General features: G+C 47.7%; 45 protein-coding genes, 1 tRNA gene and 1 pseudogene (2 of these 47 cut by a window edge). 26 read left to right on the plus strand and 21 right to left on the minus strand.

Going from position 1 to position 57,671, the window contains the following annotated elements; genetic code table 11:
• Window positions 1-365: the 3' portion of a cytochrome c oxidase subunit 3 gene (locus ACYVF1_RS21570; RefSeq protein ID WP_461082734.1), read on the plus strand. The gene continues 244 nt to the left of window position 1, outside the view; the window shows 365 of its 609 coding nt (coding positions 245-609); the start codon falls outside the window, past its left edge; the stop codon is at window positions 363-365.
• Between the two features lie 116 nt (window positions 366-481).
• Entirely contained in the window at window positions 482-2,449 is a 1,968-nt protein-coding gene (locus tag ACYVF1_RS21575; protein WP_461082736.1) for a M1 family metallopeptidase, read from the plus strand.
• Between the two features lie 111 nt (window positions 2,450-2,560).
• On the opposite strand, the gene ACYVF1_RS21580 is transcribed toward ACYVF1_RS21575, so the two are convergent.
• The 4 genes from ACYVF1_RS21580 to secA all read right to left on the minus strand — a co-directional run bounded on the left by ACYVF1_RS21580 (window position 2,561) and on the right by secA (window position 9,360).
• On the minus strand, window positions 2,561-3,499 hold the full coding sequence (locus ACYVF1_RS21580) for a 3-oxoacyl-ACP synthase III family protein (RefSeq protein ID WP_461082738.1): 939 nt from the start codon (window positions 3,497-3,499) through the stop codon (window positions 2,561-2,563).
• A 136-nt stretch (window positions 3,500-3,635) separates the two neighbouring features.
• The gene (locus ACYVF1_RS21585; protein WP_461082740.1) at window positions 3,636-4,760 is read right to left on the minus strand and encodes a glycosyltransferase; all 1,125 of its coding nucleotides are present in this window, start codon (window positions 4,758-4,760) and stop codon (window positions 3,636-3,638) included.
• Window positions 4,757-5,839 carry a hypothetical protein gene (locus ACYVF1_RS21590; RefSeq protein WP_461082742.1) on the minus strand — a complete coding sequence of 361 codons (1,083 nt, stop codon included), beginning with the start codon at window positions 5,837-5,839 and terminating at the stop codon, window positions 4,757-4,759. Before ACYVF1_RS21590 ends, ACYVF1_RS21585 begins: the two co-directional genes overlap by 4 nt.
• Before the next feature lie 125 nt (window positions 5,840-5,964).
• Window positions 5,965-9,360 carry a preprotein translocase subunit SecA gene (secA, locus tag ACYVF1_RS21595; protein ID WP_461082744.1) on the minus strand — a complete coding sequence of 1,132 codons (3,396 nt, stop codon included), beginning with the start codon at window positions 9,358-9,360 and terminating at the stop codon, window positions 5,965-5,967.
• Between the two features lie 240 nt (window positions 9,361-9,600).
• Here secA and ACYVF1_RS21600 point away from each other — a divergent pair, with 240 nt between their 5' ends.
• From ACYVF1_RS21600 to ACYVF1_RS21635, 8 genes and pseudogenes are all read left to right on the plus strand, one after another.
• Window positions 9,601-12,009 carry an SLBB domain-containing protein gene (locus ACYVF1_RS21600; RefSeq protein ID WP_461082746.1) on the plus strand — a complete coding sequence of 803 codons (2,409 nt, stop codon included), beginning with the start codon at window positions 9,601-9,603 and terminating at the stop codon, window positions 12,007-12,009.
• A gap of 21 nt (window positions 12,010-12,030) precedes the next feature.
• Window positions 12,031-12,258 (plus strand): annotated as a pseudogene (locus tag ACYVF1_RS21605) (Wzz/FepE/Etk N-terminal domain-containing protein); the annotation flags it as partial.
• Window positions 12,259-12,276: 18 nt separating this feature from the next.
• Window positions 12,277-13,113, plus strand: a complete 837-nt coding sequence (locus tag ACYVF1_RS21610; RefSeq protein ID WP_461083582.1) for a lipopolysaccharide biosynthesis protein — start codon at window positions 12,277-12,279, stop codon at window positions 13,111-13,113.
• 4 nt (window positions 13,114-13,117) lie between these two features.
• Complete coding sequence (locus ACYVF1_RS21615; protein ID WP_461082748.1) at window positions 13,118-14,092, plus strand: GDP-mannose 4,6-dehydratase; 975 nt, start codon at window positions 13,118-13,120, stop codon at window positions 14,090-14,092.
• A gap of 4 nt (window positions 14,093-14,096) precedes the next feature.
• Entirely contained in the window at window positions 14,097-15,461 is a 1,365-nt protein-coding gene (locus ACYVF1_RS21620; RefSeq protein WP_461082750.1) for an oligosaccharide flippase family protein, read from the plus strand.
• Between the two features lie 11 nt (window positions 15,462-15,472).
• Complete coding sequence (locus ACYVF1_RS21625; protein WP_461082752.1) at window positions 15,473-16,366, plus strand: hypothetical protein; 894 nt, start codon at window positions 15,473-15,475, stop codon at window positions 16,364-16,366.
• A 5-nt stretch (window positions 16,367-16,371) separates the two neighbouring features.
• Window positions 16,372-17,478 (plus strand): glycosyltransferase family 4 protein, encoded by a 1,107-nt coding sequence (locus ACYVF1_RS21630; RefSeq protein WP_461082754.1) that lies wholly within the window; start codon window positions 16,372-16,374, stop codon window positions 17,476-17,478.
• Between the two features lie 246 nt (window positions 17,479-17,724).
• A complete protein-coding gene (locus ACYVF1_RS21635; RefSeq protein WP_461082756.1) occupies window positions 17,725-18,465 on the plus strand; it encodes a glycosyltransferase family 2 protein in 741 nt (246 codons plus the stop codon).
• A gap of 33 nt (window positions 18,466-18,498) precedes the next feature.
• On the opposite strand, the gene ACYVF1_RS21640 is transcribed toward ACYVF1_RS21635, so the two are convergent.
• The 4 genes from ACYVF1_RS21640 to rpmG form a co-directional block, all read right to left on the minus strand.
• A complete protein-coding gene (locus ACYVF1_RS21640; RefSeq protein ID WP_461082758.1) occupies window positions 18,499-18,879 on the minus strand; it encodes a hypothetical protein in 381 nt (126 codons plus the stop codon).
• A 102-nt stretch (window positions 18,880-18,981) separates the two neighbouring features.
• A complete protein-coding gene (gene ftsY / locus ACYVF1_RS21645) occupies window positions 18,982-19,947 on the minus strand; it encodes a signal recognition particle-docking protein FtsY (RefSeq protein ID WP_461082760.1) in 966 nt (321 codons plus the stop codon).
• Between the two features lie 182 nt (window positions 19,948-20,129).
• A complete protein-coding gene (locus ACYVF1_RS21650; protein ID WP_461082762.1) occupies window positions 20,130-20,285 on the minus strand; it encodes a DUF4295 domain-containing protein in 156 nt (51 codons plus the stop codon).
• 83 nt (window positions 20,286-20,368) lie between these two features.
• Complete coding sequence (gene rpmG / locus ACYVF1_RS21655) at window positions 20,369-20,554, minus strand: 50S ribosomal protein L33 (protein ID WP_111346404.1); 186 nt, start codon at window positions 20,552-20,554, stop codon at window positions 20,369-20,371.
• A 194-nt stretch (window positions 20,555-20,748) separates the two neighbouring features.
• Here rpmG and ACYVF1_RS21660 point away from each other — a divergent pair, with 194 nt between their 5' ends.
• Window positions 20,749-21,969 (plus strand): NADH-quinone oxidoreductase subunit D, encoded by a 1,221-nt coding sequence (locus tag ACYVF1_RS21660; protein WP_461082764.1) that lies wholly within the window; start codon window positions 20,749-20,751, stop codon window positions 21,967-21,969.
• A gap of 94 nt (window positions 21,970-22,063) precedes the next feature.
• Here the strand turns inward: ACYVF1_RS21660 and hpt are convergent, their stop codons facing one another.
• Complete coding sequence (gene hpt, locus ACYVF1_RS21665; RefSeq protein ID WP_461082766.1) at window positions 22,064-22,594, minus strand: hypoxanthine phosphoribosyltransferase; 531 nt, start codon at window positions 22,592-22,594, stop codon at window positions 22,064-22,066.
• Window positions 22,595-22,725: 131 nt separating this feature from the next.
• Between hpt and ACYVF1_RS21670 the strand changes: the two genes are divergently transcribed.
• The gene (locus ACYVF1_RS21670) at window positions 22,726-23,940 is read left to right on the plus strand and encodes a tetratricopeptide repeat protein (RefSeq protein ID WP_461082768.1); all 1,215 of its coding nucleotides are present in this window, start codon (window positions 22,726-22,728) and stop codon (window positions 23,938-23,940) included.
• Window positions 23,941-24,020: 80 nt separating this feature from the next.
• On the opposite strand, the gene ACYVF1_RS21675 is transcribed toward ACYVF1_RS21670, so the two are convergent.
• Window positions 24,021-24,491, minus strand: a complete 471-nt coding sequence (locus ACYVF1_RS21675) for an Lrp/AsnC family transcriptional regulator (RefSeq protein ID WP_190885498.1) — start codon at window positions 24,489-24,491, stop codon at window positions 24,021-24,023.
• 349 nt (window positions 24,492-24,840) lie between these two features.
• On the opposite strand from ACYVF1_RS21675, the gene ACYVF1_RS21680 reads away from it, so the two are divergent.
• Complete coding sequence (locus ACYVF1_RS21680; RefSeq protein WP_461082770.1) at window positions 24,841-26,532, plus strand: glycoside hydrolase family 10 protein; 1,692 nt, start codon at window positions 24,841-24,843, stop codon at window positions 26,530-26,532.
• A 44-nt stretch (window positions 26,533-26,576) separates the two neighbouring features.
• Here the strand turns inward: ACYVF1_RS21680 and ACYVF1_RS21685 are convergent, their stop codons facing one another.
• From ACYVF1_RS21685 to ACYVF1_RS21695, 3 genes are all read right to left on the minus strand, one after another.
• Window positions 26,577-27,809: a 4-hydroxy-3-methylbut-2-enyl diphosphate reductase gene (locus ACYVF1_RS21685; RefSeq protein ID WP_461082772.1), complete on the minus strand. Its 1,233-nt coding sequence runs from the start codon at window positions 27,807-27,809 to the stop codon at window positions 26,577-26,579.
• Window positions 27,810-27,917: 108 nt separating this feature from the next.
• Entirely contained in the window at window positions 27,918-29,441 is a 1,524-nt protein-coding gene (locus ACYVF1_RS21690) for a GH3 auxin-responsive promoter family protein (protein ID WP_461082774.1), read from the minus strand.
• Between the two features lie 221 nt (window positions 29,442-29,662).
• A complete protein-coding gene (locus ACYVF1_RS21695; protein WP_461082776.1) occupies window positions 29,663-31,408 on the minus strand; it encodes a beta strand repeat-containing protein in 1,746 nt (581 codons plus the stop codon).
• 465 nt (window positions 31,409-31,873) lie between these two features.
• Between ACYVF1_RS21695 and ACYVF1_RS21700 the strand changes: the two genes are divergently transcribed.
• Window positions 31,874-34,006, plus strand: coding sequence for a 3-hydroxyacyl-CoA dehydrogenase NAD-binding domain-containing protein (locus tag ACYVF1_RS21700; protein WP_461082778.1), 2,133 nt, complete (start codon window positions 31,874-31,876; stop codon window positions 34,004-34,006).
• Between the two features lie 60 nt (window positions 34,007-34,066).
• On the opposite strand, the gene ACYVF1_RS21705 is transcribed toward ACYVF1_RS21700, so the two are convergent.
• The 4 genes from ACYVF1_RS21705 to ACYVF1_RS21720 are packed head-to-tail and all read right to left on the minus strand — an operon-like array spanning window position 34,067 to window position 37,692.
• A complete protein-coding gene (locus ACYVF1_RS21705; protein ID WP_461082780.1) occupies window positions 34,067-34,675 on the minus strand; it encodes a ribonuclease HII in 609 nt (202 codons plus the stop codon).
• A gap of 32 nt (window positions 34,676-34,707) precedes the next feature.
• Window positions 34,708-35,784 carry a VWA domain-containing protein gene (locus ACYVF1_RS21710; RefSeq protein ID WP_461082782.1) on the minus strand — a complete coding sequence of 359 codons (1,077 nt, stop codon included), beginning with the start codon at window positions 35,782-35,784 and terminating at the stop codon, window positions 34,708-34,710.
• 4 nt (window positions 35,785-35,788) lie between these two features.
• Entirely contained in the window at window positions 35,789-36,829 is a 1,041-nt protein-coding gene (locus ACYVF1_RS21715; RefSeq protein WP_461082784.1) for a hypothetical protein, read from the minus strand.
• Window positions 36,826-37,692 (minus strand): DUF58 domain-containing protein, encoded by an 867-nt coding sequence (locus tag ACYVF1_RS21720; protein ID WP_461082786.1) that lies wholly within the window; start codon window positions 37,690-37,692, stop codon window positions 36,826-36,828. Before ACYVF1_RS21720 ends, ACYVF1_RS21715 begins: the two co-directional genes overlap by 4 nt.
• An 83-nt stretch (window positions 37,693-37,775) precedes the next feature.
• Here ACYVF1_RS21720 and ACYVF1_RS21725 point away from each other — a divergent pair, with 83 nt between their 5' ends.
• The 3 genes from ACYVF1_RS21725 to ACYVF1_RS21735 all read left to right on the plus strand — a co-directional run bounded on the left by ACYVF1_RS21725 (window position 37,776) and on the right by ACYVF1_RS21735 (window position 40,381).
• Window positions 37,776-38,168 carry a DUF4296 domain-containing protein gene (locus tag ACYVF1_RS21725; RefSeq protein ID WP_461082788.1) on the plus strand — a complete coding sequence of 131 codons (393 nt, stop codon included), beginning with the start codon at window positions 37,776-37,778 and terminating at the stop codon, window positions 38,166-38,168.
• Complete coding sequence (gene hemG / locus ACYVF1_RS21730; RefSeq protein WP_461082789.1) at window positions 38,165-39,490, plus strand: protoporphyrinogen oxidase; 1,326 nt, start codon at window positions 38,165-38,167, stop codon at window positions 39,488-39,490. The genes ACYVF1_RS21725 and hemG overlap by 4 nt, the downstream gene beginning before the upstream one ends.
• A gap of 93 nt (window positions 39,491-39,583) precedes the next feature.
• Window positions 39,584-40,381 (plus strand): polyprenol monophosphomannose synthase, encoded by a 798-nt coding sequence (locus tag ACYVF1_RS21735; protein ID WP_461082791.1) that lies wholly within the window; start codon window positions 39,584-39,586, stop codon window positions 40,379-40,381.
• A 30-nt stretch (window positions 40,382-40,411) separates the two neighbouring features.
• Here ACYVF1_RS21735 and ACYVF1_RS21740 read toward each other — a convergent pair whose 3' ends face one another.
• Both ACYVF1_RS21740 and ACYVF1_RS21745 read right to left on the minus strand, forming a co-directional pair.
• Entirely contained in the window at window positions 40,412-41,758 is a 1,347-nt protein-coding gene (locus ACYVF1_RS21740; RefSeq protein ID WP_461082793.1) for a DUF4249 domain-containing protein, read from the minus strand.
• A 243-nt stretch (window positions 41,759-42,001) separates the two neighbouring features.
• Window positions 42,002-42,538, minus strand: a complete 537-nt coding sequence (locus ACYVF1_RS21745; RefSeq protein WP_461082795.1) for a pyridoxamine 5'-phosphate oxidase family protein — start codon at window positions 42,536-42,538, stop codon at window positions 42,002-42,004.
• A gap of 221 nt (window positions 42,539-42,759) precedes the next feature.
• Here ACYVF1_RS21745 and ACYVF1_RS21750 point away from each other — a divergent pair, with 221 nt between their 5' ends.
• The 7 genes from ACYVF1_RS21750 to ACYVF1_RS21780 all read left to right on the plus strand — a co-directional run bounded on the left by ACYVF1_RS21750 (window position 42,760) and on the right by ACYVF1_RS21780 (window position 50,151).
• Window positions 42,760-45,207 carry a penicillin acylase family protein gene (locus ACYVF1_RS21750; protein ID WP_461082797.1) on the plus strand — a complete coding sequence of 816 codons (2,448 nt, stop codon included), beginning with the start codon at window positions 42,760-42,762 and terminating at the stop codon, window positions 45,205-45,207.
• A gap of 62 nt (window positions 45,208-45,269) precedes the next feature.
• Complete coding sequence (locus ACYVF1_RS21755; RefSeq protein ID WP_461082799.1) at window positions 45,270-45,620, plus strand: hypothetical protein; 351 nt, start codon at window positions 45,270-45,272, stop codon at window positions 45,618-45,620.
• 78 nt (window positions 45,621-45,698) lie between these two features.
• The gene (locus ACYVF1_RS21760; RefSeq protein WP_461082801.1) at window positions 45,699-46,289 is read left to right on the plus strand and encodes an OmpH/Skp family outer membrane protein; all 591 of its coding nucleotides are present in this window, start codon (window positions 45,699-45,701) and stop codon (window positions 46,287-46,289) included.
• A 460-nt stretch (window positions 46,290-46,749) separates the two neighbouring features.
• Window positions 46,750-47,211: an SsrA-binding protein SmpB gene (gene smpB / locus ACYVF1_RS21765; RefSeq protein WP_461082803.1), complete on the plus strand. Its 462-nt coding sequence runs from the start codon at window positions 46,750-46,752 to the stop codon at window positions 47,209-47,211.
• A gap of 171 nt (window positions 47,212-47,382) precedes the next feature.
• Window positions 47,383-47,898, plus strand: a complete 516-nt coding sequence (locus tag ACYVF1_RS21770; RefSeq protein ID WP_461082805.1) for an HNH endonuclease — start codon at window positions 47,383-47,385, stop codon at window positions 47,896-47,898.
• A 256-nt stretch (window positions 47,899-48,154) separates the two neighbouring features.
• A complete protein-coding gene (gene rpsA, locus ACYVF1_RS21775; RefSeq protein WP_461082807.1) occupies window positions 48,155-49,936 on the plus strand; it encodes a 30S ribosomal protein S1 in 1,782 nt (593 codons plus the stop codon).
• Between the two features lie 144 nt (window positions 49,937-50,080).
• Window positions 50,081-50,151, plus strand: a tRNA-Cys gene (locus ACYVF1_RS21780).
• 1,182 nt (window positions 50,152-51,333) lie between these two features.
• On the opposite strand, the gene ACYVF1_RS21785 is transcribed toward ACYVF1_RS21780, so the two are convergent.
• Entirely contained in the window at window positions 51,334-51,900 is a 567-nt protein-coding gene (locus tag ACYVF1_RS21785) for a dihydrofolate reductase family protein (RefSeq protein ID WP_461082809.1), read from the minus strand.
• Between the two features lie 542 nt (window positions 51,901-52,442).
• On the minus strand, window positions 52,443-52,607 hold the full coding sequence (locus ACYVF1_RS21790; RefSeq protein WP_461082811.1) for a CAP domain-containing protein: 165 nt from the start codon (window positions 52,605-52,607) through the stop codon (window positions 52,443-52,445).
• 106 nt (window positions 52,608-52,713) lie between these two features.
• Here ACYVF1_RS21790 and ACYVF1_RS21795 point away from each other — a divergent pair, with 106 nt between their 5' ends.
• Window positions 52,714-52,920 (plus strand): hypothetical protein, encoded by a 207-nt coding sequence (locus ACYVF1_RS21795; protein ID WP_461082813.1) that lies wholly within the window; start codon window positions 52,714-52,716, stop codon window positions 52,918-52,920.
• 733 nt (window positions 52,921-53,653) lie between these two features.
• A protein-coding gene (locus ACYVF1_RS21800; RefSeq protein WP_461082815.1) for a hybrid sensor histidine kinase/response regulator crosses the window boundary here: on the plus strand, window positions 53,654-57,671 show its 5' portion. It continues 116 nt past the right edge of the window; only the first 4,018 of its 4,134 coding nucleotides appear in the window; the start codon lies at window positions 53,654-53,656; its stop codon lies beyond the right edge, outside the window.

Genomic DNA, 57,671 nt, shown 5'->3' on the forward strand with positions numbered 1-57,671 from the left:
GAACCAACATAGCCACTACGTTGGTGCTTGGTATGCTGTTTATCCTGCTGCAGGGATGGGGTTGGTATCAGATGATTCAGGCGGGGATAGGGCTGGAAGCTAATCCGGCGGGTGGATTTGTTTATATTATTTCTGGAATCCATCTGTTACACATCCTGATTGGACTGATTTTTCTGGCGATTGTTTTAGCCGAGGCACTACGTCGCCGGCCTTATATCGATTCGTTTGTATACAGCGTAAATCCGCCGAATCGCTTGAAAATAAAGATGATTGTGCTCTATTGGCACTTTGTCGATGTGCTCTGGATTGGCTTATTTGCCTTTTTGCTCGTTCATCACGGCATCGACTGGCAATTGCGTTTATAAGCGTTATCCATTTTCGCTCCTTTCTAGCGTTATTTGTAGTAGTTTAATTAGCCACTACTATCCTGTCAGTTACGGAGAAATAGCTCCGTCGTAACGTATCACTTGGTTTATTTTTCATGAAAAGATTCATCCTCTGGCCGGGCTTATTTTTGCTTTGTTTCACGGCCTTTGCTCAAACTACGTCAACTCCTTCTACTGCTAAATACGATCCGCTAGCGCTGTTTCACCCGCTGTTTAATATGCAGCCGGGCAACGATTATCGGACAGGAAGCGGAGCGCCGGGACCTCGCTACTGGCAAAACCGGTCCGATTACCAAATCGCTGTTACGTTAGATGAACAACAAAAAACAGTTGCTGGTGAGGTAACCATTACCTACAAAAACAACTCGCCCGAAACGTTGGCGTACCTGTGGCTTCAGCTCGATCAGAACGCGTTCAGCGATACGTCCCGTGCTGCTAAAACAACACCAGTATCGGGTGGACGTTTTGGTAATCAGGGCTTTGCGGGCGGCCTCACTATTTCAAACGTTCAGGTTGATCAGGGCAAAGGTGGCTTTGTGAAAGCTAATTACGAAATCACCGACACCCGGATGCAGGTGCGTCTGAGCGCCCCCGTGAAGGCGAGTGGCGACGTAGTGAAAGTGAAAATTGCTTATTCCTTCAAAATACCAGAATACGGTTCCGACCGGATGGGTCAGCTACGTCGCAAAGATGGTATTATTTACGAAATCGCTCAGTGGTATCCGCGCATGTGCGTTTATGACGACATCGAAGGCTGGAACGTACTGCCGTATCTGGGCGCCGGCGAGTTTTACCTGGATTATGGTGACTATGAATATAGCATCACTGCGCCCTGGGATCACATTGTGGTTGGCTCCGGCGAGCTGCTGAATCCAAACGACGTACTGACTTCTGACCAGGTAAAACGGCTGGCACAGGCCCGCCAGAGCGATCAAACCGTTATTATTCGCGGAAAAGATGAAGTGACGAATCCTGATTCGCGCCCGAAAAAATCCGGTACGTTGACCTGGAAATTTCGTTGCCAGAACAGCCGCGACGTAGCCTGGGCATCATCGCGCAGTTTTGTTTGGGATGCGGCCAAAATTAATTTGCCAAGCGGTCAAACGTCGCTTGCTCAATCGGTTTACCCGGTAGAAAGCGCTACTGCTGATTCATGGAACCGTTCGACGGAGTACGTGAAAGGTTGCATCGAATTTTATTCGAAATATCTATATGAATACAGCTACCCGGTTGCCACGAACGTAGCGGGAATCGTGGGTGGTATGGAATATCCGGGTATTATCTTCTGCGATCACCGCGATAAAAAAGATGCGCTTTGGGGCGTGACAGACCACGAATTTGGACACAACTGGTTCCCAATGATCGTGGGCAATAACGAGCGGAAATTCCCCTGGATGGACGAAGGTTTCAATACGTTCATCAACGGCTTATCGACGGTGAATTTTAACAAAGGCGAGTATAATCGGGAGAGAGGCACCATGCACGATTTGGCACCAGCTCTGTTTTCGCCAGTTGAGCCCATCATGACCATTCCTGATGTGCAGCAAGCGCGTGTACTGGGCATTCTGGCTTATTTTAAGCCCGGTATTGGTCTGAAACTGCTACGTGACGTAGTGCTCGGCCCTGATCGTTTTGACTTTGCGTTCAGGAATTATGTACAGCGCTGGGCCTTCAAACATCCAACTCCCTACGATTTTTTCCGCAGCATGGAAGACGGCGCTGGTGAAGATTTAGGCTGGTTCTGGCGCGGCTATTTCTACGAAACCTGGAAACTGGATCAGGGCGTACAGGGCGTGAAGTACGTCGATGGTTCACCCGCGAGCGGGTCACTGATTTCTATTGATAATCTGGAGAAAATGGCGATGCCCGTCACAATTGAAGTTACGGAATCGAATGGTAAAAAAGGACGTATCAATCTGCCGATTGAAGTGTGGCAGCGCGGTGGTAATTGGACTTTCAAATACAACTCTACGTCGTCTTTGAAGTCAGTAGTCGTTGATCCTGATCAAAAACTACCAGACATTAATCCTAAAAACAACACCTGGCGTGGGGATGCGCAATAGGATAAGTAATAAGGTTATAAGGTTATAAAGTTATAGGGTTGTAAAGTTGGCTGGCGCATGAATTGCTTTCGCGCCAGCCAACTTTACAACCCTATAACTTTATAACCCTTTTTAAACCTCCACCAGCATCGCTCCGTACGAGTACCCGCCACCGAATACGGTGATAACGATACGTTGGCCTTTTTGGAACGTATCCCACTGTTCGGAGAGAGCAATAGCGCAGCCGGCGCAGCCCGTGTTACCGTATCGCTGAATGTTGGAAATCAGCTTTTCTTCAGGCAGGCCGAGCGTATTCATTACGTTGCGTGAGATACGTAAATTGGCCTGGTGCGGTAAAATGTAATCTACATCGGCCAGTGTTAATCCACAACGTTCCAGAGCCTGCAAACTAGCCTTGGGCATGTACTGGCAGGCATTAATGAACACATCGCGTCCGTGCGGCATTGTCACGCCACCGTCGGCGGGTTTCATCATGACTCCTGTCGTTGCTTTAGGCGTATGAGCTGCTCCCCCCGTCAATAAAGTCTTTATTTCAAAATCAGCGTCGCTCTGGCGTTCTTTGGTGATGAGCAGCGCAGCCGCGCCATCGCCCCACAAGTGCCCTGACACGGTGTCCTGTTCGTTATAATATAGCGTATTATGTTCAGCCACAATGACCAGCGCCCGGCTGGCTTTATTGAGGGCGAAATATCCTTCTACCAACTCAATCGCATTGAGTAGCGAAGAACAAGCCGTCGAAACTGAAATGACCGGTATATCAGGAATGCCGAGGTAATGTTGTGCTTCGTGAGCCAGAGAAACAATGGTGTCGTAGGGAGTATACGTAGCACCAACAATGAGATCAATCGTTGATAAGTCGACTTTTTCCTGAAGCTTTCGAACAACTTCAAGCGTCATTGTATTTGTATTCTCGCCGGGAGCGGCTTTTCGTCGCTCCACAATGCCCGTACGCTCCACAATCCAGTCACTAGAAAGCCCGTTGAGCTGGGTAAAATGTTCGTTGCCAACTATCTGTTCGGGCAAATAATGGCTTACCGCGTGTATATACATCAGACCAAATAAATGGGAACCAACACGAGTATAACCCGTAATCAGTGCCTAAAGTTAAATCCTTCCGGGAAAACGTAGTATTAAACATTAGAACAATACCATAATGTGTTGGATAAGTCTTGTTTATTACGTTATTCTATTCTCGGTAGAGTATTTGTTTATAAAAAAGAATCAGTTTTTCCGCTTCAGTACGCCAATTGTAATGCTCTTCTACAGCTTGCCGACCGCGTTCGCCCATGTTTTTAGCTTCTTCAGGATGCTCAATCAGATACGTAAGCGCATCGGCCAATTGCTGCGGTTCGTAGGGTGATATACAGAAACCACAGCGATGCCGTTCCACTACGTCCTGGTAAAGCGGAAAATTGGACGTAACGACGGGCAATCCTAACGCCATGTATTCAAAAAGTTTGGTTGGGTAGGATTCGGGATAGTCGCCAACGGGTTTAAGGAGTGCCAGACCCGCCGTGGCTCCGGCCGACTTGGGGAAAGCCTGTCGTTGGTCGGTATACCCATAAAAATGAATCGAATCGCGCACAGTAGCGTAATCGGAAATAACTTCCAGAAGTTCGGACGCAAAGATACGTTGCCCAAACAAATCAACCGCTACGTTCGGATAACTGACTTTCACGCGCGCCAGCCCTTTAATTAACGTATCAATTGCCCGTTCAAAACTAAGCCAGCCAATATAGAAGAACGAAGGGTGATTTCGGCGCGGAGTATACGGCTGACGAAACGGTTCCAGAAAGGACAAAAGCGGGAAATTGTAAATCACTACGTGCGGTTTCGCTAATTGCGCATATGTAGTGAGGTAGCCGTGTTCAGTGAAAATAAGGTAGAAATGCCGCCGGGCCAGATGGTCGAACCACAGAAAAGCTTTTTGAAGAAAACGGCTTTTATTGACCGTTTTCAAGTGCATTTTCTTGTGTAGATTTTCCTGCACTTCATAAACGATCTGAGCGCCCAGAAGCCTGAAGACATACGCAAAAGGGACAAACTCCGGTACGTATATATGGACTAGCTTTGGACGTAGCAGCAGACAACGTAGCAAAATGAGCGGGCAAGTGATCAGAATGCGCCAGATGACGCGTTGGTAGTACGGAAGACGAATAAATCGAATGTTTGGCGCTACAGATGAGTCGGCATTTGGGATGGCGCAAAAAACCTCGTACTCATCGGCAAGCGTCTGACACTGCTTAAAAACGATACGTGGATCCTGCGGCTGGTGAGCCGTACTGATATGCAGAACGCGGATTTTTTTCATTTGATCACGCCAAAACTACGTAGCTCGGCGTCAATTTTCTGATTCCAGCGTTCCTGCGCTGCCTGATTCAGGCTGTGATTCGTTTCATCATCATACTGCGTCTGCATCCGATTTAACTCGCGATACGACTCAATGAACTGATACTGAGCGATGCTGTTATAATCTTCCAGTGTCAGACTGTCGGGATTAAGCTTCTTTTTGAAGCGCTCCAAAATAATTTTGGTGATGTCGAAATGGCGCTGCTCGTGGTTGAGAGCATAAGCATTTTTTGCATCGGCCCGACCCCACGACGAGTTTTTGAGCATATATGCTTTCGCATTCAGGTTCAAAATAATAACGCCATTCTTAACCACGCTTTTGCCTTCATATGAAAAACTGGTAAAAACCTCGGCTGCATAGTGACTGCTTTTTCGAGCTTCGCCCTTAAAATCTGCCCAGGTTAGTTTACGATCAGGATTATACTGTACGGTGTCATCGTCGGTAATACGCGTATCGTCGATAAAGTTAACCTGGAGTTTTTTTGCCAATTTCTCGTTCCGACCACTCTCGCGGTTCATGTACTCATTAAACCTACGTAGCGACGCGCCCAGCGTTTGGCGAATACTCGACTCTATTACAGCTGTCTGGTTCAAGGGACGAGTATATTTAGTTCCGCCCTGGTAATCCATCAGATGCGTACTGGTTTCAGCACCGGTATCATCTTTACCCAACAGTTCGAAGGCAAGAACCAACGTAAACTCACCTGTAACGCGATTTCCGGCAGCACTTTCACTAATGCGGCACTGCTTCACGCGCATGGCTACCGGACGTAATGATTTCGTTTGCCGCAGGCTCTGATTGACAAACTGTTGAAAACTACCCGCCAAGCCTTTCTCCAGATCAACCGATTGAACCGGTTTATTAAGTTCTAGCGCCATTCGGGCAACAGGTCCACGTTCGCTACGTTGGTCGGTTACAGTAGCGATGTAAAATTCTCTGGGTGTAAACGGTAAGTTTTCGGAGCGTAAGCGGATAGGATCAATCTGGGACGTAACAGACAGCAATCCGACGAAAAGAAGCGAAAAAAAGACGTTATGCATGCTAGGTTGATAACGTACTGATGGGCTAAAAAGTGTCTGAAAATCAAGTGTACTACGTATCAATTATGCCAAAAACGCCCGCCGATTTTAGTCGACGGGCGTTTTTATAGTATATCAGCGACGTTCTAATCTATCAGCATGGCTTTGCCGCTAATTACGTCGTTTTCAACCGTTTTGAACTTGACATCGCGTTTCACCGAGCCGTCGACGTACTGCACATTGACGCGGGCGTTACGGTCGAGTTTGGCAACACGTGCCGGAGCCTGACGTTGCGCGGGCATCGGTGGCGCACCAGCGCCCATGGCGTTATTTTCGGCCATGCGTCGTGCGTATTCTTCAGGACCGGTGGCGAGGTGGTCGTCGGTGAAATCATCGGCATTAGTCTGAAGTTTCGGCTGCGGCTGCTGTTGTCGCTGGACGGGTGCCTGACGAATCTCCTGCTGCACTTCCTCTTGTTCCTGCGCCGGAATATCGGCCTTGGTCAGGAAGCTGATGGTATCGAAGTTCACTTTGTTCAGGAACCGTTTGAATAGTTCAACCGACTCGAATTTATAAATGAGCAGCGGATCTTTCTGTTCGAATACGGCATTTTGTACCGATTGTTTCAGGTCGTCCATTTCACGAAGGTGCTCCTTCCACTCCTGGTCGATAACCGATAACGTAACGGCTTTCTCCATTTCCATTACGATTTCGCGAGCGCCCGAATCGACGGCTTTTTGCAAGTCAGAAACCACCGTCAGTTCATGAATACCATCAGAAAATGGTACTACAATGTTTTTAATCTGATGGCCTTGTTCCTGATGCACCTGCATCAGCACGGGCAGGGCTTTTTCGGCGATGGCGTTGTTTTTCTCCTGATAATGCGCTTCGGCTTCGTCGTATAAATGACGAATCAAATCGGGCTTTTTCAGGCGATTAAAGTCGCTGTCCGATAAGTCAGTTGACAAGCCCAGCGTAGTTAGTAACTGAAGCTTAATTTCTTCGACATTGCCTTCCGCATTGTTGACGGTTTCTTCCACTACGTCGTACATCGTGTTCGCGATATCGAGCGGAAGGCGATCGCCGAACAGGGCGTTACGTCGGCGTTTGTAGATCGCTTCGCGCTGGTAGTTCATTACGTCATCGTATTCGAGCAGGCGTTTCCGAATGCCGAAGTTGTTTTCCTCGACTTTCTTCTGAGCGCGTTCGATGGATTTGGTAATCATCGAGTGCTGAATCACTTCGCCTTCTTCCAGACCCATCCGGTCCATGACCTTCGCGATACGTTCCGAACCGAACAGACGCATCAGACTGTCTTCGAGCGACACAAAGAACTGCGACGTACCGGGATCGCCCTGACGACCAGAACGGCCACGTAACTGGCGGTCGACCCGACGCGATTCGTGGCGTTCGGTACCAATAATGGCCAGACCACCGGCGGCACGCGATTCGGGCGTCAGTTTAATATCAGTACCACGACCAGCCATGTTCGTAGCGATGGTGACGTTGCCCGGCAAACCCGCCGTTGCCACAATTTCAGCTTCGCGCTGGTGGTATTTGGCGTTCAGAACCTGGTGCGGAATTTTACGTAGCGTCAGGAAGCGGCTTAGCAACTCGGAGTTTTCGACCGACGTAGTACCCACCAGTACCGGACGCCCTTTTTCGACGAGACTGGTAATTTCGTCCACAACGGCGTTATATTTCTCCCGAACCGACCGATACACTTTGTCTTCTTCATCTTTCCGGCTAATGGCGCGGTTGGTTGGGATTACCACTACGTCCATTTTATAAATCTGCCAGAATTCAGACGCTTCAGTTTCGGCCGTACCCGTCATACCTGACCGTTTGTGGTACATCCGGAAATAGTTCTGGAGTGTAACGGTTGCGTAGGTCTGGGTCGCATCTTCAACTTTTACGTTCTCTTTGGCTTCAACGGCCTGGTGCAAACCATCCGACCAACGACGGCCTTCCATAATCCGGCCCGTCTGCTCGTCAACAATTTTTACCTTGCCATCCATGATCACGTATTCAGTCTCTTTCTCGAACAGCGTGTAGGCTTTCAGCAACTGGTTAATTGTATTGATACGTTGCGTTTTAACCGCGTAATCGCGAATAACGGCTTCCTTATGGAGAATTTTTTCCTGTTCCGATAAATCGCTGTCTTTCTCAATCGTATTCAGATCGATGGACAGGTCGGGTAGGATAAAGAAGTTAGGATCTTCGCCCGAACCAGTGATGTAGTCGATACCTTTCTCGGTCAGATCGATGCTGTTATGCCGTTCGTCAATCGTGAAATAGAGAGGAGCATCAGCTTCTGGCATGAGTTTCTGGTTTTCAGCCAGATATATTGCTTCGGTACGTTGGAGAAGCGCCTTGTTACCGGTTTCGCTCAAAAACTTAATGAGCGGCTTATGTTTCGGCAAACCACGGTGTGCCCGAAACAAAGATAAACCGCCTTCTTTTTCATCGCCAGCGGCAATTTTCCGTTTGGCGTCGTTTAGATAATCATAGACAAGTTTCCGCTGTGCTTCAACGACTCGTGTCACGCGTGGTTTCAGTTCGATGTAATCCTGCTCATCGCCACGTGGCACAGGTCCGCTGATAATAAGCGGTGTCCGGGCATCATCAATCAATACGGAGTCGACCTCATCGACCATCGCGTAGTGATGTTTGCGCTGTACCAATTCGCCGGTTTCGCGGGCCATGTTATCGCGCAGGTAGTCGAAACCGAATTCGTTGTTGGTACCGTACGTAATATCGGCCAGGTAAGCCTGTTTACGCTGTTCGGAGTTAGGCTGGTGTTTGTCGATGCAATCGACACGCATGCCGTGAAACTCAAACAGAGGTCCCATCCATTCGGAGTCACGTTTCGCCAGATAATCGTTGACCGTTACAATGTGTACACCCTGCCCAGCCAGGCCATTTAGGAAAGCCGGGAACGTAGCAACCAGTGTTTTACCTTCCCCAGTGGCCATCTCGGCAATCTTGCCCTGATGGAGCACAACGCCCCCGATGATCTGAACATCGTAGTGAACCATATCCCATTTGATGGGCGAGCCAGCAGCATCCCAACTGTTTGCCCAGTGCGCCTGATCACCATCAATCACTACGTTCTTCCGGCGAGTAGCAATAGCTCGGTCGAAATCAGTGGCAGTAACCGTTAACCGTTCATTATTCGTAAAGCGCCGGGCTGTTTCTTTTACAACCGCAAACGCTTTCGGAAGAATGTCGAGCAAAACCCGTTCGAGTTCGGTGTTCCGGTCGGCTTCGAGCTTGTCGACCTGATTGAAAAGACGTTCTTTCTCATTTACGTCTACATCAGGATGACCAGCCTGTTCGCGGAGATCAATAAGCTGGTTATCAATGTCGGCTAATTCATCAGCAATCTGTGCCTTCAGTTGAGCCGAAATCTGCCGGAGTTCATCGTTGGAAATGTCTTTCAAACGAACGAACTCGGCATTTACCTTCTCAACATACGGAACCAATTCTTTAAGGTCTCGCTGTGATTTGGTTCCGAAAAGTTTAGCTATGAGATTAATCATAAGTTCTTTTAGTGATAATCGCCAGTCTATAACTCATGAGCTGCTAAAAGCAGTATGAGTTGGCAAGAAAGACTGTTTTTCTCACAAATTTAGTGCTTTACAACGGGACTACAAGGTAAATCCGTTCCGACAGGTATCCCCTTCAATCAGAAAGGGATAATGTTTTGACAGGAATCCGTTACTTTTGCATCTCAAAATTTTATTTTTGCAGTTCAAATTTTGGCCCAAGAGCCATTATTCATGCACACTAAAGACAAATTGTCACGTTTTCTCCACCATATTAGTCATTACCAAGCCGTTTTTTTGCTATTCGTATTGCTACTAGGGTCGTATCAGGTTTCTGCACAGGTGCCACGTTCTCGGGTAGATCAGCTAAGCGATGAAGAGGTGGAAAACTTTTACAAGCGGGCACAAGCTAGTGGTCTTAGTGAAGCGCAGATAGAACAAGCCGCTATGTCACAGGGATATACGCTGGACGATATTGCGAAAATGCGCCGACGTATTCGTGACTTACGTACTAAATCGTCTCGCCCCCAGAACCTTACTTCGGTTGACCCTAAAACAACAGGTCGGACGTTGCCTGACGATTTATCCAGCCGACCGGATTCGTCAAACATAGCTCGCAAAGACACGAGCCGAAAATTGCGCGTATTTGGGGCTTCCTTGTTTGAAAATGCCAATTTGTCATTTGAACCAAATTTGCGAATTGCTACCCCTCGCAACTACGTAGTTGGACCCGATGACGAAATTAGAATTGATATTGCTGGGGCATCGACCGGCGAATATCAGCTAAAAGTTAGTCCGGATGGTACAGTTAAGGTCCCCGATTTGCCGGCAATTTTTGTAAGTGGGCTGACTATCGAACAGGCTGAACGACGTATCATCGACCGCTTGCGTCAGGGAGGTTACCAGGGCTTAGGCCGTGCTGGCAGCGGTACGAGTGCCAATGTGACACTAACCAACATTCGTAGCATCCGTGTTACGTTGGTTGGTGAGGTAGTCCGACCCGGTACGTATACGATCTCATCGCTCGGCTCGGCTTTCAACGCGCTTTATCTGGCGGGCGGTCCTAATCCGGAAACTGGTTCGTTTCGGAAAATAAACGTCATTCGAGGAAATCGTGTCATCAGAACCATAGACCTGTACGATTACATTCTGCGAGCCGATCAGCGGGATAATATTCGTTTACAGGATCAGGATGTTATTCGCGTGGCCGATTATGATACGCGCGTGGAATTAACCGGACAGGTACGTCGTCCAGCCATTTTTGAGATGCTGCCTGGCGAAACGCTGCAAACATTATTAAGTTTTGCCGGCGGATTTGGCGATGATGCGTACCGGGCTTCCATTACGCTCCGACGTAACACCAGCCGCGAACGACGTATCATCAATATTACGGAAGAACAGATTGCTCAGTTCACTCCTCAGCGTGGTGATAAATTCTTCGTAGGTAAAATTCTGGACCGATATGAGAACCGCATTCAGGTCAGCGGAGCTGTTATGCGACCGGGCGATTATGCACTTGAACCAGGCTTAGAAACAGTACGTCAGCTTATTGGTCGGGCCGAAGGGTTGCGGAAGGATGCGTTCATGAACCGGGCTACAATAACCCGCGAACGGCCTGATATGGACCGGGAGAATTTATCTTTCGACTTGGGTAAATTAATGGCGGGTCAGATTGCCGATATTCCGCTCCTGCGTCAGGACAGTTTGTCAATTCTGTCCATCCGAGACCTGCGCGAGGAGTACTACGTAACGATTCAGGGCGCTGTGAATAAGCCCGATACGATTGAATTTGTGGCTAACATGAGTGTCGCCGATCTGATTGCCAAGGCGGGTGGTTTTGAAGAGGGAGCTAAGCCAAATTTGATCGAAGTAGCCCGGCGTATCCGACAGGATTCGGCTGGTGTTCGGGCAACAATTCTTGAAATGTATCGATTTGCGGTTAGTCGCAATCTTGAAATAAGCCCCCTGGAATCTCCGACAGGCTCGCTGGAAAATGCGACCGGTTTTCGATTGCAGCCTTTTGATATTGTATACGTAAGAACGTCGCCCAACTACGAAATACAGCGCCAGGTTTACGTAAGTGGTGAAGTGATGCAACCGGGTAATTACGCGATTTCTAATCGACAGGAACGTATCAGCGATCTTATCCAGCGAGCGGGTGGAATAAAACCCAGTGCCTACATGGCAGGGGCTCAATATCGACGACAGGGGCAGGTAATTGGAAGCGACTTACGCTACGTTCTGGATAACCCGAATGTTGAAGAAAATTTATTGGTAAATGACGGCGATACCCTGTTCATACCCCGCCGTTCTGAAATTGTATCCGTGCAGGGTGGCGTTCTGAATCCGTCATTAGTAAGCTATAAAGCAGACTATGACTTTGAGGACTATATTTCAGAAGCGGGTGGTTTTACCGATAATGCCCGAAAAACGAAAGCCTATATTATTTACCCGAACGGTCGGAAAGACCGTACACACACCTTTCTTTTCTTTAAATCCCGGCCTAAAGTTGAGCCAGGTTCGACTGTTGTTGTTCCGTTTAAACCGCTTGATGGTGGTGGATTATCATCGGCTGAACGTATCGGTATCTTGTCGCTTTTGGCAACTGTGTCTATTGCGCTTATCAATGTAATCCTGCGATAAGCATACGTAATTAGTTTTATCATGTCAGTTACTGAAAGTCATCAGAAAGTAAATAGTGACGGAGACGAACTAGAACTTCGGCTGAGTGACATCATAAACTTTTTGAAAAGTTATCGTCTGAAGTTAATTCTGTGGGCGGTAATCGGTTTGATAATTGGTGCATTTTACGCTTTCTCGAAACCGAACGTATACAGCTCTCAAACGACTGTATTACCAGAAATTCAGACGAAAACGGGCAACTTAAGTAACCTGAGCTCGCTGGCAGGATTGGCTGGTATTGATATAGGTTCGGGGGCAACGGCTGGAACCGACGCCATTCGCCCAGATGTATATCCGGACGTATTACAAAGCGTACCTTTTGCGCTTCACCTGCTGAAGCAGCCCGTTTATTCGGAGCTTTTAGGGAAAGAAACTTCGCTGGAACAGTTTATTAATGAGGAGAATAAGCCCTCGTGGCTGGGACGCCTGTTTAGCTCCACTGAAGATGCAGATAAAGTGCTGGTTGCTGCTCCCAATACAAAGAACAAACCACTCTTGATTACAAAAAAGCAGGAGAATCTTGTTTTGGCAGTGCATGAATCTGTGCTAGGTACATACGACAAAAAAACAGGTAAAATACAGGTAACTGCTACGTGGACAGACCCGGTTGTGGCGGCTACCGTCGCTAAACTGTCACTGGATTACCTAACGGATTACATTTCGGGATATAGGACGGAAAAGGCCAGGAGTCAGGTTGTATTTTTAGAGAGCAGGCTGACCGAAGCAAGAAGCAGGTATCAGCTTGCGGAATTTGCACTATCTAAATTTCGTGACCAGAACAGGAGCCTTTATTTAAACACGGCTAAAATTGAGGAACAGCGCTTACAAGCCGATTACTTACTGGCTCAGGGTGTCTTTGGAGATCTGTCCAAACAGCTTGAACAAGCCAAAATTAAGGTCGCCGAAGATGCGCCAGTGTTTAAACTGCTGGAACCTGCCCGGGTGCCGTTAAAAAAAAGTGCTCCTAAACGGAGTGTGATAATTTTAGGCTTTGCGTTTGCAGGGCTATTTTTAGCCATCCTGTTTTATGGAGGGAAGCAGGTGATCGTTCATTTAGATAAATGACTCTGTGAAGAAAGCATTAATATGTGGTGTATCTGGCCAGGATGGCGCTTACCTTGCTAAACTTTTGTTGGACAAAGGCTATACTGTTTATGGTGGATCTCGCGATGCACAGATGTCTACGTTTACCAACCTGAAGCGACTTGGTATTTACGACGATGTAAAACGGGTTTCTATTAGCATAAATGATTTTCGATCTGTACTTCAAACGCTACAACGTACCAAGCCCGATGAAATTTATAATCTGGCAGGCCAAAGCTCTGTAAGTTTGTCATTTGAGCAGCCTGTAGAGACCCTCGAAAGCATTAGTGCTGGTACGTTGAACTTATTGGAGGCAATTCGATTTACCCGATTGCCCATCCGTTTCTACAACGCAGGCTCAAGCGAATGTTTTGGCGACACAGGAAATGTGCCCGCCGACGAGCAAACGCCGTTTCGTCCTCGCAGCCCCTATGGAGTAGCTAAAGCTGCTGCTTTCTGGCAGGTCGCTAATTACCGGGAGGCTTATCAGCTTCATGCAAGTACAGGTATTTTGTTTAACCATGAATCACCGCTACGTCCCGAAAGGTTTGTAACCCAGAAGATTGTGGCGGCTGCCTGCCGTATCGCTAATGGAAGCCAGGAAACTCTTTCATTGGGCAATATCGATATCGCTCGTGACTGGGGCTGGGCTCCTGAGTATGTGGAGGCTATGTGGTTGATGTTGCAACAGGAGCAGGCAGATGATTACGTTATTGCGACTGGTAAAACAAATAAATTAAGTGGTTTTATAGAAATCGTTTTTGAGACAGTTGGCCTTGACTGGCAGCAACATGTCCGAACTGATCCTTCTTTTTTTCGCCCAACAGACATTGCAGAAGGATACGCTAACCCAATTAAGGCTAAGAGCCAGTTGAATTGGGAGGCCCGTTACAGCATGGAAGATGTGGGGAGAATGATGGTTGAAGACCAAATGAGCAACAAGAAGGTACCAGTGCAGTAAATGTATGACGGTTATACCCATTAGTCAGATTCGAGAGCGGATGCGTAACATTCATCCGCGCACTCGCAAAGCCCAGTTAAACACGCTTTTGGGTGTGTTGGTGAAAGGAGGTGGCTTATTAATATCGCTACTACTGGTGCCGCTGACGATTGATTATCTCTCCAAGGATAAATATGGTACTTGGCTGACCATTAGTTCAGTCGTAACGATGATTACCCTGTTTGATATTGGTATTGGCAACGGCCTCCGTAATAAACTGGCGGAGGCTGTTTCTAGACAGGACAACGTACTCGCTCGAACATATGTAAGCACCGCTTACCTGATTTTCGGGGCCATGCAGCTTACATTCATTTGTCTGTTCCTGCTTGTTTTTCGCTACGTGCCGTGGCAGCGCGTATTGAACTCTACTATTGATAATGAGGAGCTTCAGACAGTAGTGTTACTGACGGCGGTGGCCATTGCCATTAAACTAGTTCTCGACATCTTGTCATACGTTTTATTTGCCATTCAGGAATCCGGGCGTGCGGGTCTGCTGAACCTTACATTCAGTGTTCTTACGCTAATTGGAACCTATGCCTTAACCAAATTGACAAATGGTAACCTCACGTATTTGGCGTTAGTAACGACCTTAAGTCCAATCATAGTGCTTCTGATAAGCAGCCTTGTACTCTATCAGACGCGGCTTCGGGTATATCGACCTGCACTACGGTTAGCTCACCCAAAGTATGCTCGAAGTTTGCTATCGTTGGGTTACAAATTCTTTATGATCCAGATTGCGGTCATTGTGCTTTTTTACACCGATAATCTAATCATTAGTCAGTTATTTGGGCCAGCAGAAGTAACGGTTTATAATGTAGCGTTCCGCTATTTCAACGCCGTTACTACGTTGTTTTCCATCATAATCACCCCCTACTGGTCGGCCTTTACAGAGGCTTCGGTAAAAAAAGATACAGATTGGATGAAACGAACGTATTCGTATCTTCAAAAAATCTGGCTGCTCTTTTTTGTAGGCGTAATAGGTATGATTATCATCTCCGAATTCGTGTATTCGGTTTGGATAGGTGATCGGGTAACCGTACCGTTTTCAGTTAGTTTAGTGCTGGGGATCGGCGTAATCATTACCTGCTGGAATAATACAACAGTAGCAGTCATCAACGGGCTGGGTAAAGTTAAATTACAGCTATTCTGCTCTATTATAGCCGCCCTTATCAATGTTCCGATGGCAGTTTATTTCGGTCAGACATTAAATTTTGGCAGTGCTGGTGTTGTGCTGGCAACCTGCTTATCTTTGCTGCCCGCTACCGTAACAGGAACAATTCAGGCAAAAAAATTAATCAATGGTAACGCCCACGGTATCTGGGATAGCTAAGGCAGGAATACATGAAATGGATTGATAAAGCGAAGGAAGCGTTTTATGAGTTAAAACGCATTCGAACCCAAGCCGATGACACTCGACTGCTGATCGGAACACTACTTGCTAGGAATATCCGCACAGCCGAGTCGATGAGAGATGCTGAATTCAAGGTATTTTCTCAGGCGGGTGACGATGGCATTATTCAGTACCTCATGCATAAGCTAGATCTGTCGGTCGATACGTTCGTTGAATTTGGCGTCGAAAACTATGAGGAATCTAATACTCGGTTTTTACTGATGCATAACAACTGGCGGGGGCTGGTTATCGACGGTTCGCCTGCTCATATTGCCTACATTCAGAACGATTCCATCTATTGGCGGTATGATCTAACGGCGGTTCAGTCGTTTATTACCGTCGAAAATATTAATCAAATTCTGGAACGTAACGGATTTACGGGGCGCATTGGCTTGCTTAGTGTAGATATCGACGGTAACGATTACTGGGTATGGCAGGCTATTACTGCAGTTGAGGCCGATATCGTAATCGCAGAGTATAACAGTCTGTTCGGTTCAGAGCGAGCCATTTCCATTCCATATAAAACCGACTTCACCCGGATAAACGCCCATTATTCAGCTCTGTATTTTGGTGCTTCGCTGCCCGCGCTCTGCGACCTGGCCGAGCAAAAAGGCTACTCGTTTATTGGGTGTAATCAAACAGGCAATAACGCCTACTTTGTTAAAAATGAGCGATTAGGGCCGCTGAAAGCGTTACGTCCTCAGGAAGGGTATGTAAAAGCCCGGTTTCGGGAGGGCCGGAATCCGCAGGGTCAGTTGACGTTCGCTAACGAAGCCGAGCGATTGAAAGAAATCAAAGGCTTGCCGGTTATTAACACGCGGACTGGCCTTACCGAGACGATTTAATTTATATGCGTATTTTGTTTGACCACCAGACCTTTTCATTACAGGATTTTGGTGGGATTTCTCGGTATAACGTCGAGCTTATCAAAGGTATCAATCAAACGGCTGGTCAGCACGCTTCTTTATCTGCCCTGTTTTCCAATAATGTACACGTGCACGAGGCTGGGTTGGGGGTACGTTCGTTTTTCCCGGCTGTTGACTTTTCGCTTAAACGATCCCTTCTATATCGACTCAATCAACTTTACAGTAAGTTGTTGATACGTAATCAGGCATACGACCTGTTGCACGCAACGTATTACGATCCTTATTTCTTAACTGTTAATAAAGAAAAGCCATTCGTAATAACATTTTACGATATGATTTTCGAAAAACTCAGCAGTGAGTTTAGTGAGCTGAAGAGTGATCCATCAGTTATCGAACGTAAGAGAATAGTAGCACAAAAAGCTGCCCGTATTATTGCTATTTCACAACACACGAAGAACGATATTGTCGAAATACTGAACGTAACGCCCGATAAAATTGACGTGATTCATCTCGGCAGTTCGTTGGCCGTTAGCCATGTAACGTCGCCCCGACAGGGCGACCCTTATCTGTTATTCGTAGGCAACCGCGATCACTACAAAAATTTCATCCGATTTCTACGCGCAGCGGCCCCGGTTTTGCGGACAAATTCCCTAAAACTAATTTGTGCCGGGGGCGGGCCATTCACGGCAACCGAGCAGGAATTGATAAAACAACTTGACCTGACAGCCTACGTAACACAACAGCCCATTACGTCGGATACGGTGTTGCAGCGTTTCTATCAATCGGCTTTGGCATTCGTATTCCCTTCATTATACGAGGGATTTGGAATCCCTATACTTGAAGCCTTTGCTTGCAATTGTCCTTGTGTATTAAGCAATACAAGTTCTTTACCAGAAGTAGCTGGCAACGCAGCCATTTATTTTGATCCTGCAAACGAAACATCCATACACGATGCTCTTCAGCGAATTATAACCGACTCCACTCTACGTGGCCAACTCGTAGACCTAGGCCGTGAACGACTACTCGATTTTTCCTGGGAGCGTACTGTGCGTGAGACGATCCAAGTGTATGAGCGCTGTTTAGGTACGTAGGCCGAAAAAGGGTAACTTCGCAGTCGCTCAATCAGTATAAATGCTTATCAGGAACATAGTGACGAACAAATTGGGGCTTACACAATTGAATGAACAATAATTAGCACTTTTATTGGGGTGTTAGAATATTTGATAGAAAGCAGCAGAGTTGTTCAAACCAAACGGCTGCTGTATTCGACCATTATAGATCCAATTTGCTGAAACATAAGTGTCAACGCCGAACGGTTGTTGAGAACTCTTAAACTTGTGACTAACCCATTAATTTCAATTATCACGGTCGTTTATAATGCTCAGTCAACGTTAGAAGCCACTATTCAAAGCGTTGTGAATCAGCAGAAAGGCCTTTTTGAATACTGGATCATCGATGGTGGCAGTACTGATGGATCGCTGGATATTATTCGCCGTCATGAACACGAATTGGCCGGTTGGATTAGCGAACCAGATACCGGAATTTATGACGCCATGAACAAGGGAGTTGATCGTGCCTCTGGCGATTGGCTTTTTTTTCTGGGCGCTGATGATACGCTGACAGAAGGTATCCTTGAAAAGGTTGCCCCCTTGCTTGCCGATAAATTAACCGCTGTTTATGGTAAAGTAATCTACGATAACGGGTATGAGTACCTTTCCCGTATTAATTCATGGACGCTATTAGAAAATACGCTTCACCATCAGAGTGCCTTTTATCATCGCAGATTATTTGATGGATTTAGGTATGATACACATTATAAGATCAACGGAGACTACGAATTAACGCTAAAAATATATCTGGAAAAGCATCAGTCTGTCTATGTTCCCTATATAATTTCTGTTTGCGGATCAACGGGAGCTAGTAGCACACTTTCTAGTAAAGAGACGAATTCATTAAGAGGAAAGTATATAAAGAATAGAGCTTTGAATGGGCTGCTAAGTAAATTACTGGATACGTATTACCTGTACTTTAGAACTAGAGTTAATCTAAAAAGACAATTGATAAAACTTATAAAATAATCAGTTGATACGTAGCAAATCTGTTTAAGTTCTTTAAAATACAGCCTGATGCGTGATCTCAACTGTTACGTTAATCTGGCGATTTTTTTCGATACGTATTGGAAAAATATTATTCTGAGAGTCATATAAATTGGCATACAATCCTTTTGGCTCACGTATCAGCAATGAATATTTTCCAATCGGCAAAGCAAGGCAAAATTTCCCATCTTTATCAGAATGAATGGTCTTTACGGGCTTAGCGCTACGTACTGAATTTATAAAACCATTATCCCCCGCATCCACCGAATTGATATTTAGCAGCGGGAAAATCAGAACTTCGCGCTGGGCTGGTTGCGCTTCCGGGCTTTTCGCGTCAGGACTAGGCATTTGATTGCCCTGTTTAACGATCACCGTACCGCAAATGCCCTGCTTCATCTTGACGTCAGTTGAACTGTGAGGTTGCTGAGAGCAAGCCAACGTAGTGAAGACAGCAAGCGCTAAACCAGGCATTACGTAATTCATGCAGAAGTAACAGTCTTATTTCTTGAAGAACGAATCCACAAACTCCATCTTATTGAACGTTTGCAAATCGTCGATTTTCTCGCCAACGCCGATGTATTTTACTGGAATTTTGAACTGATCAGAAATGCCAATGACCACCCCGCCTTTGGCCGTGCCATCTAGTTTGGTTATTGCCAGTGCCGATACTTCTGTCGCTTTGGTGAATTCCGTTGCCTGTATAAACGCATTCTGACCAGTTGAGCCATCAAGCACCAAAAGAACCTCATGGGGTGCATCTGGGGTGATTTTCTGCATGACGCGCTTAATTTTTGTCAACTCATTCATCAAATTCACCTTCGTATGTAATCGCCCGGCAGTATCAATAATCACTACGTCGGCGCCCATATCCGTCGCTTTTTTAACTGCGTCGAAGGCAACGGCCGACGGATCGGTGTTCATGCCGTGCGAAATGACCGGCACGCCAACTCGGTCGCCCCAGAGTTTTAACTGGTCGACGGCGGCAGCACGGAACGTATCGCCTGCGCCGAGAACAACCTGCTTACCCCGTTTATGAAATTGAGCCGCTAATTTGCCAATGGTCGTTGTTTTACCGACGCCATTCACCCCAACCACCATAATAACATAGGGTTTTTTGTTAGCAGGTAACGCAAAATCGTCTTTATCCGACGTGCCATTTATATCCGATTTGTCAGACAGCAAAGCGGCAATTTCCTCCCGCAGAATACGGTCTAACTCGTCCGTACCCATGTATTTATCACGAGCGACACGCTCTTCAATACGTCGGATAATTTTAACCGTTGTTTCTACTCCTACATCCGACGAAATCAGGACATTTTCTACTTCGTCGAGTACTTCTTCGTCAACGGTCGATTTACCAACAACAGCCCGTCCAAGTTTAGAGAAAAAACTGTCTTTTGTTTTTTCCAGGCCCTTGTCGAGCGTTTCTTTTTTTTCTTTCGAGAAAAAACCAAATAAAGCCATAATGCTGATAGTGAATAGTCATTAGTCGAGAGTCATTAGCGATCAATTATAGGAAATTGACAACCTTTATCTATCGACTGTCGACTAATTGCAACAAAGCTATAACAAAAAAAGTCCCACGAAGCCAATTAAGGCTGTGGGACTTTTTTTATGATTGTACGGATAAGATAGATCTGAACAGCCTACGATTTCAACGCATTCTGAACATCATCAATCGGTACCATTTCTTCTTTGAAGGTATACGCGCCCGTTTTAGGCGACTTTACGGCTTTGATGATCTTGGCAAATGCCTTACCGTTATCCTTCGTTTTCAGGGTTGCAACTACCTTTTTTGCCATGGTCTTTTGTCGTTAGCAGTTAGTCAACAGTCGTTAGTACATCGTCAAACTCTGACGACTAGCGGCTATCAACTAATGACATTTTATTTAATTTCTTTATGTACCGTTACTTTTTTCAGGAACGGATTGTACTTCTTCCGTTCAATACGAGCCGGGGTATTTTTCCGGTTTTTCGTCGTAATATACCGGGACATGCCGGGTACACCGCTGTCTTTCTGCTCGGTGCATTCCAGAATAACCTGGATTCTATTGGCGCCTTTCTTTGCCATTGCTGAAGTCTGTTTTCTCGATAAGGAGCGCAAAGGTACGAAATGCCTTTGATTTCGTCAAGAGTTGATTTATAAAAAGTAATGATTTGTAGCTGGTTAGAGCAGAAATTCTTGTAGTATTTGGCATTCGGGCTTTAGATTTCGACCTTTGGTAACTAATGAATCAAACAGCTTTTAGCTGTCTATGCCCAATAATGGCTACACAATCCATTCAATACGAATACGCTCCCGGCCATTTTCGAGCGTCGGAACCAAATTTACGTAGGCCTGAAACACTGGCTGAGGGCGAAATGATTCTGAGCATGGGGCCGCAGCACCCATCGACACATGGTGTGTTACGTCTTGAAGTGGTTACCGATGGCGAAATCATTGTCGACGTAGTGCCGCATGTTGGTTATCTGCATCGCTGTTTTGAAAAACACGCTCAGTCGCTCCCGTTCAATCAGACTATCCCGTTTGTGGATCGGCTTGATTATCTGGCCGCTATGAATTCCGAACACGCCTTTGTGATGGGCGTAGAAAAGATGCTGGGTATTCAAAACGATATTCCAAAACGTACTGAATATATACGCGTGCTCGTGGCTGAGCTAAATCGAATTGCCGCTCACTTTGTAGGCATCGGTACGTATGCGCTCGATATTGGTGCCTACACGCCTTTTCTGTGGCTCATGCGCGATCGCGAACATATTCAGCGGATGCTCGAATGGCTAACTGGAGCCCGAATGCTGTATAATTATATCTGGGTAGGCGGACTTTTTTATGACCTGCCGATTGGGTTCGAAGAGCGATGTCGGGAGTTTGTTACGTATCTAAGACCCAAGCTGCTGGAGTTGCAGCAACTGGTCATCGAGAATGAAATTTTTGTGAAACGTACCGCTAATGTTGGCGTATTGCCACTGGACGTAGCTATTAACTACGGATGCACTGGGCCGATGCTACGTGGTTCGGGGCTACGTTACGACCTGCGCCGGGTTGATGGCTACTCAGTTTATCCTGAACTGGACTTTGACATACCAATTGGTGAAGGCAAAATGGGTGCCGTCGGTGATTGTTGGGATCGCAACTACGTCCGGGTACTGGAGTGTTATGAATCGATACGTATCATTGAACAATGTCTCGACCAGTTACTGGGAGATCATAAACGAACCCGTGACTATGATCCTCAGGCCGTAGTTCCCAAGAAGATCCGGCCGAAAGCGATGGATTTTTATGCACGTGCTGAAAGTGCAAAAGGTGAATTAGGCTTTTTCTTCCGAACCGATGGCCGATCTGACGTACCAGTACGTTGCAAAGCGCGATCCTGCTGCTTTCATAACCTGTCGGTTATTGGCGAAATAACCAAAGGTGCAATGCTGGCCGATTTAGTTGCCGTAATTGGCTCTATCGACGTAGTGATGGGAGAAGTTGACAGGTAAGGTAATTCAAAGAGTGAAAGTGTGAATGAGCGAAAGAGCGAATGCTACCAGATGGTTTTCGCTCATTCACACTTTCACTCTTTAAATACTGCTCTTAATCTTCCAGCACCAAGATATTGGGCGTATTACGACCTAGTCCGTCGTAATCCAGGCCATAGCCTAAGACAAATCGATTCTGAATCGAAAAGCCAACGTAGTGTAGATCGAGTGGCTTTTGTAGCGCTTCAGGTTTGAAGAGTAACGTAGCAATAGCCAGTGATGCAGGTCCCTGCGCCTGCAACTGGTCGCAGAGGTCGTAAAGGGTGCGGCCTGTGTCAACAATATCTTCGACAACGATCAAATCACGACCTTCAACGGACTCATTAAGGCCCAGAACTTGCTTGAGCTGCCCGGTCGACTCAGTGCCCTGATACGAAGAAACCCGAAGAAATGTGATTTCGCAGGGGACGGTCAGTCGTTTCATTAAATCAGCGGCAAACAAAAAGGCCCCGTTGAGCACTACAACCAGCAAAGGCTTCTTGTCGGCGTATTCCTGATTAATTTGTTCAGCCAATTCCTGAATCCGTGCTTGAATAGCGTCGGCTTCAATAAACGGAACAAACGTTTTATCGTTGATAGTTATCATAGCGATGTATGCAGGGCGGCAAAGATACGTTGCCGGAAAACGTTTGGGCAAAAAAACATCGGAAAAATGCAGAATTTCAAACGTACTGAGGCTCAAATACGTTGATATACCAATAACGATAACTAGACGGAATGAAAACAATCTTGTTGACGGCGTGGCTATTGGGACTGGCAGCTTTGGCGCAGGCTCAGCTCTATGACCCGTCGGCGTTTGATAAAAAATACGACGGATTACTAAAACATCCCGGCGTTCAGATTGAGTCGGCAGAAGCCATCAATCTGATGTACAACTATAAGTTTTACGATGCCGATAAGGAGTTTCGGTGGTTACGTGTGAGGTACCCAAAGCACCCCATGCCCTATTTTCTGATGGGCCTGGCCGAATGGTGGAAAATTGTGCCAAATACCGACGTAACAGATTACGACGACCGCTGTCTGGCGCTTATGGACACGACCATTACGTTGGCCGAGAAAATGTACGACGATAGCGATAATAAGCTGGAACCGGCCTTTTTTCTGGCTGGAGCATACGCCTTCAAAAGTCGGCTGTATTCCGAACGTAAGAAATGGACAAAAGCGACTTTTGCGGGGAAAAACGCGCTGAAATATTTTGAAAAATGCAAGGGCAATGCCGATTTCAGTCCAGAGTTACTTTTTGGCGACGGTATGTATGACTACTACGCCCAATGGATACCCGAAAATTATCCGTTGCTGAAACCGATCCTGATGTTTTTTCCGAAGGGAAATAAAGCGTCTGGTATCAAAGAATTAGAGAAAACGGCCAACACGGCGTTTTATACCCGCGTGGAAGCCCGCTATTTCCTGATTCAGATTTACAGCATGGAGAATCAGTATGATAAAGCTTTCGAGATGTCGAAATACATGCACGAGCAGTATCCCGACAATCCGTTTTTCGAACGTTACTATGCCCGATCGGCTTTTGTCGTAGGAAAACTGAACGAAGCCGAACGTATCTGTAAAGATATGATGAGCAAAATTGAACGTAGTCAGTCTGGCTATGAGGCTGTAAGCGGACGTACGGCGGCCTATATTCTTGCCTACATCAATCATAACTTTTACAAGAATAGCTCGGAGGCAAAAATCTATTACCAAAAAGCGATTGACTTTGCCAAACAGACAAATTCAACCAATGCTGGCTATTATTGGTCGTCGGTGTTAGGACTAGCCAAAATCGCTACGGATGAGAAAGATTATGATCTGGCCCAGACGTATTTTAAGGAAGTGATGGATAAGGCCGAGCGGAAATCCAGTCAGTATAAAGAAGCTAAAAAGGCGCTGGACGACGCTAAAAAGGCTAGGAGGGAAGAGCGCCGGAAGCGAAAATAAGTTTTTATATATGAGGTAGGATATATGATGTATAAATCGTCATCGAGCGAAATACATCATATATCCTACCTCATGTATCATCAGGGAATTGGCAACACTTTGCTTTCTTTAAAAGTCGACATAATTACCATTGTCTGAGTATTGGCAACTTCGTCGATTTCGTTGATAACATCGAGCATAAGTCCTTGATAGGAAGCAATATCTTTGGCGATTACTTTGAGCAGAAAGTCGCCGGAACCCGTGATGTGGTGGCATTCAATGATTTCAGGAATTTCATTAACCCGCTTCACAAATGACATCGTTGTGTCTTTCTTGTGGCCAACCAGCGTAACCATAACAAAAGTTGTGACTCCGAGTCCAATTTTCTCCCGATTCAGTTGTGCGTGATAGCTCTGAATAATTCCAGAAGTCTCTAGTTTTTTAACGCGCTCCAGTGTAGGCGCTGGCGAAAGGCCAATTTCTTTCGATAGCTGAGCATTGGTAATTTTAGCGTTGGCTTGCAGTATTTCTAAAACATTACGATCTATCTGATCTAACTTCTGACTGGACATAAGGTGAGTATCTGTTGGAATTTCTTGTTTACAGAGCGCTGCAAAGCTACTACGTTTTGCAATAGAAAATTCTTAAAAACAGATGAATTTTAAAAAAAATCAAAACAAATTTTGCTTATATACCTTTTGAGCGGCACAATATTAAGGAAATCGCTGCGTATGCAAAATGTGTGTTTTTACACATATTGAGATTTGGAGTGCCGATTGCCCTTTTGTAACGTATCAATGGTCAGGAAAATAAATATTGGTAATACGTTCTTTAAGACGCAACATATCAGAAAAAGCAACTAAAGACCAACAGATTTATTAGTTGCCATCGTTACTTTTGTTAGTTAACCCGTTCTAGCTGATGCGCCCAATCGCGTACCTCCTACTAGTTTTCTACGTAGTTATTAGTTGCCGTCCCGCCAAACCCGTTGTTACTCAGAGAACGCCCGCCCGACCAGCAAGGCCCGTGGCTGCGAAGCCTGCTCCAGCGAAACCTGCACCAACTAAATCGCCAGTGCCAAAATCGCCACAGCCAGCAGTTGTTGCCGTTGATACGCTCGGACCTGAGGAGCCACCCATGTTTTTGACGCCAGCTCCGCCAAAGCGAGAGTTTCGGGCGGTCTGGATCGCTACAATCGACAACCTTGACTGGCCTACTAAGAAGGGGCTTCCTGTTGCCCAGCAGCAAAAAGAGCTTGTTGATATGTTTGATAAGTATCAACAAATGGGCATCAATGCCGTCGTGGTGCAGATTCGGGCAGCAGCCGATGCGTTTTACGCAAAAAGCCCGGAACCCTGGTCAGAATGGCTGACTGGTAAGCAGGGACTCGCCCCCGAACCGTTTTATGATCCGCTGGAATTTATGATTCAGGAAGCTCACCAGCGCGGATTTGAATTTCACGCCTGGTTTAACCTCGACCGTGCTACGTTTAGCAAATATTCCAGCGTAGCGCCAACCAATATTTCGAATCTCAAACCGCAATGGATGTTGAGATACGGTGGTAAAAAACTTTTTAATCTGGGCCTGCCCGACGTTCGTTCTTACATTGCGGGCCTGGTGGCCAACGTAGTACGTGAGTATGACGTAGATGGCATTCATTTCGATGACTATTTTTATCCATACGCCGAACCGGGGCAGGTTTTGCAAGATGATAGCACCTACAAAGCCTTTTTCAACGGTATGAAAAAAGCCGATTGGCGACGCGATAATGTGAATAAACTCGTAGTTGAACTGCGCGATTCGATTCGGGAAAATAAGCCGTGGGTAAAGTTCGGAATCAGTCCATTTGGTATCTGGAAAAACCAGTCATCCGACCCTGATGGTTCAGCAACAAATGGCGGTCAATCCTATTACGACATCTACGCCGATTCGCGGAAGTGGGTTCGAGAGGGGCTCATTGATTACATTGTGCCGCAGGTATATTTTAGTTCGGGTTTTAATCGCGTGCCGTATAAAACTCTGGTTGACTGGTGGGTTCGTAATTGTAGCATCGGAAATTGTCAGTTATACATTGGCCACGCTGTTTATCGGGTTGGGAAGGGTTCCGAACGTGACCCAAGCTGGTGGCGTCCCACCGAGTTTTCTGATCAGATGCGGTACAATCGTCAGCAGCCAAAAGTACAGGGAAGCGTATTTTTCAGTGCGAGAAATATGCGGCTGAATCCAATGTCTGTCTGCGATTCTCTGCAAACTAACTTTTACCGGCATATGGCGCTGGTACCCACCATGCCCTGGCTGGACAGCATTCCGCCCCTGCCCCCACACAATCTGAGAGCAGCTGTTACGGCTGAAGGCATAGAAGTGTTCTGGGAACAGTCAAAAGAAGCAGCCGATGGCGATGGGGCTAATAACTACCTTGTATACCGCTTTGAAGGGCGACGACCGGCGATACGTACCAACGATCCGCGCTATATAGTGGCCCGTTGTATTGGCGAGTCGACAACGCGCTTTCTGGATAAAACCGCCGACCCCAAAAAGGAATACACCTACGTAGTAACTGCTCTGGATCGCCTTCAAAATGAAAGCAGCGAAGTCCGTGTGAGAGTACAGTAACCGGCTTCGGTATCTAGAAAAATCAGCTGATAATCAGCGTAGTACTAAGTATTTACTACGTTATTCATGGCCTCCTCAACGGACAGCGAATTGGGGAAAAAGCTGACAAGTTTTAGCAAAATACCCTCCACCACTGCGTCGGGGCAGGAAGCGCCACAGGTAAGCAGCACAGTTACAGGCCGGTGTTGTGGCAGAAAGTTTTCTGTTATTACCTCCTGTTTGCTACGTTCGTCAAAATGACGTATCAGTTTGTCGGAAAGTATTTTTTGTTCTGATTCAATAAAATAGGTCGGAAGTTTTTCGGCGCATAATTCTACGATGTGCGACGTATTGGACGAATTATAACCACCCGCTACAATGGCGAAATCGGCCGGGTAATTCAGCAGCGCATACGTAGCATCCTGGTTGTCGTTGGTAGCGTAGCACAACGTATCGCGGGTGTTGGCAAAACGGGTATCTGCCTCGTCAACGGTTAGGCCGTAGTGAAGCATCATAACCTGTTTTAGGTAGTCAGCAATGCCTTGTGTATCAGAGGCCAGCATCGTCGTTTGATTCACCACACCGATACGTTGTAAATCGCGCACGGGGTCGAAACCAGCAGAATACTGGCCTGCAAATTCTGTATAGAATTCTTCAGCAGATAATTCGCCCGTTATATATTTGGCGAGTTGCCGGGCCTGCTCCATATCCTTAACCACCACCGTTGGCGCGGCTTCTTTGCTGTGCGAGAACGTAGCACGCGTTTCTTCGTGGCTCGGCTTTCCATGCACAACAACCGTGTAGTTTTTCTGGCCGATTTGCCCGGCTTTGTTCCAAACTTTTTCCACAAAGGGGCAGGTAGTGTCGTACTTTTCAACATCTAGCCCAAGGGAGGCCAATTGGCGTTGCGTTTCCAGCGTAGTGCCGAAAGCCGGAATGATGATGACATCGTTGGGGCGGAGGTCGCTCCAGGGGATAAGCTGCTGCCCTTTTGTATCCAGAACAAATCGCACGCCCCGTTCCTGCAAATCGTTGTTCACATCGGGATTGTGAATCATCTCGCTGAGCAGAAAAATCCGCTTGTCCGGATTCTCGGCAATCGCTTTATATGCAATCTCAACTGCATTTTCGACCCCATAACAAAAGCCAAAATGCCGCGCTACGTACACACGTATCGGGCCGAAATCGAGTAGGGTTGGCGTAAAATCTCGTTTGAGCTTATCGCGCTGCCGCCGAAACTCTTTTAGGGGCGTAATGATGTGACTACGATAATAATTAGGAATATCAAACGATTTCATGAACGGAATCCAATGGTGATACCTGCCAGTGAATGACAACTTATGTTGATAGAACAGATGCCGGAATCGCTTCGTTCGAAAAGCAACCCGATCCAGCTGTTGAAACATTTATCTAATCGCCAGCAGCCCCAGAATGTCGTCCAGATATTCGCGGGAGTTGGCCAGACGAGGTACTTTGTGCTGACCGCCCAGCTTGCCCCGGTGCTTCATCCAGGCGTAGAACGTACCGGGCGATACAGCGTGAATACGGGGACGCTTCAGGACCATATCGTTATATCGCTTGGCATCATAATCGGAGTTGATTTGCCGCAGCGACACGTCCAGTACTTGCGTAAAAAGGTCCAGACTGTCGGGTTCATGAGAAAACTCGATGATCCATTCATGACAGCCCGTTGTGCCGCTATTCATGTAAACCGGGCCTGCCGTATAATCGGCTATAGTAGCACCCGTTGCTTCACAAGCCTTTGTGATGGCAGCTTCCGCATTTTCGACGATAACTTCTTCGCCAAACGCGTTGATAAAGTGCTTGGTACGTCCGCTGACTCTTAACCGATGGGGATATAGTGACGTAAAGCGAACTGTATCGCCAACTTTATAGCGCCATAATCCTCCGTTTGTCGACACAACCAACGCATAATTTTTATCCAGCTCAACTTCGTCGATGGTTAACGCTTTAGGAAAAGGTTGGTCGGCCTCCTGAACCGGAACAAACTCGTAAAAAATACCATAATCGAGCATCAGCAGCATTTCGCTGGGCCGGGCCAAATCGTCCTGAACGGCGAAAAAACCTTCTGATGCGTTGTAAATTTCCAGATAACGTACCGTTTTGGACGAAAAAACCTGTTGCTGGAACAGCTCCCGATACGGCTGAAAATTGACGGCACCGTGTATTAGTACTTCAAAATTTGGCCACACATCCAGGATGTTCGATTTTCCGGTACGGGCCAGAATTTTGTCAATCAGCACCAGTCCCCAGGTCGGTGTGCCCAGTATACTCGTTACGTTCTCCTGCGACGTAATTTCGGCCATGCGCTCCAGCTTGGTTTCCCACTCGTCCATCAACGCTACGTCGATAGAAGGCGTGCGGATGTACTGAGCCCAGCTTGGCAGATTTTTCATCACAACCGCCGATACGTCGCCCGCTACGCTGTTTACGCTATACGGGTTCGGATGGAGGCTCCCGCCGATTGACAGTCCTTTGCCTTCGAAAGCACGGCTATCCGGATTATTGGCCAGATATAGAGCCATCATGTCTTTGCCCCCTTTAAAATGGCTCTCGTCCAGCGATTCGGTGGTAACCGGAATAAATTTGCTACGTGCGTTGGTAGTACCCGATGATTTAGCGAACCAGCGAACCGGCGATGGCCAGAGCACTTTGTTTTCGCCTTTCAGCACTCGTTCGATATACGGAAACAGGTCTTCGTAACTGGAGACGGGCACGCGCTGCTGAAAATCGCGGATGTTCTGAATAGATGCGTAATCATACTGGCGGCCCCATTTGGTTCGGCGACCGGCCCTGATCAACTGATTAAAAACTTTCTGCTGCATAACGCCAGGCTGCTGCATCATAGCTTCAATACGCGGTAAGCGCCGTTGAAGTAGCCATTTTAGCGTAGTGTTTAAGAAAGTCATGGGGCTAAAATACGACAATATCACTAGACTGAGCTTGTCAGTCTGCAACTTAGGAAAGTTCTGGTTTGTTCACAAGACCTGATCAAGATGAGTAACTGGTCATTCGATCGCCCTATTCGGATGAATACCGTTTATACGTCGAACCGGCAAGTTTTCTAGAAAACTTGCCGGTTCGACGTATAAAGAATACTACAATTAACTGTTCAGATAAATCTGAAGCTTTATTTTCTGGACTTCGGCTGTATTTTATTCAAGCGTTTTTCCAATCGATCACTTTTTTGCTTCAACGCATCATTTTCTTTTTTCAGACTGATTACGTAGAGCGTGAGTTCTTCTACTTTTTCGAGCAACTTAGCCTGCATTGTACCTACGTCGACACCTTCTTTAACCACTTCATTGGCCGATGGTACACCCGGTAAGTGTTTTTCCTGATTGATAAACTTCTCTACGTCGCCCAGGCTACGTAGTTGATAATTACTTTCAAAAACGCGGTCGGCCCAATCGTTTGTGCTCTTGACGGCCACTTTTACTTTTTCGGTCAGAACGCCATCTGCTACGTACAGGCGATACCCGGCCGGGGTTTTACTCACACCCGGGCCAATAACAACTCCACCCGAATTAGCATTGACGATGTTCTCGCCATTGGCCTGCCATAACGAACTGGATTCTACGCCTTCCCGGGCCGAACCGGTGGTACTACCCAGTACTACGTCTCCATTTTCGTTTACAGTCAGGAATTTTGTCCGGCTCAATAAAGTGGCAGGCGAAGAACTTGTCAGGTTAGTGAAACGCAAACCCGCCTGATTGGCTGAACCGTAGGTAATTTCCAGCTTGTTGTTTGGAGCGGTATTACCGATACCCACCTGAGCACCAGTAGCCCCTAAAATTACTGCGTTGCTTGCCGAAACAAAAGCGTTGTAGCCAACAGCAGTAGAGTTATTGACAACTACTGAAGCCGACGTTACCCCTGCCTGAAAGCCGATAAATGTGTTTTGACTACCTGTTGTATTCCCACTAAAGTTGGCTCCGCGGCCGATGTATGTATTGTTGCTGCCTGAGTTGTTGGCATAGCCAGAACCATCGCCAATAAACGTGTTTCCTACGCCGGTCGTAGTACTCTGTCCCGAGCCATTGCCCATAAATAAGTTAAACGACCCCGTTGTATTATTCTGCCCGGCGTATGAACCCAGAAAAAGATTACTGGCTCCAACTGTGTTAAACATACCTGTCTGCTGACCAATAAATACGTTGTAGCCACCGGAAGAGTTATTTTGGCCCGATTGATAGCCGACAAATACGTTGTTGCTGCCCCCCTGGTTATTCCGGCCCGCGGAATAGCCGAGAAACGTATTGAATTGCCCCGTATTAGTGCTTCCAGAATAAACCCCCAAAAACGTATTCTGCGAACCTGTGCTATTGGAAGAGCCTGATAACGAGCCAATAAACGTATTTTCGAAACCAGTGCTGTTGCTGCTGCCCGCATCGGCTCCGAAGAACGTATTGTTGCTGCCCTGCGAGTTGACGTATCCAGCACCGGAGCCATAGAAGGAATTGCTACTTCCTGAGGTGTTAAAATACCCGGCCCGTGAACCCGTAAATACGTTGTTGTAGCCAGATGTATTTGTGTAACCGCTCTGGGTACCTAAGAACGTATTGTTATTGCCATCCAGGTTATTGAATCCTGAACTGAAACCTAAAAAAACGTTTTGTTGGCCAGATGTATTCTGGTTACCAGCCGACGCACCCAGAAATACGTTCTGAGTACCTGCCATGTTTAAAGCCCCCGTTCCCCGCCCAATGAACAGGTTATTGGCTCCACTCATGTTGAAGTTTCCGGCCCCGATGCCCACCAGCGTGTTATCAGAACCAGGAGTAGCTGACGAGGGGGAGGTCGCCACAAAGTTTGTTTGCGCCAGAATAACTCTACTAACAAGCAACGCTGCAACTGTCAGAGAAATATGTCTCATAAATGCCTATTTATCCGGTATAAACATCTAAATTCTTATTTTTTCTCGTAATACCCAAAATTGAAGCTTAAAGTTGTATTAATAAATCAATTGCGCAGTGAACAGAATGTTTAAAATTTTATTTTTTGGTAAACTTTCGCTCGTTGACATTTTTAATGATTGGCTGGTAATTAATGATATAGGCAGTACTACGTTCAATTGATAACTAAGTATAAATAATCGCCCTAATCGATTAGTTTACCATTTTTTGAGAATACGGGGAGGGGCGATACCCTGTTTTTGCTCATGGGAATACGTCTTGTCAAAACAAATTGAGAAAGCCCACTTATTTTTGAGCTATCAAAATATTACTATGCAACGTAGTAAAACCGTTTACCTTCATTCGCACCAACATATCATTTAACTAAAGGCGGCTGACTGATGGTCAGGCTTGTCGCTGAGTGTCCATTATTTACGGAAAAGACATTGATACACTACACAGTTGATCAACAGATTGCGCTGATTTCCTGGGAGATGACCTCCGCGCCGATGAACGTATTGAACGACGATTCGATTCCGGCATTCGAAGAAGCGTTGCAACGTGCCTATGCCGACGATGACGTTAAAGGTATCATCGTTACGTCGAATAAATCCGAATTTGTGGCGGGGGCCGACCTCAAAATGATTCTCCGCAACAACGACAAAGAGCCCGCCGAAATGCTGAAAGTTTCGTCGGAATTGAACCGGGTATTTCGCAGCATCGAAACGTCGGGTAAGCCTACTGTTGCCGCGATCAATGGTACCGCGCTTGGGGGCGGTTACGAAATCTGTCTGGCCTGCCATCACCGCATCGCTCTGAATAATCCTAAAACGCTGATTGGTCTGGTTGAGGTGTCAATTGGCCTGTTGCCGGGGGCGGGCGGTACGCAGCGATTACCCCGCATGATTGGGATTCAGGCCGCGTTGCCCTTGATCCTTGAAGGTAAAAAAGTTGGCGTACAGGAAGCCCTGAAACTCGGTATGGTCGATGCGATTGCCGATAGTCGTGAAGCCCTGATAGCCGACGCCCGCGCCTGGATTGAAGCGAACCCGAATCCGTTGAAACCTTGGGACGAAATTGACCGGAAAACTGGCAAAATCGTTGGGAAGGAGAACTTTAAAGTTCCGGGCGGAAATGTGCAGAGTGTTGTCGGTGCTCAGGCGTTCGGTGCTGGAACGGCGATGGTTATGGATAAAACGAAAGGAAATTATCCGGCTCCCATCGAAATTCTTTCCTGCGTGTACGAAGGGTTGCAAGTTAATATCGACCGGGGACTAATGATTGAAGCGCGGCATTTCGTAAAAGTTGCTACGTCGAAAGTGGCGAAGAGCCTGATTCAAACGATGTTTCTGGGGTTGAACGAGGCCAATAAAGGCGTAAGTCGCCCGAAGGACGTACCAAGAACCGACGTAGCAAAATTAGGTATTCTGGGTGCGGGAATGATGGGTTCCGGCATTGCTTACGTATCGGCGCTGGCCGGCATCGACGTAGTGCTGGAAGACGTATCACTCGAATCAGTTGAGAAAGGTAAAAGTTACTCGCGTAACGTACTGAATAAGAGCATTGAAAGAGGGCTGTCAACGCCCGCCAAAGCTGACGAAGTGCTGAACCGGATTACGCCAGCCGATTCGATGGAGGCTTTGCAGGGTTGCGACCTGATTATCGAAGCGGTTTTTGAGAATCGGGAGCTGAAAGCCGACGTAACGCGGCAAGCCGAACCGATGCTGGCCCCAAACGGCGTGTTCGCGTCAAATACATCTACGTTGCCCATCAGCGGTTTGGCTCAGGCTTCAGTAAAACCGGAGAATTTCATTGGTATTCATTTCTTCTCGCCTGTCGATAAGATGATGCTGGTGGAAATTATTGTCGGCAAACAAACGTCCGATTACGCCCTGGCGATGGCTATGGATTATGCCCGCAAGATTCGCAAAACGCCCATTGTAGTCAACGATTCGCGTGGTTTTTATACGTCGCGCTGTTTCAGTGCGTACTCATCCGAGGGCATGGAGCTTCTGAAAGATGGCGTGAATCCGATTTTGATTGAAAATGCGGGCAAAAACGCGGGTATGCCAGTTGGTCCGCTGGCCGTTACCGACGAAGTTTCGCTTGACCTGGTCTACAAAATTTCCGGTCAGGGTATCGCCGATGGCGCTGTTAGTGAAGAAGATACAAGTTACGAGGTTTCAGGCAGATTTGTAAAAATTGGGCGTTTGGGTAAAAAGACTAAAGCCGGGTTTTACGAGTATCCAGAAGGAGGCAATAAACAGCTTTGGGCTGGTCTAAGGGATTTATTTCCCTTGTCAGATCAGCAACCCACACTCGATGAAGTAAAAACGAGGCTTCTTTATCGGCAGGCAATTGAAGCGGTACGTTGTTTCGAGGAGAACGTAGTACGTACCAAACTAGATGCCGACATTGGCTCAATTCTGGGCTGGGGGTTTCCGGCGTACACGGGTGGGGCGTTGTCGTTTTTCGATTTCGTAGGCGCCGATACGTTCTTCGAAACCTGCAATCGGCTGGCCGATACGTATGGCGAGCGATTCCGTATCCAAAGAGTGAATGAGCGAATGAGCGAATGAGCGAAAGCCATCCGGCAGAACACCATCCGGATGGCTTTCGCTCATTCACTCTTTCACTCTTTATATTAATCTGAAGCTCATTCGATGGTACTTCGTTGGGCCAAACTGGCGAATGGCTTCCCGGTGGATGGGCGTTGGATAACCTACATTCTGCGCCCAGCCGTAGGCCGGAAATTCCAAACTCAGTTGCTCCATCAGGTCATCGCGATACGTTTTGGCGAGTACGGAAGCCGCTGCAATCGACAGAAAATGAGCGTCGCCTTTTATGATGCAGGTATGCGGAATCATAGGGTAGGGGGTAAACCGATTTCCGTCGACTAATAGATGTTCGGGCTTTACGGTTAGTGCATCAACGGCACGGTGCATCGCCAGGAAACTGGCTTTGAGAATATTAATCCGGTCAATGTCTTCGTGCGAGACTTCGGCTATAGCCCAGGCCAGCGCATTCTGTTTAATGACTTCCCGGAGTCGCTCGCGTTGAGCACGGCTGAGTTGTTTCGAATCCGTAAGTTCTGGATGCGTAAAATTGTTAGGTAAAATAACCGCAGCCGCAACGACCGGACCTGCCAGGCACCCCCGCCCGACTTCATCCAGGCCAGCCTCTACTACGTTGGCGTTGTAAAACGACTTAAGCATACAATAAATGTTCAACAATGATTGATGAGCCATATCTGTTAATTGCTTATCAATCATCACTCTTTTCAGTCTTCCAGTACGTTTCCGAAAATGGTGTTTTTCAGGAAAAGCGACAGTAGAAGGAAACAGATGGCCCAATACAAATAAACCCGGTAGTAATCCTGAATGTCTTCGTAAACCCGCACGCGTACCGGCGATTTTTCCAGTCGATTAATTTGAGAAAATACTCTTCGTAAACTTCGGGCATCGGTTGCCCGGAAGAAATTTCCGTTGCCAATATTGGCAATCGTTTTTAGAATGCCTTCATCGACAGTAACCGCGGCCGACGACGTAGAGGTGGGCCTTCCCACGGCGATTGTGTAAAGTCGGATGCTGAATGCTTTCGCGAGTTTAGCTGCGGTGGTTGGGTCCAGATTCCCGGCCGTATTGTCGCCATCGCTCAGCAAGATCACGATTTTACTACGTGCCTGGGTTGCCGAATCCGCTACTGATTCACTTTGGACGGGTACAGCATCGCGCATCCGGTTGATGCAGCGAGCCAGTGCGTCGCCAATTGCGGTTCCTGAGGTACGTATCATCTGGGGATTTAAATCGCTCAGGTACTGTTTCACCAGGTCGTAATCGGTCGTTAAGGGGCAAACCGAGAAAGCTTCGCCCGCAAAAACCACCAAGCCAATACGGTCGTTTTTGCGGCCATTCACAAACGCTTGTGCTACCCGCCGGGCTGCAGCCAAGCGAGTGGGTAGCAGGTCGGTTTCGCTCATCGACTCCGATACGTCAACAGCCAGCATGATGTCGATACCTTCCGATTGTTCATCGCGCAATTCCCGCACAATCTGCGGACGCGCCAGGGCAACCAGCACCAAACTGATACCGATGAAAAAACTAATCGGGAGCAGATAACGAAACCAGCTCAATAACGAATAGGCTTGCTGAATGCGGGACAAACTGCCTTTCGCCACGGGGCGATTGAGTTGACTAACTGAGATGTTTAATCGTTGCTGCGATTTACGATGCAGATAATACCGGAGAAAAAACAGCAGTAAAACCACCGGAATGCCCACCAGCGCCAACGGGTGCGCAAGATGAAACTGATTCCACTGCGCCGGGCTAAACCAATGAAGCGAATACCAGGGTGCCATGCGTTCAGGAAAGTGAAGATGAATCGACGGAATCAGCTGGCACCGACGTAGTGACAGATAGCCGCTTCGAACGTAGCAGCCGGTCTCGCGTTCGATGGTACGTCTGTGTTGCTACGTCGCTCAATACCTGAAGCGCCACAAACGACTGATCCGAAAAAGCACTCCCATAAATCATTCGATCGGCTTCGCGAAGGGCGTTGGCGATACGTTCATCGTTAAGACGTTCGGCCAATTCGGGTGTTGTCAATGCTGTATAAGGTTGTCCATCAATTAGTTCCAGGTAGAATTTCCACATAACTACAGCCTGATTGGCGGTTTCGGCTGCCGTGAAGGAGGTCAGTCTGGTAATGAGTCGATTGTAGTTTCGTAGGAAATTGATATGCTGTCGATGTAATAAATACAAACGCCATTGCCGACGTATTGTGTTGCCAAACAGGGCGTAGAGTAAACCAATCACTACACTTATGACCAGAAAGCCCGTTGCCAGTAACGCATAATTAAACTCCTGCTGCAAAGGAGCCAATTTTGTTGACGTAGCGAGTTTCAGTAATTGCCGACGGGAAGAATCGGTAAGCGTTATCGGTAGTTTCGAACGAAGATAAACCGTGTCGGTCTGTGTCCAATACGCGGTGCAGTCAAGTTCATGAAGAATGCGGACGGGAACACGTAGCCGTTGAACGGATTCGGTTTCGAACGATACCAACGTATAAACGGCGCTATCTCGGCTTAGCGACAGCGCGCCAGTGCCGATGGTTTTCGTGGTAAAGGTTGCTACGTTCTGTACCCGATAAGGCGCGAAATGTCGGGCTGTGTCCGGGAAAAGTATTTCTGAACTGGTTGGATGCCAGTATGTTAGTGAATACTGAAACGGTCGGCCAATTTCAATGCTGTCAGTCAGAAAATAGCCTCGTAACGGTATTTTCTGAACCGGCTGGTTCTGCTGAGCCGATAGTTCCACAGCCGCAGCTAAACTCGGCGATTGCGCCCGACTGAGTGCGCTCGTCAGCCAAAACAACACCAATAAGCAGAACAAACTACTTTTCATCGTTGCTTTCGGACTCTAAATAATTCGACAAGTTTTGGTACAAAGTCCTCCTGTGAATCGAGAGCCAGGTAATTGGCGTCGTACTGCCGACAAAGCCGCTCGAGCCGGATTTGATTTTGACGGAACGTATCGTGCAGTTCTTTCCGAAACGAAGCCGACGACGTATTAGCCCAAACGGTACGTCCGGTTTCGGTGTCGTGTACCGGAATGATTCCTAATTTGGGCAGGTTCACCTCGCGTTGGTCATACAGGTGAATAACGACCAGATCGTGTTTTTTGGCCAGCGCTTTCAGGTTGTGTTCGTAGCTGACATCGATGAAATCAGAAAGCAGCATTACAATGCTACGTCGTTTCAGTACGTTCAGCGTAAATAGAATGGCTTCGCCCAGCCGGGTTCGGTTTGATTGAGGCTGGAGTTTGTATAAACTCATAATGAGTTGATAACCCGTTTTAAGGCCATTCGCGGGTTTAATGTAACGCTCTTTTTGGTCCGAAAAACAGTATAAACCAACGTGGCTGGCTTCGCGAATGGCCGACAACGCCAGTACTCCGCAAACTTCTTTGGTGGCTTCCAGCTTATCGCGGTGGCGCGGGCCAACCTGCTGCGACGCGCTCACATCGACCATAAAAAAAACGGTCTGATCTTTTTCTTCCCGGAATACTTTCACGAACGTACCGTGCCCTTTCGATGATACGTTCCAGTCGATGGCGCGTACGTCGTCGCCGTATTGATACGTTCGTAAGTCGCTAAACTCCAGTCCTGTACCTTTGAATACTGACCGGAAACTGCCGCGCATCTGCGAATTCACGGCCTTACGGATGCGAATATCGAAGTTGTGCAATCGGGCCAGGAAATCATCCATACAAAACGGGCGTTATGCTATTTTAACAACCAATCCCGAACTTTGCCGGGTGAGTTTAGCTTACAAAACTATCATTTAAACGTATGCGTCGGAATCGCTGTATATCTGATTTACGGAATCTGCTAATTCTGGTTTGGTGGCTGGCAGGCTGCACGGCTCCGGAAGATGCCCCTCCCGACAATCTAATTCCTAAAGACCGAATGGTTGATATTCTGACCGAAGTTCACATGAACGAAGCACGGGTAAGTCGGCTGGGGCTGGCTTCCATAGATTCGTCGAACATTGTGTACAAACGACTGGAGAATCAGCTTTTCAAAAAAATGAAAGTGGACACCGCTACGTACCGCAAAAGTTATATTTACTACTCGTCGCACCCGGCCGAGATGGAGGTTATCTATAAGCAGATTACGAAAAATCTGGAACGACGTATCACCCAAAAAAGACCGGAGGCCATAAAAAAACCGGCAAAACCATGACAGTTGGTATCATTGGCGCGGGTATTTCAGGATTGACGCTGGCCTATGAACTGCAAAAACGGGGCATTGCTTACCATATTTGGGAAGCCAACGACCAACCCGGCGGATATATGCAGTCGCGTTGGGAAACAGGCCCGACCGGAGGCCGTTATCTGCGTGAATTAGGTCCTAATTCGTTGCTGGGCGACGGAAAGCTGTTGCTTTGGCTCGATGAACTGGGCCTCACGCCTAAGCTGGTATTCAGCAATCCAGTGAGCAAGGCGCGTTATATTTTCCGGAATGGTGCATACCGCAAACTTCCGTCGGGACCGTTATCGCTTTTGTTTGGCAATTTTTTTAGCTGGTCGACAAAGCTGGCCATCTTCCGCGAACGTAACAACCGCACTACGTCGCCCCCCGGCGAAACGTTGGCTCATTTCTTCCGTCGTCGTTTTTCCAGCGAACTGGTTGATTATGCCCTAGGGCCATTTGTGGCAGGTATTTATGCCGGAAATCCAGAGAATTTACTGGTTTCGGAAACGTTTCCTTCGCTGCTGCAATACGAAAAAGAATACGGTTCGGTGCTACGTGGATTTATCAAAAATCAGTCAGCTGCGGGGCGTCGGCAATCGTTTAGTTTTCAGGACGGGATGCAATCTTTGCCTAACGCGTTGGCCTTCAGACTGAAAAACCTTTCACTCAGTACGTCGGTTGCGGGCATACGTAGCACAAAGGAAGGTTGGCAGGTTGATACGTCGGCGGGTACCCAAACCGTCGATACGTTGGTGCTGACGGTTGGTACGGATGCCGCTGCCAAGCTGGTTGATACGTTGTATCCGGCTTTCGCGCAGGCGCTACGTCAGGTAAATTATCCACCCATGACGGCCGTCCATTCGGCTTTTAAGCGGACCGATGTACAGCACCCACTCGATGGTTTTGGTGGGCTCAATCCGCAGGCAGAAGGGCAGTTTGCCAGCGGTCACATCTGGAGCAGTTCTGTTTTTAACGGGCGATGCCCAGCCGATGAGGTACTTTTCACTACGTTTGTGGGTGGCGCCGGAAGTGCTGGCAACGCTCAGCTTCCGGATGGCGTACTGATAAAAAACGTTCAGCAGGAGTTGGCCGCTAATTTTGGGATAAAGACGGATGTACCAACGTTTCGGGCGATTAAACGCTGGGAACGAGCGATTCCGCAATATGATACGGCCATTATTGCTGTGAAAGAACCAATCAAAGCCGCTGAAGTCGACAAGCTGTTTGTATGCGCCAACTGGTATGGTGGTGTGTCGTTGTCTGATTGTATTGGGAAGGCCCGGAAACTAGCGGAACAATTGGCGCAATAATGCTCGGATTAACAATTTTTAATGATTATTTTGTACAAAAATTGGGGAAACTGTTGTTGTACAGATAGAACCTACTAACCTATTCGACAGCACGTGAAAGAGCGATTAGTCGTTATTCCGACCTACAACGAAATCGAGAACATCGAAGCCATTGTTCGCAAGGTTTTTAGCCTGGCCGAACCGTTCGATATTCTCATTGTCGATGACGGTTCGCCCGACGGAACCGCTCAGCGTGTGCGCGATTTACAGGCAGAGTACCCGCCAGCTGGGGCATTTTGTCGGCTTCATCTTCTCGAACGACGTGGCAAATTGGGCCTGGGTACGGCTTATATCGACGGCTTCAAATGGGCGTTGTCGCGTGGGTATCAGTACCTGTTCGAGATGGATGCCGATTTTTCGCACAATCCCGAAGACCTCATTAAACTGTATAACGCCTGCGCTACGACCGGCCCCGACCGCGCTGACGTATCGGTGGGCTCGCGCTACATTCGAGGAGTCAACGTAGTGAACTGGCCAATGGGTCGCGTGCTAATGTCCTATTTTGCAGGAGTTTACGTTCGGAACGTAACAGGTATGCCTGTGATGGACCCTACTGCTGGTTTTGTTTGCTACCGGGCCGAAGTGCTGGAGGTTATTCTGCATAATCCCATCCGGTTTGTGGGCTATGCGTTCCAGATTGAAATGAAATTTACGTGCTGGAAATACGGTTTCCGCATCCGCGAAGTGCCCATCATCTTCACCGACCGTACTAAAGGTGTCTCGAAAATGTCTTCCAAGATTTTCAAGGAAGCCGTGTTTGGAGTTCTTCAGATGAAAATCAGCAGTTTTTTCCGTCACTACATTCCCCGTCGGGAGACCGCCAACGTAGAAGAACCGGCGAATGCGATGTAGGGGTAACGTATCATTCAAGCGTAACGAAAACTACTCCCGCCAGCCTTCTGGTTTAAATGGCGTTTGCCGGTCATTTTGCAGACAGGGAGCCAAAGGAGGTCTGTCATCGTTAGGCCATAATCGAACTTTAGCTTTCAGGCGTTCACCCAAATAAGGTGGCGAAGGCTCGGTATTGGGCAGTCGATTGTTCAGCGCAAAAAATAAGCCATCAAGGCTTGCTTCATAGGTGCCTCTAGACTTCAAGGAATCGGCTACTGTAGTGGTTGGTGCTACTCCATAGGGTAATCCTTTTGCGTCCTTTCGATCTAGCCAGTAATGTCCCAGCGATACTGCTGAAGCTGAGAAATAACCCACTACCATAACTTTGGGATTATCCACCTGATGTACATTGCCCGCTAAAGCTGTGGGCAGATTGTCGGCCAAGCCACCCGAATGCTGGGTCTGCTCCTGAAAAATTTTGTAATACCGATACGCATCAGGCGTTAAGGAAAGCTGGCGTACATCGACTAATCCCGGCCCAGGGTCATAAAAGGGTACTTGAGCTACTCGTTGCTGAACAATGGGCTGGCCATTCGTAAACTGGTCGTCAAATACCTCAATATCATACCCATAGACGATTTGCCAGCACGGCGTTTCGCAGCCATAATCATATATCCAATCCTCTTTCGGAACTTCCGGTGCTTCTTCACCCGCTTTACCCGCTGGTGGGCTAAAACAGTCGTTATACGGTTCCGTGCCGGTTACAAAGTAATCTCGGGCTCGGTACACATTCGGTAAAACTTTATACTTCGAGTAAACGCCTTGCCGGCAGCTATGACACCAATATTGACGCTCCCAAAGTTTCCACTCCCAACGGTAATAATTATGTTGACTAGCCGGATCCTGCGTATCAATAAAGATATCATGAGCGGCCTTGTAGCCTTTTAATTGCTGCGGAGATAAACTGTTGGGATTAAATCGGGCCGTTATTTTTTCGATTGGCGCCACCGTTGGCATTGTCTGTGGCGTAGATAAATAACGAGAACCATCGGAAAGCGTAAAGCGAAGCTGATACGTATGACCCACCTGCCCTTTGAAATCAGCGGGCAGTTGGTAGCTTCCATCCACGGTTTCATGACAGGCAATCACCTGAACCGAATCAACAATGATTTCTACCGTTGCTTTAGGAAGCGGTACAGTATTGATCTGGCCTGTTAGCCGATCGGCCTGCGTCTGACTGAGTTTAATAAGTTGGGGTTCTGGCAGATTGGTGATGGTACCGTCTACTACAAGAATGGTCTTTGAACTGTGTAGATCAATATCCGCCGGATCGATACAGGCAAACGGAACGATGAGCGTTAGTAAACCAATTAACACAAATAAAGCAACTGAACGCATGTGTTTTTTATGAATTATAACGTGTTCATAAAACCACTTTGTAATTGCGTTCTACTTTCCAGCTATACTTTCTGGGTGTCTTTTACATTCATTTAAGGTTCCACTGCTACGTTCACTTCGCTACGTTCGGAAGCGTTTTCGGAAAATGGACGTAATAGTTTGTTAGCTACTCTGCTTGATACGTATCGTTTCTGTGAAGGCAGATTTAAGAGTTTGCCTTCACAGAAACAAACAGTTTAATAGCTAAACCGACAAATTTCCCTCAATAGAATCGTCTAGTGTTTTGCCGATAACGGCACCAACAGCCATTTTGGCGAAGGCTACGGCGTTACCGTGTTTGTTATCCCAGTAATAACCCTCCCGTGCATCGACGCGAATAACGGTGATACGTGGATCATCTTCACCTTCGGTGAACCAGGTTTTTAACAACGGCTCCCAAAGTTCCTTAATTAACGCTCGGTCGGTTGAGATAGTAGCTTCGCCGTAAACGCTCAGAAAATCAGAATTTTGCGAACCTTGAAAGAGTAAGTGTACGCGGTTGTCAGCGGCAATATCGGCGTTTTTATGGCTGTCGTTGGCACTCAAAAACCACAAACTGCCCGATTCGTCTACTTTCTGGATCGACATGGGCCGCGTTTTGATGGGTTGCCCCGTAGTGATTTTGGTACAGAAGTAACAAGTACGCGCGTCCTCCGCCAATTCTTTAATTTTCTTCCCGGCTTCGGTACCTCTGAGGTCTTCGTGGTTTTGTTCAGGCTGTTGTTGATTGATACTATCCATGGCTTTTGATGCTAGTTTATAGTTCGTTTACAACGTATTGTTTAATCAAAGGTTTTTCATCTAATGCCTAAAAAGTCTCCAGCCTGGCTATACATTTACGTAAAAACTAATCGACTAATAAATATTATACGTATCAGATGCCAGTTGGGATAAGAAAACTTTTTATTTGCAGGATACAATGCTGAACTGGCATTGATACGTATCCGTATCTACTCGCATCCATGCGTTATTTTACAGCTATTTTAGTTTCAATATTGACTATTGCGCTCGTTTGGGCACTCAATCGTCCATGGGGCGGTATTCCTGCTTTTGGGCCGCTGCTTAGCCCGTTTGTTGGTTTCTGGCAAAATGCCGAGTCGGATCAGACCAACGATGAAGAAGTGAACGTAACGGGCACCCGTGCACCTGTTTCAGTCGTTTTCGACGATTTAGCCATTCCGCACGTATTTGCGCAAAACGACTACGACCTTTATTTCGCGCAGGGATACATCACCGCCCGCGACCGGCTGTGGCAAATGGAGTTTCAGACGCACGCTGCGGCTGGCCGGGTTTCGGAAATTGTTGGCGAACGGGCCCTCGAACTAGACCGATTTAATCGCCATCTGGGTATGGGCTACGGTGCCGAGCAAACGCTGAAAGGCATGGAAGCCGACCCCACTACGCGCGAGGTTTTGGCGGCTTACACGGCGGGCATTAACGCCTGGATTGATCAACTTTCGCCGGCTCAATATCCAATTGAATATAAATTACTTGGCTACGCGCCCGAACCATGGACGCCCCTGAAATGTGCGCTTCTGCTGAAACAGATGAGCAGCACACTGGCCGGTGGAGCCGATGATTTGTTGATGACCAACGTATTACGTAAATACGGAGCTGCCGTTACGTCCGATCTGTTCCCGGATTATCCCACCCGCGAAGATCCAATTATTCCGTCCGGTACCAAGTGGGATTTTAAGCCGTTGCCTTTACCAACTCCTTCCAAGGATAGTCTGCTTACCAATTTAATTGCCTTATCTGCACCGGGTTTTGGCGTATCACCCAACCGTGCTAATCCTGAAATCGGTTCGAATAACTGGGCCGTGGGTGCGCAGAAATCGGCTACTGGCCACCCAATCCTGGCGAATGACCCGCACCTGACGCTGAGTTTGCCATCAATTTGGTACCAGATTCAGTTGGTGTCGCCAACGGTCAATACGTATGGCGCGTCGCTGCCCGGAGCCCCCAACGTAATTATCGGCTTCAATAAAAGCGTTGCCTGGGGCGTAACCAATGTCGGGGCCGACGTACTGGATTTTTACGCCATTAAATTTAAAGACGCATCGAAGCAGCAATATTGGCATGATAATCAGTGGAAACCGGTTCGGCGCCGGCTCGAAACGATTAAAGTTAAAGGCAAACCCGACGTAGTAGATACGGTCTATTATACGCATCACGGTCCGCTGGTTTACGAAACGGGCGCTAAACCATTCCGGCCGAGCATTCCGACCGGTTATGCCGCTCGCTGGATCGCGCATGAGCAGTCGAACGATATGCTTTGTTTTTACAAGCTGAATCGGGCCGAGAATTTTGCCGACTACCGCAAAGCACTGGCTTACTACGTAGCACCGGCGCAGAATTTTGTGTACGCCGATAAGAATAATGACATCGCGATTTCGCCCAATGGACGTTTTCCGTTGAAATGGAAAAATCAGGGTAAGTTCCTGATGGATGGCACAAACCCTGCCAACGACTGGCACGGATACATTCCTGCCGATCAGAATCCACTGGTGAAAAACCCTCCTCGTGGCTTCGTCAGTTCGGCAAATCAGTTTTCTACTGATCCAACCTACCCCTACTACATCAACTGGCAATTTGCCCCTGCTGAGCGTGGAAGACGTATCAATCAACGGTTAACGACCATGAAAGGAGCAACAATCGACAGTTTGCGCATGCTTCAGAATGATAATTATAATCTGCGCGCATCCGATGCTCTTCCTACGTTATTACCCAAGCTATCGGAGAAAGGTATGAACGACCAGCAACGTAACGCCTTGCAGACATTGCGGCAGTGGCAACGTAGCAACAATGCCGGCGAAATTGGCCCAACTATTTTCACCGAATGGATCGCTCAACTCACAAAAGCCATCTGGGCCGACGAATTTGATACCGGTGATACGTTGCCCATGCGATTTCCCTCGTTCGACCGGACGCTGACGATGATGCAGCGCGATACCAGCGCCCGCTGGTTCGACAATACGAAGACGCCGATTCGTGAACGTTTTTCCGACGTACTAAACGAGAGTTTCCGCGCTACATGCGATACGTTGGTGAAAAAACATGGTCCCGTCGGTACGTCGTGGAATTGGGGACCCCATAAGGGAACTGACATTCGCCATTTATTGCCGGGCGTCGATGCGTTCAGCGCGCTCGACCTGGACGTTGGCGGTGGAGCTACGGTTGTCAATGCCACCAACGAACGTACCGGCCCGTCGTGGCGTATGGTTGTGGCTCTGGGCGATCAGCCCAAAGCGTATGGATTGTATCCGGGGGGGCAGTCAGGAAATCCAGGAAGTCCTCATTATCAGAACATGATTGAAACCTGGCGGCTCGGGAAATTGAACGAACTGCTTTATCTGCAAACCGCGCAGGATAAAAATCCGCGATTAAAACGGACTATGACTTTGAAATGACCCGTTTTTGTAACCCATTTGATACGTATTAAATCCGCTGCTTTCGAAGCAAATCCAGTATTATGATGCAAATTATTTTGATTGCCGTTCTCAGTTTTCTGGCTCAGTTAATGCTCCCGTGGTGGAGTCTGGCGGTTGTGGCTGGTTTGGTTTGTTTCTGGCGTAGTCCGGGTGCGCTGGCTGCTTTTTTTTACGGTTTTACAGGAGTGGCTATTGTTTGGCTTTTCTACGCCATACTTATACATCTACGTACTGATGGAATTTTTACGGCACGTATGGGTCAACTTCTTTTCAAAATGAGTAACGCGGCCATGCCCATGCTGGCGACGGCAATTCTTAGTGGGTTGGTTGGCGGACTTGCAGGACTAAGCGGCTACCTTATTCGACGTAGCACTGACAATCAAACCGCATAGGTCATAAATCATAAATCGCTAATTCAAACAACTTCAATAACTTTGTAAGATAAACTGTCACTAATCAATACGTTTCCTGTGAAGAATGCCTCGTTGATTCTAAATGTCGTACTGACAATTGCCGTAGCTGTTCTGTACTACCTGCATTTTAAAGATCGCCAGCCCGAAGCTGCTCCCGCAGCCCCCGTCGAAGCTAAAGGCAGATCCATTGTATACGTGAATGTTGATTCACTACTTACCCGATACGAATATTTTAAAGACACTCAAAAAGTGCTCGAAAGCAAGCGTTTCCAACTGGAAAACGATTTGGCTGCCAAAGGGCGTAACCTGCAAAACAAAGTCGCGTTCTTCCAGCAACGTGCCCCAACAATGACTCAGGAGCAAGGCCGTGCTACCGAAGCGTCGCTTCAGAAAGAACAGCAGGACATTCTGGCGTATCGCGAGCGTGCTGCGCAGAATTTGGCGTTGGAAGAGCAAACCAAAAACAAAGAGCTTTACGATCAGATTTACGATTATCTGAAAAAAATCAATGCTCAGAATAAATATGAGTTTGTATTAGGCTACACCAAAGGCGGAGGCATTCTGTTTGCCGATCAGGCGGCCGACCGAACCAAAACCGTTCTGGATGGCCTTAACAAAGAATACCAGTCGAAACAGACAAAAAAATAAAGTACAGTAGCATAAAAAATCCGCCTGAGTTTGAATTCAGGCGGATTTTTTGTTTAAACACGTTTTGGCACACTTATTGACAATAGACGCCAAATCTGTAATTTATAGACCGTTTTGACATAAGTGACAATTAATCCGCGAATTGATGTATACGGTTTATGAAACTTCAGCTAGTTAGACAGACTAGGCACCATTTTTGCCCATAAACAAAGCAATCCTACCTTGTGGAATTAAAAGCCTCAGGGAAGAGTAGCCAAACATCGCTTGGGTTTGGGCCGGTGCCGTACCGGATCTTGAGGCTGTGATTTCGGTACCATTCGTGAGAGTGTAAACACCGGCCCCCCAGGCGTCCTATTTCTTATTTGGAATGCTATTTCTTCCGAGCGTCACAAACCTCTGTGCAATTTCCCGTGTTTTTGGTCATACTCAGCTACCTTTGTAGCCCTTTGACCTAGTTAGTATGGCTTCTGCTTCAATTGTTAAACAGGTTGATGTCCGAAATCGCCGGGCATCGTTTGAATACGTATTTCTGGAAACGTATACGGCTGGTATTGTCCTGACCGGTACCGAAATTAAATCAATACGTCAGGGAAAAGTGAATTTGCAGGACGCTTACTGCCTGATTATGAACGATGAGATGTTTATTCGTCAGATGAGCATTTCGGTATATACAGAAGGAACGTATTACAACCACGAACCCCTCCGCGAGCGGAAACTCTTACTGACCAAACGCGAAATCAAACGGCTTACCGAAAAATTAAAAGATCAGGGCTTAACTATCGTTCCTATCCGGCTTTTCACCAACGAACGCGGCTTTGCCAAAATCGAAATAGCGCTGGCGAAAGGTAAAAAGCTCTACGATAAGCGTGAAAGTATCAAAGAACGCGACGTAGAGCGCGATATGCAGCGCGAGCGGTATTGATGGAAGACCCCGACAGGACCTGGCTGTTGAAGACACGATTGCGGACAATTCAATAGCTACAATTGACAGCCGGAGCCTGTCAGAGCCTTCTCCAAACTAAATTTCCCCGAAGTATTGCCGTTATGTGGATAACTATGTAAATTGCTACCGTACAGAGGCATATAAACATGTATGGGTAGGAAAGTATTAGTCTTAAATCAAGATTACAGTGCCCTCAGCATTTGCTCCGTCCCCAAAGCATTTTTGCTGGTTTACCTGGATAAAGCTGAACTTGTTGCCGAGTCTGAGCAATTTAAGCTCCGAACCGTATCTGCCGAGTTCTCCATGCCATCCGTCATTCGGCTCCACCGCTACGTTAATCTGCCTTATAAAGGCGTAATGCTGACCCGGCAAAACATCTTCAAGCGCGACGGTCATCACTGCCAATACTGCGGAACTACCGAAGATTTAACGCTGGATCACGTATTGCCAAAATCGCGGGGAGGGAAGACGAGTTGGGATAATCTGGCAACGGCCTGTAAACGGTGCAATTCACGCAAAGGCGATTTTACGCCCGAAGAAGCAAATTTGAAACTACGTCAGAAGCCATTTAAGCCAACTTTCCTGGTTTTTCTGCGTGAGTTCTCAGGTTCAATCGAACAAAGCTGGATGCCGTTCCTGGCGAAAAAAGAAAGGGCGTTTCAATAGTTGCTCTTTCTGATAAAAAGGAGACGAGAAGAAAAGAGAGATGGCGTTGGCTTTCTTTCTCAACTTTTCGTCTCCTTTTCTATTTTTAATAGCCTTCTCCCTCAATTTCAAACACTTTTGCCGTTTCCGAAACTTTTTTCCGAAAGCAATTGCTATCTTTGCAGTCCTTTTTCGGAAGAAACAATTATATAACCAAAAGTCAGTCCGCCGTTGACCTACGGGCTGATGTACTGAGTGGGTCAGGAAACTTTTTTTTATGAGCAAAACGCAGCAACGCGACCTGCCGGCATTTGATTGGGACCGCGCAGACAACAAAGGGTTTGGGAGTGGCTATTCGGATGCGGATCGCAACCGGATGTTGGAGATGTACGACAATACGTTGTCGGAAGTAAAAGAGAAAGAAGTGGTAATGGGAACCGTCGTTGGGATAACGGACCGGGAGATATTACTCAACATTGGATTTAAGTCGGATGGCTTGGTACCTGCTTCTGAATTCCGGGATTTGCCGGATCTGAAGATGGGCGATGAAATTGAAGTTTACGTAGAAAATCAGGAAGACCCGAACGGCCAACTGGTTCTTTCGCGTAAGAAAGCGAAAGTAATTACGGCATGGCAGAAAATTCAGAAAGCGCTTGACGATGACCTCGTTATCGATGGTTTCGTGAAACGCCGGACGAAAGGCGGTCTGATTGTCGATATTTATAGTGTTGAAGCGTTCTTGCCAGGTTCGCAGATCGACGTGAAGCCAATTCGCGATTTCGATATCTTCGTTGGTAAGAAAATGGAGGTTAAAGTCGTCAAGATCAATTATGCAAACGACAACGTAGTGGTTTCGCATAAAGTCCTGATCGAGAAAGACCTCGAAGCACAACGCGCTCAAATCCTGAACAACCTGGAGAAAGGTCAGGTACTGGAAGGCGTTATCAAAAACATGACCAACTTCGGTGTGTTCATCGATCTTGGTGGTGTCGATGGTCTGTTGCACATCACGGATATTTCGTGGGGACGTATCAGCCATCCATCGGAAGTACTGCACCTCGACCAGAAAGTGAACGTAGTAGTTCTCGACTTCGACGAGGACAAAAAACGTATCTCGCTGGGCATGAAGCAGCTTCAGGCTCACCCATGGGATGCGCTGGCAGAAGACATCCAGGTTGGTTCGAAAGTGAAAGGCAAAATCGTGAACGTAGCCGATTACGGTGCGTTCCTCGAAATCCAGCCGGGTGTAGAAGGCCTGATACACGTATCAGAAATGTCGTGGTCGCAGCACCTGCGTAACCCGCAGGAATTCCTGAAAGTTGGTGATGAAGTTGAAGCCGTTGTGCTGACACTTGACCGTAACGACCGGAAAATGTCGCTCGGTATCAAACAACTGACGGAAGATCCCTGGACTCGTCCAGAACTACGTAGCAAATATGCTGTTGGTACCAAACACAAAGGCGTAGTACGTAACCTGACCAACTTCGGCCTGTTCCTTGAGCTGGAAGAAGGTATCGACGGACTGGTACACGTATCAGACCTGTCGTGGACGAAGAAAATCAAGCATCCATCAGATTTCATCAAAGTAGGTGACGACCTAGAAGTTGTAGTTCTGGAACTGGACGTAGACAACCGTCGTCTGGCACTGGGTCACAAACAACTTGAAGAAAACCCATGGGATACCTTCGAAACCGTCTTTGCTGTTGGTACGATTCACCGTTGCACCATCCTGAGCAAAAACGACAAGATGGCAACCCTCGAACTGCCTTATGGTATCGAAGGTTTCTCATCGCTGAAGAACCTGTCAAAAGAAGATGGTACGTTTGCTGAAGTAGGCGAATCGCTTGATTTCAAAGTAACTGAGTTCTCGAAAGAAGAGAAGCGTATTATGCTGTCGCACACCAAGACGTGGCAGGAGAAAAACGAGCCTGTTAAAGAGGCCAAAGCTGGTAAAGCGGCTTCTCCAAAAGCCGCTCCTGCACAGGCAGAACGTGGTGCTACGTTAGGTGATCTTGACGCACTGGCTGCTTTGAAAGAGCAGATGGAAAGCAAGAACTAAGCGTTACGTCTCATTTTGTAAAAAGTGTACCCCCATGCTACGTAGCATGGGGGTATTTTTTTCAATGTCACTATTCAATTTAACTGATAAAGTCGTATGTTTGCACTCCCAAATACGTGATACGTCATGTGTGAGGGGAAATAGGGTTCCGTGGCCGAGTGGCTAGGCAGAGGTCTGCAAAACCTCGTACAGCGGTTCGAATCCGCTCGGAACCTCAACTTTAGTACAAAGGCTAATCAGTTTTACAGCGAAATGGCTGTTTTCTAACTGATTAGCCTTTTTTTATTATTCGTAGTTTATAATAAATAACCAACTTTAATCAACTAAATCCGTCCCTTGGTTCGCCCCCCTGGATTAAACTTTTTGTGAATAGGTATTGACCAAATCGAATTACAGAATGAAAACAGTTACTGACAAGGCGGTTAAATTTCTGCTGAAAAACTGAGTCTGGCCAGGGAAGCATTATCCTCTTATTCTTTCGTTACGAAAACAAACGATTTGTCATCTCAACCGGTCAGACAGTTGAGGTGTTTCAGTGGGAGACTCAACGCCAACAGGCTTACACTGCTGCAAAGGTTATTTCGATTGGGTCGGGAAAGACGACGTTACCGGCCCTTGTTTGGGCAGTACGGGAGAAAGTGGCAGTTACGCTCATTGGTCAGAACTGGAACCAGCTAACTGCTATTAACGGCCCTCTACTGAAACGTATTAACGAACACCTAACGAAACTGGGGAATTCCCCCCCCTTTCATTGGGCAGTTGCTGTCAGCAATTAACCAGGTAAATATGCCATTGAACCACCTCACCCACTACGCCTGATTACAGATATTATTATAAAGTGCCCGCGATCGCGTCAACGGTTCGTGTCGGCCACTCAGTTAAGGAACTTGTACGACACCGACCGGCCGACGTTCGACAACGTAGCAGCTCGGTTTCTAACGGTAAAGCAGATTGGGAAAACGCTCGACAAACAATGCTAGTACATGGCGCATAATATCCGCAATGCCTACGCCAATTAATTCAACAATTCACTACGTTGATTAAACAGGTATCAACGCGCTGAGGAGGGACAAATGCTACTCTTTGCCGTTAATCAAGGCGTTTAACTAACCGACAAAATACAGGCTGATATTGACTACCGAAAAGATAGACCCTACGAAATTGACTTGTAGGGAGGAGTAGGTAAAATCGTCAAAAGCACGTTGCTGCCTGACCGCTAGTTCAGGCAAAAAGAAACGTGTGCAAAATTCAGAGGGGGGCATATGATCAAAACGTAATCCAAAAAAAAGTAGTCTTTTTCGAAGAAAGCTGTTGCGAGGGTAGCACTCCTGATTGTCTCATACCTTCAATAATAAAATCAGAAAAACATTCTAAGGTGACGAGTTAACCAAAGCTTATCACCCTGCCGTGTAATGCAACGTCACTACCCTTGAACCAAGTGTTTTTGATTCCACTAAGGTCAGCTTACTCATGGGTGTATGGCTATCGAACAGTGGAATACCTGTCCCCAGTATGACCGGATGCAGCGTTAGTTTATATTCATCAATCAGGCCCAGACTCATTAGACTTTTGGCTAGGCCAGGGCTGCCGAATATTACCAGATCGTTGCCCTTTTGCTGTTTAAGTCGCTTCACCTCTTCCTCAACATTGTCCTTGATCAGCCTCGTATTATGCCAATCGGCGCTCGGTAATGTAGTGGAAAAAACGATTTTGGGAATCTGGTGTACCCATCGAGCGTGGTCAAGCGAATGTTTGTCCGCCTTAGGATCGGCCAAAACGGTGGGCCAGTAACCGGCCATTAATTGATACGTATTCTTACCGTAGACAGGAGCGCCTACCGTTTTTACCAGCTCGTCGGCGAATTGTTGAAGCTCCTCATTGTAGGACAAAAAACCGAGGCCGCCGTTACTATCTCCAGCAAAACCATCCAGAGATATATGGGCGAACAAAACTAACTTTCTCATGTAGTTTATTTTTTGCACAAAATTAAACCAAGCTCGGTACGCTCATAAAGGCCAATCGCGACAATATCAGGGTGATTTACGCATATGTGCACCTAACCCAACGTATTTAGCTCTTCAGTTATAGCCATAAAGAAGACTTTATGATCATGTTCAGGCCAATTTTAAGCCAGTCTCCCTTTATGTAATGGATCTAAAATATATCCCTTTGTCTCCTGTGGGATCGATTAAGGAGATGCACCATTAACAAGTAACCCCGTTTTGAGTTACCTTTTTAACTAATCAATGGAAACAGATGAAGAACATGTCGATAACCTTTCTGCTGGCGGGGGCTGTATTGGGCCTGCTTTTAGTTGTCACGGTAGATCAGGCCCGTACCAACCTGAACCGATCACTAAAGGCTAAGTAATTGAGCGGAACAAGATAGGGGTGAAGCGCCACTGCGACGCCGAGTAGGCAATTCCTCACTTGACTAATGAGAAGCGGAACGTACTGTAAACAGGAGCGAAAGAAAATTACAAAGGATGGTTATCGCCTATCCTGAGTCAGTACGCGAGCGCAGCCAAATTTTGTACTACCCTACCAAAGGGTGCTCGAGGCTGTTGAAAGGGTTTTACGGACAGACGGCCAGCACAGCCAACATGAGTAAAGTAGGGATTTAACAAATTGGCCCGGTGATGGGCCGAGTTCAGCCATGGCTGTACCGCCACACATTTCCATTACCAAAACTTCATCACTGCCATTAGCATTACAACCGGTGATGACGAAGCCGTCCAGCACCGCGCTGGTGGTTAGGCCCGGCAGATTACTAATAACGTGGTAACTGTTATCGCCGGCGTTACCCGTGGTGCCAATGTCGCCACTGAGGATCGTCGCCAGGGGCGTACTCAGCACCCGTTGGCTCAGGGCAGTTTCGGTACCCTCAGAGCCGCCATAGATAGCCACCCCGTTCTTCATCGAGAAGCTGATAGTCCGATCGGTGCCGGTGGTGGATTTGTAGGTGCCCGCGCTACCCAGACCTGATCACATGCACCACTGAGGCTAATCATCACCTGCAAGTTACCGCTAGCGTTGGCCCAGCTATTGCCATCACTGGTACCGGTAGCCGTTGATTTAACGAAACGAATGGTCTGGGCTTGGGCCAGTAGGCCAGCACCGAGAAAGAGTACTAACAGACTGACGGCCTACAGCCAAAACCGGATAAACGAAAGTAAAGAAAGCGTCATACAGATGCGTTGAAACAGACAGTTATTAAAGAAAAAAAGTGGTAAGGTGAATCGCTACCAGGGTAGACAATGCCCACGCACGAAAGTAACGGGGAAGTATATTTAATAGGGATCAAGTGAAAACTGGAAGATTCGAAGGCCGCCAATCCCGACTCATTCTCTTCTGATGGAGGATGGAAATAGAGAGCCTTGTTGGGTGTCGAATGGGCAGGCAAGTTTAGATCAAAGCAATCAGATCGATACGCAGATTTCACCCAAATAGGTGCAGATTTTACTTAACCCAGTGCAATTTTGTCACGCCTTGGCCAAAAAGTAAAAAAGAAGTAGTCGATTTGTTTCATTCGTTCCGAAAAACAAACTTGATCTGTCTAGGTTAAGCTAGCTGTATATCTATATTTCTGCCGTGTTAAACCTGACTGCCAGAACAAAAGAAAAGCTCTACATTTATAGTAATGAACCAGCACGGGGTATGATAGCAGCAATCGAATTGCCTACTGGGTGTACGTATTAAACTAAGGCACTAATTAGAGTTGGCAGCCCATCCTCCGAGTCGGACAATAAGTATTTACCACTGGCAAACGATTAGCCTGGTACTGGCCCTGTTGGTAGGCATCTGCCCATGGGCCGGAGGTCAACATTTTGTGGCCTCCGTTCAGCGGTATGGCCCCGAAGACGGCCTGGCCCACCGCGAAGTGAACGCCATTCTCCAGGACCGGCGGGACTTTATGTGGTTCGGTACGAAGCTGGGCCTTAGCCGCTTCGACGGAGCTACGTTCACGACCTATACCCAGGAGAAAAATGGGCTCGATTTCGATGACATTCACTCTATGGCTCAGGATGCCGATGGGCTGCTGTGGCTGATGGGGCCCGTGGGGAAGTCAAACATCACCCTGTTTGATCCGATAACGGGCGTGGCCACCTCCTTCGAAAAACGCTTCCACCGATCCCGACCTACGCACTTTTTCGGGGTAAGGCAGTCTCTGCTGAGTGGCAAAGATGGAACAATCGTGTTCGTCGATTACCAGCCAGCTAAGTTGAATGTTTACCACCCCAAAACGGGGTTACGGACGGTATCGTTACCCCAGTACAAGAGCCTGACGTTGGAGGCTGTTACGGCTCGAAATACGGTCTGGGTCTCTGCCGATGAAACCAAACTGGTCGAATTAACAATGGATGGGCGCGTGTTGCAAACGTATGATCACCCACAAGCCATCCTCTCCTGCCGGGGCCAATCGAATGCCAGTGCGGAACTCTTTTATCGACACACAAAGGGAAATGGTCCATCAAGCCCGATCCTAAAGCTATATAAAATTGACGGGGCGGGTCATCGCCAGACCCTATCCCCAGCCCTGATCGAATCGGCGAAAATACTATATCCACTAGCCTACGCTTTTAATCAGCATGGCCTGCTCTGGAATGGCTGCCAGTTGCGCGACTCCACCGGCCGGGTCCTCCTCGATATCACCAGCCAGCTACCCAGCGGTCTGATTGAAGACCGAAGTTTTTTTTGTGATCGGAATGGGAGTATGTGGCTGGGAACCAGCTTTGGTCTCTACCAGACCCGGGTGGGCCGAAACTACTTTCAGCGCTTATTCTATGAACCTGGCGAAGGAAAAAAACCCGCCGTTCGGGGTATTACCGCTGTGGGAAAAACGCTGTACACGAATCTGGAAAATGTGGGTTTGTTCAGCAGTACGTTTTCGGGTGGGTCGGCCCGTCAGTTGCTGGCGGACCAAGGGGTTTTCAACAGTATGAGCGACCCGCTGGGCGGAAAGCTGTATTTAGCCCAGATTACTACGTTGGTGGCCTACGAATACCAGACCGCAAAAACCACCGTGATGCCGACCCCTGGTCCAGGAACGATGATCTGGAGTATTCATCCGTATTCGACAAAACTCCATCGGCTGCTGGCCGGTGGCGATCCTGGTCTGTGGCTTGTCGACCCGGTCGCTAACCGGGTGATTCCCTTTCGGGGTTATAACCAGTTTCCCGAATTAGCCCAGGCTCACATCCTGCACATTGGCACCGACCGGCAAGGCACGATCTGGCTCTGCGCGACAACGGGCCTTTATACCGTCGATCCCAAAAAGGGCGTTACGGCCCGCTACTGGCGGGGTGGCCGGGGGGCGTCTCAACTACCCGCCGACAGCTACCAGCATTTTTACCAGGACACGCAAGGGGTATTCTGGCTGGCAACGGCTAATACAGGGTTGGTGCGCTGGGATCGAGCCCAGGGCCAATATCGCCAGTTTCGGCGGGCCGACGGGCTGAATAATGATAACATTTACGCGGTGTATGCCGACCATCGGGGTCACCTCTGGCTCAGCAGCGACAACGGCATCATGCAGTTTGATCCGGTCCGGCTTACCACCCGGACCTATACGATGCCCGATGGCATCACTAACAACGAGTTCAATCGCATTGCCCATTACCAGGATGCGCAGGGACGGCTTTATTTTGGCGGTCTGAACGGGATAACGACTTTCGACCCGCGTGATTTCGACGCCGAGCCGCCCCTACCCAACCTGCCCCTGCGCGTGGTCTCCTTCCGCCAGTTCGACACCGAGCGTAACAAACTGATCGACAAGACTGCGGAACTACTCAAGACCAACCTGATCACGCTGCAACCCGGCGACCGAAGCAGTATTCTCGACTTCGCGCTGCTCAACTACACCGATGCCCAGAAAAATACGTACGCCTACCAGTTTAGCGGGCTGAACGATACGTGGCACTACCAGACCGAACCCTACTTGCGGCTGAGCAACCTGCCATACGGCGATCATCAGTTGCTGATCAGAGGACAGGCCGCCGACGGTCGATTATCATCGGCTACTCTGTCCATTGAGGTACACGTACTGCGGCCATTTTATCTGCGAGGCTGGTTTGCTTTTCCGTTGATGGTTTTGTTACTGAGCGGGATATGGGCCTGGGGGCGGTGGCGGGCTTGGCAGTATCAGAAGGCACAAATCCGGCTGCAAATCCAGATTGACCAAGCCACTCAGGTTATCGCCCGGCAAGCTCAGGATCTACAACAGCTTGACGAAACAAAATCCCGTTTTTTTGCCAACATCTCCCATGAGTTCCGCACCCCCCTAACAGTGATTCTTGGCATGGCCGACAACCTCAATCAGCAAGCAGACCCCAAATTGCGGCAGTCGGCTACACTGATTGAACGTAACAGTCGTAAACTGCTGCGACTAATCAATCAGATCCTGGACCTCTCCCGGCTGGAGGCTGGCCAGATGCCACTTAAACTTGTGCGAACCGACCTAATACGTTTCGTTCGCTACGTCAGTGAATCGTTTCAACTGATAGCCATGGCTAAGGGTGTACGACTGATTATACACGCTGAAGAGGAAGTCTGTGAAGCCGATTTTAATCCAGACAAACTACAGGATATTATCACCAACCTGCTGGGAAATGCCCTCAAATTTACGCCGGCGGGGGGGCAGGTGACGTGTGAGGTAGCCATTCAGCCCCGCTGGCAATCGTTTGCCTTAGCAGGCTACCACGAAGTACTAACGCCAACAGGTCATCTGAACGACCGGTGGATTCAGATCACTGTCAGCGATACCGGCCCCGGCATTAATCCCGCTAGCCTGACCCGGATTTTTGACCGATTCTATCAGATACAGTCTGACACGGCCGAATCTGCCAGTGGGGGGACTGGTATTGGTCTCTCACTGGTGAGGGAGTTGGTTAGCCTGATGCAGGGCGGTCTGGCCGTTCGTAACCGAACGGGTCCAGAGGAATCCAGTCTGAATCCAGGTGCTGAATTTGTCGTTTGTCTGCCCCTGACCCGGCAGGCGCCCTTGGCCGACGATGTACTGCCCGCCCCTGTCCGGTCTGACTCTGACCCAGTCTGGAGGGACCCAGACTGGGTCGAAGCCCTTAATCACCCCGTGCTGCTGCTGGTAGAAGACAATGACGATGTGGCCATCTACATTCAGACTTGTCTACGGGAGGAGTATCAAATTATACGGGCCGAAAACGGACAGATCGGTATTGACCAGGCCATAGCCACCACACCGGATCTGATTCTGAGCGATGTGATGATGCCCATCAAAGACGGCTTTGAACTCTGCGATACCCTGAAGAACGACGAACGTACCAGCCACATTCCGATTGTACTACTGACAGCACGGGCCGCGATGGACGACCGGCTTGCGGGCTTACGACGGGGGGGCGATGCGTATCTGGTTAAGCCATTCCAGCGAGAAGAGTTACTCCAGGTGTTGAGTAACCTACTACAGACCAGACGGCTGCTACAGCGCTATTACAGCCAGCGGGCGCTGGGTCAAATGGATTCTAGTTCGGCTCTCGTCGGTGAGGCCCAGGCGCGTGAAGATCAGTTTTTAGTGAAACTACGTAGTACACTAGAACGTCATCTGGATAACGTAGCACTTGATAATGATATGATCTGCCAATTGATGGGCATGAGTCGGAACTCGTTATACCGCAAGATGATGGCGCTGACCGGTATGTCCATAACGCCTTATCTAAGGTCTCTTCGCCTGCAAAAAGCCGAAGAATTACTTCTCAATTCAT

This window comes from Spirosoma flavus (assembly GCF_054778555.1).

Excerpts from the sequence above, each read along its gene's own strand:
- ACYVF1_RS21575 (WP_461082736.1), top strand. The coding sequence starts at position 482 with ATGAAAAGATTCATCCTCTGGCCGGGCTTATTTTTGCTTTGTTTCACG.
- ACYVF1_RS21580 (WP_461082738.1), bottom strand. The coding sequence starts at position 3,499 with ATGTATATACACGCGGTAAGCCATTATTTGCCCGAACAGATAGTTGGC.
- ACYVF1_RS21585 (WP_461082740.1), bottom strand. The coding sequence starts at position 4,760 with ATGAAAAAAATCCGCGTTCTGCATATCAGTACGGCTCACCAGCCGCAG.
- ACYVF1_RS21590 (WP_461082742.1), bottom strand. The coding sequence starts at position 5,839 with ATGCATAACGTCTTTTTTTCGCTTCTTTTCGTCGGATTGCTGTCTGTT.
- secA (WP_461082744.1), bottom strand. The coding sequence starts at position 9,360 with ATGATTAATCTCATAGCTAAACTTTTCGGAACCAAATCACAGCGAGAC.
- ACYVF1_RS21600 (WP_461082746.1), top strand. The coding sequence starts at position 9,601 with ATGCACACTAAAGACAAATTGTCACGTTTTCTCCACCATATTAGTCAT.
- ACYVF1_RS21620 (WP_461082750.1), top strand. The coding sequence starts at position 14,097 with ATGACGGTTATACCCATTAGTCAGATTCGAGAGCGGATGCGTAACATT.
- ACYVF1_RS21625 (WP_461082752.1), top strand. The coding sequence starts at position 15,473 with ATGAAATGGATTGATAAAGCGAAGGAAGCGTTTTATGAGTTAAAACGC.
- ACYVF1_RS21630 (WP_461082754.1), top strand. The coding sequence starts at position 16,372 with ATGCGTATTTTGTTTGACCACCAGACCTTTTCATTACAGGATTTTGGT.
- ACYVF1_RS21640 (WP_461082758.1), bottom strand. The coding sequence starts at position 18,879 with ATGAAGCAGGGCATTTGCGGTACGGTGATCGTTAAACAGGGCAATCAA.
- ftsY (WP_461082760.1), bottom strand. The coding sequence starts at position 19,947 with ATGGCTTTATTTGGTTTTTTCTCGAAAGAAAAAAAAGAAACGCTCGAC.
- ACYVF1_RS21650 (WP_461082762.1), bottom strand. The coding sequence starts at position 20,285 with ATGGCAAAAAAGGTAGTTGCAACCCTGAAAACGAAGGATAACGGTAAG.
- rpmG (WP_111346404.1), bottom strand. The coding sequence starts at position 20,554 with ATGGCAAAGAAAGGCGCCAATAGAATCCAGGTTATTCTGGAATGCACC.
- ACYVF1_RS21660 (WP_461082764.1), top strand. The coding sequence starts at position 20,749 with ATGGCTACACAATCCATTCAATACGAATACGCTCCCGGCCATTTTCGA.
- hpt (WP_461082766.1), bottom strand. The coding sequence starts at position 22,594 with ATGATAACTATCAACGATAAAACGTTTGTTCCGTTTATTGAAGCCGAC.
- ACYVF1_RS21670 (WP_461082768.1), top strand. The coding sequence starts at position 22,726 with ATGAAAACAATCTTGTTGACGGCGTGGCTATTGGGACTGGCAGCTTTG.
- ACYVF1_RS21675 (WP_190885498.1), bottom strand. The coding sequence starts at position 24,491 with ATGTCCAGTCAGAAGTTAGATCAGATAGATCGTAATGTTTTAGAAATA.
- ACYVF1_RS21680 (WP_461082770.1), top strand. The coding sequence starts at position 24,841 with ATGCGCCCAATCGCGTACCTCCTACTAGTTTTCTACGTAGTTATTAGT.
- ACYVF1_RS21685 (WP_461082772.1), bottom strand. The coding sequence starts at position 27,809 with ATGAAATCGTTTGATATTCCTAATTATTATCGTAGTCACATCATTACG.
- ACYVF1_RS21690 (WP_461082774.1), bottom strand. The coding sequence starts at position 29,441 with ATGACTTTCTTAAACACTACGCTAAAATGGCTACTTCAACGGCGCTTA.
- ACYVF1_RS21695 (WP_461082776.1), bottom strand. The coding sequence starts at position 31,408 with ATGAGACATATTTCTCTGACAGTTGCAGCGTTGCTTGTTAGTAGAGTT.
- ACYVF1_RS21705 (WP_461082780.1), bottom strand. The coding sequence starts at position 34,675 with ATGGCTCATCAATCATTGTTGAACATTTATTGTATGCTTAAGTCGTTT.
- ACYVF1_RS21710 (WP_461082782.1), bottom strand. The coding sequence starts at position 35,784 with ATGGCACCCTGGTATTCGCTTCATTGGTTTAGCCCGGCGCAGTGGAAT.
- ACYVF1_RS21715 (WP_461082784.1), bottom strand. The coding sequence starts at position 36,829 with ATGAAAAGTAGTTTGTTCTGCTTATTGGTGTTGTTTTGGCTGACGAGC.
- ACYVF1_RS21720 (WP_461082786.1), bottom strand. The coding sequence starts at position 37,692 with ATGGATGATTTCCTGGCCCGATTGCACAACTTCGATATTCGCATCCGT.
- ACYVF1_RS21725 (WP_461082788.1), top strand. The coding sequence starts at position 37,776 with ATGCGTCGGAATCGCTGTATATCTGATTTACGGAATCTGCTAATTCTG.
- hemG (WP_461082789.1), top strand. The coding sequence starts at position 38,165 with ATGACAGTTGGTATCATTGGCGCGGGTATTTCAGGATTGACGCTGGCC.
- ACYVF1_RS21740 (WP_461082793.1), bottom strand. The coding sequence starts at position 41,758 with ATGCGTTCAGTTGCTTTATTTGTGTTAATTGGTTTACTAACGCTCATC.
- ACYVF1_RS21745 (WP_461082795.1), bottom strand. The coding sequence starts at position 42,538 with ATGGATAGTATCAATCAACAACAGCCTGAACAAAACCACGAAGACCTC.
- ACYVF1_RS21750 (WP_461082797.1), top strand. The coding sequence starts at position 42,760 with ATGCGTTATTTTACAGCTATTTTAGTTTCAATATTGACTATTGCGCTC.
- ACYVF1_RS21755 (WP_461082799.1), top strand. The coding sequence starts at position 45,270 with ATGATGCAAATTATTTTGATTGCCGTTCTCAGTTTTCTGGCTCAGTTA.
- smpB (WP_461082803.1), top strand. The coding sequence starts at position 46,750 with ATGGCTTCTGCTTCAATTGTTAAACAGGTTGATGTCCGAAATCGCCGG.
- ACYVF1_RS21770 (WP_461082805.1), top strand. The coding sequence starts at position 47,383 with ATGGGTAGGAAAGTATTAGTCTTAAATCAAGATTACAGTGCCCTCAGC.
- rpsA (WP_461082807.1), top strand. The coding sequence starts at position 48,155 with ATGAGCAAAACGCAGCAACGCGACCTGCCGGCATTTGATTGGGACCGC.
- ACYVF1_RS21785 (WP_461082809.1), bottom strand. The coding sequence starts at position 51,900 with ATGAGAAAGTTAGTTTTGTTCGCCCATATATCTCTGGATGGTTTTGCT.